The organism is Streptomyces sp. NPDC043867, from assembly GCF_056435845.1.
Genome location: NZ_JBWKDS010000023.1, coordinates 87,537 through 143,504, shown reverse-complemented (window position 1 = coordinate 143,504; position 55,968 = coordinate 87,537). Strand labels below are relative to the sequence as shown.

General features: G+C 72.3%; 54 protein-coding genes. 24 read left to right on the top strand and 30 right to left on the bottom strand.

Features of this window, described 5'->3' with window-relative positions:
• Positions 1 to 24: 24 nt before the first annotated feature.
• The 3 genes from AC069T_RS23220 to AC069T_RS23210 form a co-directional block, all read right to left on the bottom strand.
• The gene (locus AC069T_RS23220) at positions 25 to 960 is read right to left on the bottom strand and encodes an SPFH domain-containing protein (protein ID WP_355787350.1); all 936 of its coding nucleotides are present in this window, start codon (positions 958 to 960) and stop codon (positions 25 to 27) included.
• A 123-nt stretch (positions 961 to 1,083) separates the two neighbouring features.
• On the bottom strand, positions 1,084 to 1,515 hold the full coding sequence (locus tag AC069T_RS23215) for an NfeD family protein (protein ID WP_478784547.1): 432 nt from the start codon (positions 1,513 to 1,515) through the stop codon (positions 1,084 to 1,086).
• A gap of 92 nt (positions 1,516 to 1,607) precedes the next feature.
• Positions 1,608 to 2,399 (bottom strand): ABC transporter ATP-binding protein, encoded by a 792-nt coding sequence (locus AC069T_RS23210; protein WP_478784546.1) that lies wholly within the window; start codon positions 2,397 to 2,399, stop codon positions 1,608 to 1,610.
• 121 nt (positions 2,400 to 2,520) lie between these two features.
• Here AC069T_RS23210 and AC069T_RS23205 point away from each other — a divergent pair, with 121 nt between their 5' ends.
• Positions 2,521 to 3,309, top strand: a complete 789-nt coding sequence (locus AC069T_RS23205) for a hypothetical protein (protein ID WP_358853445.1) — start codon at positions 2,521 to 2,523, stop codon at positions 3,307 to 3,309.
• A gap of 163 nt (positions 3,310 to 3,472) precedes the next feature.
• On the opposite strand, the gene AC069T_RS23200 is transcribed toward AC069T_RS23205, so the two are convergent.
• Together AC069T_RS23200 and AC069T_RS23195 are read right to left on the bottom strand one after the other, a co-directional pair.
• Positions 3,473 to 4,114 (bottom strand): response regulator, encoded by a 642-nt coding sequence (locus AC069T_RS23200; protein WP_478784545.1) that lies wholly within the window; start codon positions 4,112 to 4,114, stop codon positions 3,473 to 3,475.
• The gene (locus AC069T_RS23195; protein ID WP_478784544.1) at positions 4,107 to 5,288 is read right to left on the bottom strand and encodes a GAF domain-containing sensor histidine kinase; all 1,182 of its coding nucleotides are present in this window, start codon (positions 5,286 to 5,288) and stop codon (positions 4,107 to 4,109) included. The genes AC069T_RS23200 and AC069T_RS23195 overlap by 8 nt, the downstream gene beginning before the upstream one ends.
• A 241-nt stretch (positions 5,289 to 5,529) precedes the next feature.
• Here AC069T_RS23195 and AC069T_RS23190 point away from each other — a divergent pair, with 241 nt between their 5' ends.
• The 3 genes from AC069T_RS23190 to AC069T_RS23180 all read left to right on the top strand — a co-directional run bounded on the left by AC069T_RS23190 (position 5,530) and on the right by AC069T_RS23180 (position 8,364).
• A complete protein-coding gene (locus AC069T_RS23190; RefSeq protein WP_478784543.1) occupies positions 5,530 to 6,225 on the top strand; it encodes an SDR family NAD(P)-dependent oxidoreductase in 696 nt (231 codons plus the stop codon).
• Positions 6,222 to 7,343, top strand: coding sequence for an S-adenosylmethionine:tRNA ribosyltransferase-isomerase (locus AC069T_RS23185; RefSeq protein WP_478784542.1), 1,122 nt, complete (start codon positions 6,222 to 6,224; stop codon positions 7,341 to 7,343). Before AC069T_RS23190 ends, AC069T_RS23185 begins: the two co-directional genes overlap by 4 nt.
• 298 nt (positions 7,344 to 7,641) lie before the next feature.
• The gene (locus tag AC069T_RS23180; RefSeq protein WP_358853442.1) at positions 7,642 to 8,364 is read left to right on the top strand and encodes a transglycosylase SLT domain-containing protein; all 723 of its coding nucleotides are present in this window, start codon (positions 7,642 to 7,644) and stop codon (positions 8,362 to 8,364) included.
• 96 nt (positions 8,365 to 8,460) lie between these two features.
• Here the strand turns inward: AC069T_RS23180 and AC069T_RS23175 are convergent, their stop codons facing one another.
• Positions 8,461 to 11,040, bottom strand: coding sequence for an ABC transporter ATP-binding protein/permease (locus AC069T_RS23175; RefSeq protein WP_478784541.1), 2,580 nt, complete (start codon positions 11,038 to 11,040; stop codon positions 8,461 to 8,463).
• 241 nt (positions 11,041 to 11,281) lie between these two features.
• On the opposite strand from AC069T_RS23175, the gene AC069T_RS23170 reads away from it, so the two are divergent.
• Entirely contained in the window at positions 11,282 to 13,357 is a 2,076-nt protein-coding gene (locus AC069T_RS23170) for a streptophobe family protein (RefSeq protein WP_478784540.1), read from the top strand.
• Between the two features lie 228 nt (positions 13,358 to 13,585).
• Positions 13,586 to 14,800, top strand: coding sequence for a phosphoserine phosphatase SerB (gene serB, locus AC069T_RS23165; RefSeq protein WP_478784539.1), 1,215 nt, complete (start codon positions 13,586 to 13,588; stop codon positions 14,798 to 14,800).
• An 84-nt stretch (positions 14,801 to 14,884) separates the two neighbouring features.
• Here the strand turns inward: serB and AC069T_RS23160 are convergent, their stop codons facing one another.
• From AC069T_RS23160 to AC069T_RS23145, 4 genes are all read right to left on the bottom strand, one after another.
• Positions 14,885 to 15,403: a SixA phosphatase family protein gene (locus AC069T_RS23160; protein WP_478784538.1), complete on the bottom strand. Its 519-nt coding sequence runs from the start codon at positions 15,401 to 15,403 to the stop codon at positions 14,885 to 14,887.
• Positions 15,404 to 15,828: 425 nt separating this feature from the next.
• A complete protein-coding gene (locus AC069T_RS23155; RefSeq protein ID WP_478784537.1) occupies positions 15,829 to 16,035 on the bottom strand; it encodes a hypothetical protein in 207 nt (68 codons plus the stop codon).
• A 168-nt stretch (positions 16,036 to 16,203) separates the two neighbouring features.
• Positions 16,204 to 16,320 carry an SGM_5486 family transporter-associated protein gene (locus AC069T_RS23150; RefSeq protein WP_478784536.1) on the bottom strand — a complete coding sequence of 39 codons (117 nt, stop codon included), beginning with the start codon at positions 16,318 to 16,320 and terminating at the stop codon, positions 16,204 to 16,206.
• 64 nt (positions 16,321 to 16,384) lie between these two features.
• The gene (locus AC069T_RS23145) at positions 16,385 to 18,127 is read right to left on the bottom strand and encodes a CynX/NimT family MFS transporter (protein WP_478784535.1); all 1,743 of its coding nucleotides are present in this window, start codon (positions 18,125 to 18,127) and stop codon (positions 16,385 to 16,387) included.
• Positions 18,128 to 18,241: 114 nt separating this feature from the next.
• Between AC069T_RS23145 and AC069T_RS23140 the strand changes: the two genes are divergently transcribed.
• A complete protein-coding gene (locus AC069T_RS23140) occupies positions 18,242 to 18,943 on the top strand; it encodes a FadR/GntR family transcriptional regulator (protein ID WP_478784534.1) in 702 nt (233 codons plus the stop codon).
• Between the two features lie 9 nt (positions 18,944 to 18,952).
• On the opposite strand, the gene AC069T_RS23135 is transcribed toward AC069T_RS23140, so the two are convergent.
• The 3 genes from AC069T_RS23135 to fabG all read right to left on the bottom strand — a co-directional run bounded on the left by AC069T_RS23135 (position 18,953) and on the right by fabG (position 21,005).
• Positions 18,953 to 19,312 carry a hypothetical protein gene (locus AC069T_RS23135; protein WP_478784533.1) on the bottom strand — a complete coding sequence of 120 codons (360 nt, stop codon included), beginning with the start codon at positions 19,310 to 19,312 and terminating at the stop codon, positions 18,953 to 18,955.
• A gap of 200 nt (positions 19,313 to 19,512) precedes the next feature.
• Entirely contained in the window at positions 19,513 to 20,280 is a 768-nt protein-coding gene (gene fabI, locus AC069T_RS23130) for an enoyl-ACP reductase FabI (RefSeq protein ID WP_358853434.1), read from the bottom strand.
• Positions 20,281 to 20,285: 5 nt separating this feature from the next.
• A complete protein-coding gene (fabG, locus tag AC069T_RS23125) occupies positions 20,286 to 21,005 on the bottom strand; it encodes a 3-oxoacyl-[acyl-carrier-protein] reductase (protein ID WP_358853433.1) in 720 nt (239 codons plus the stop codon).
• Positions 21,006 to 21,265: 260 nt separating this feature from the next.
• Here fabG and AC069T_RS23120 point away from each other — a divergent pair, with 260 nt between their 5' ends.
• From AC069T_RS23120 to tyrS, 3 genes are read left to right on the top strand one after another with little or no spacing between them, the layout of a single operon-like run.
• Positions 21,266 to 22,789, top strand: coding sequence for a TldD/PmbA family protein (locus AC069T_RS23120; RefSeq protein WP_478784532.1), 1,524 nt, complete (start codon positions 21,266 to 21,268; stop codon positions 22,787 to 22,789).
• Entirely contained in the window at positions 22,786 to 24,189 is a 1,404-nt protein-coding gene (locus AC069T_RS23115) for a metallopeptidase TldD-related protein (RefSeq protein WP_478784531.1), read from the top strand. Before AC069T_RS23120 ends, AC069T_RS23115 begins: the two co-directional genes overlap by 4 nt.
• 57 nt (positions 24,190 to 24,246) lie before the next feature.
• On the top strand, positions 24,247 to 25,515 hold the full coding sequence (tyrS, locus tag AC069T_RS23110) for a tyrosine--tRNA ligase (protein ID WP_478784530.1): 1,269 nt from the start codon (positions 24,247 to 24,249) through the stop codon (positions 25,513 to 25,515).
• Positions 25,516 to 25,615: 100 nt separating this feature from the next.
• On the opposite strand, the gene AC069T_RS23105 is transcribed toward tyrS, so the two are convergent.
• Positions 25,616 to 25,894, bottom strand: coding sequence for a GlsB/YeaQ/YmgE family stress response membrane protein (locus tag AC069T_RS23105; protein ID WP_478784529.1), 279 nt, complete (start codon positions 25,892 to 25,894; stop codon positions 25,616 to 25,618).
• 243 nt (positions 25,895 to 26,137) lie between these two features.
• Between AC069T_RS23105 and AC069T_RS23100 the strand changes: the two genes are divergently transcribed.
• Both AC069T_RS23100 and AC069T_RS23095 read left to right on the top strand, forming a co-directional pair.
• Entirely contained in the window at positions 26,138 to 26,533 is a 396-nt protein-coding gene (locus tag AC069T_RS23100; RefSeq protein ID WP_478784528.1) for a DUF3099 domain-containing protein, read from the top strand.
• Positions 26,534 to 26,756: 223 nt separating this feature from the next.
• On the top strand, positions 26,757 to 26,999 hold the full coding sequence (locus AC069T_RS23095; RefSeq protein WP_478784527.1) for a hypothetical protein: 243 nt from the start codon (positions 26,757 to 26,759) through the stop codon (positions 26,997 to 26,999).
• 161 nt (positions 27,000 to 27,160) lie between these two features.
• Here the strand turns inward: AC069T_RS23095 and moaA are convergent, their stop codons facing one another.
• The 3 genes from moaA to AC069T_RS23080 form a co-directional block, all read right to left on the bottom strand.
• Complete coding sequence (moaA, locus tag AC069T_RS23090; protein WP_478784526.1) at positions 27,161 to 28,150, bottom strand: GTP 3',8-cyclase MoaA; 990 nt, start codon at positions 28,148 to 28,150, stop codon at positions 27,161 to 27,163.
• Between the two features lie 169 nt (positions 28,151 to 28,319).
• Positions 28,320 to 29,948 carry a solute symporter family protein gene (locus AC069T_RS23085; RefSeq protein WP_478784525.1) on the bottom strand — a complete coding sequence of 543 codons (1,629 nt, stop codon included), beginning with the start codon at positions 29,946 to 29,948 and terminating at the stop codon, positions 28,320 to 28,322.
• Positions 29,945 to 30,301 carry a DUF485 domain-containing protein gene (locus tag AC069T_RS23080; RefSeq protein WP_478784524.1) on the bottom strand — a complete coding sequence of 119 codons (357 nt, stop codon included), beginning with the start codon at positions 30,299 to 30,301 and terminating at the stop codon, positions 29,945 to 29,947. Before AC069T_RS23080 ends, AC069T_RS23085 begins: the two co-directional genes overlap by 4 nt.
• A 362-nt stretch (positions 30,302 to 30,663) precedes the next feature.
• Here AC069T_RS23080 and AC069T_RS23075 point away from each other — a divergent pair, with 362 nt between their 5' ends.
• From AC069T_RS23075 to AC069T_RS23060, 4 genes are all read left to right on the top strand, one after another.
• A complete protein-coding gene (locus AC069T_RS23075) occupies positions 30,664 to 32,202 on the top strand; it encodes a S8 family serine peptidase (RefSeq protein ID WP_478784523.1) in 1,539 nt (512 codons plus the stop codon).
• Between the two features lie 92 nt (positions 32,203 to 32,294).
• Positions 32,295 to 33,818, top strand: a complete 1,524-nt coding sequence (locus tag AC069T_RS23070) for a S8 family peptidase (protein ID WP_478784522.1) — start codon at positions 32,295 to 32,297, stop codon at positions 33,816 to 33,818.
• 171 nt (positions 33,819 to 33,989) lie between these two features.
• On the top strand, positions 33,990 to 35,435 hold the full coding sequence (locus AC069T_RS23065) for a CoA transferase (RefSeq protein ID WP_478784521.1): 1,446 nt from the start codon (positions 33,990 to 33,992) through the stop codon (positions 35,433 to 35,435).
• Positions 35,436 to 35,565: 130 nt separating this feature from the next.
• Positions 35,566 to 36,570, top strand: a complete 1,005-nt coding sequence (locus AC069T_RS23060) for a CopD family protein (RefSeq protein ID WP_478784520.1) — start codon at positions 35,566 to 35,568, stop codon at positions 36,568 to 36,570.
• 30 nt (positions 36,571 to 36,600) lie between these two features.
• Here the strand turns inward: AC069T_RS23060 and AC069T_RS23055 are convergent, their stop codons facing one another.
• The 3 genes from AC069T_RS23055 to AC069T_RS23045 are packed head-to-tail and all read right to left on the bottom strand — an operon-like array spanning position 36,601 to position 39,224.
• Positions 36,601 to 37,644, bottom strand: a complete 1,044-nt coding sequence (locus AC069T_RS23055) for a zinc-dependent alcohol dehydrogenase family protein (RefSeq protein WP_478784519.1) — start codon at positions 37,642 to 37,644, stop codon at positions 36,601 to 36,603.
• A 36-nt stretch (positions 37,645 to 37,680) separates the two neighbouring features.
• Complete coding sequence (locus AC069T_RS23050) at positions 37,681 to 38,355, bottom strand: lysoplasmalogenase (RefSeq protein WP_478784518.1); 675 nt, start codon at positions 38,353 to 38,355, stop codon at positions 37,681 to 37,683.
• Positions 38,352 to 39,224, bottom strand: coding sequence for a sterol desaturase family protein (locus AC069T_RS23045; RefSeq protein WP_478784517.1), 873 nt, complete (start codon positions 39,222 to 39,224; stop codon positions 38,352 to 38,354). Before AC069T_RS23045 ends, AC069T_RS23050 begins: the two co-directional genes overlap by 4 nt.
• A 459-nt stretch (positions 39,225 to 39,683) precedes the next feature.
• On the opposite strand from AC069T_RS23045, the gene AC069T_RS23040 reads away from it, so the two are divergent.
• From AC069T_RS23040 to AC069T_RS23020, 5 genes are all read left to right on the top strand, one after another.
• Positions 39,684 to 40,676, top strand: a complete 993-nt coding sequence (locus tag AC069T_RS23040; RefSeq protein ID WP_478784516.1) for a DEDDh family exonuclease — start codon at positions 39,684 to 39,686, stop codon at positions 40,674 to 40,676.
• Positions 40,677 to 40,771: 95 nt separating this feature from the next.
• Positions 40,772 to 41,005, top strand: coding sequence for a hypothetical protein (locus tag AC069T_RS23035; RefSeq protein WP_307063999.1), 234 nt, complete (start codon positions 40,772 to 40,774; stop codon positions 41,003 to 41,005).
• Between the two features lie 79 nt (positions 41,006 to 41,084).
• Complete coding sequence (locus tag AC069T_RS23030; RefSeq protein ID WP_478784515.1) at positions 41,085 to 41,876, top strand: SURF1 family cytochrome oxidase biogenesis protein; 792 nt, start codon at positions 41,085 to 41,087, stop codon at positions 41,874 to 41,876.
• Positions 41,877 to 42,038: 162 nt separating this feature from the next.
• Entirely contained in the window at positions 42,039 to 43,826 is a 1,788-nt protein-coding gene (locus tag AC069T_RS23025) for a glycoside hydrolase family 15 protein (RefSeq protein ID WP_478784514.1), read from the top strand.
• 5 nt (positions 43,827 to 43,831) lie between these two features.
• Complete coding sequence (locus AC069T_RS23020) at positions 43,832 to 44,587, top strand: SDR family oxidoreductase (RefSeq protein WP_478784513.1); 756 nt, start codon at positions 43,832 to 43,834, stop codon at positions 44,585 to 44,587.
• Positions 44,588 to 44,855: 268 nt separating this feature from the next.
• Here the strand turns inward: AC069T_RS23020 and amaP are convergent, their stop codons facing one another.
• From amaP to AC069T_RS22995, 5 genes are read right to left on the bottom strand one after another with little or no spacing between them, the layout of a single operon-like run.
• Positions 44,856 to 45,434, bottom strand: a complete 579-nt coding sequence (amaP, locus tag AC069T_RS23015) for an alkaline shock response membrane anchor protein AmaP (RefSeq protein WP_478784512.1) — start codon at positions 45,432 to 45,434, stop codon at positions 44,856 to 44,858.
• A gap of 10 nt (positions 45,435 to 45,444) precedes the next feature.
• Complete coding sequence (locus AC069T_RS23010; RefSeq protein WP_478784511.1) at positions 45,445 to 46,143, bottom strand: DUF6286 domain-containing protein; 699 nt, start codon at positions 46,141 to 46,143, stop codon at positions 45,445 to 45,447.
• The gene (locus AC069T_RS23005; RefSeq protein WP_478784510.1) at positions 46,140 to 46,481 is read right to left on the bottom strand and encodes an Asp23/Gls24 family envelope stress response protein; all 342 of its coding nucleotides are present in this window, start codon (positions 46,479 to 46,481) and stop codon (positions 46,140 to 46,142) included. Before AC069T_RS23005 ends, AC069T_RS23010 begins: the two co-directional genes overlap by 4 nt.
• A gap of 45 nt (positions 46,482 to 46,526) precedes the next feature.
• Positions 46,527 to 46,712, bottom strand: a complete 186-nt coding sequence (locus AC069T_RS23000; protein WP_358853408.1) for a hypothetical protein — start codon at positions 46,710 to 46,712, stop codon at positions 46,527 to 46,529.
• A 31-nt stretch (positions 46,713 to 46,743) separates the two neighbouring features.
• A complete protein-coding gene (locus AC069T_RS22995) occupies positions 46,744 to 47,241 on the bottom strand; it encodes an Asp23/Gls24 family envelope stress response protein (RefSeq protein ID WP_478784509.1) in 498 nt (165 codons plus the stop codon).
• A gap of 87 nt (positions 47,242 to 47,328) precedes the next feature.
• Here AC069T_RS22995 and AC069T_RS22990 point away from each other — a divergent pair, with 87 nt between their 5' ends.
• Positions 47,329 to 48,072, top strand: a complete 744-nt coding sequence (locus AC069T_RS22990) for a nucleopolyhedrovirus P10 family protein (protein WP_478784508.1) — start codon at positions 47,329 to 47,331, stop codon at positions 48,070 to 48,072.
• Positions 48,073 to 48,550: 478 nt separating this feature from the next.
• Here AC069T_RS22990 and AC069T_RS22985 read toward each other — a convergent pair whose 3' ends face one another.
• The 4 genes from AC069T_RS22985 to AC069T_RS22970 all read right to left on the bottom strand — a co-directional run bounded on the left by AC069T_RS22985 (position 48,551) and on the right by AC069T_RS22970 (position 52,580).
• Complete coding sequence (locus AC069T_RS22985) at positions 48,551 to 49,342, bottom strand: enoyl-CoA hydratase/isomerase family protein (RefSeq protein ID WP_478784507.1); 792 nt, start codon at positions 49,340 to 49,342, stop codon at positions 48,551 to 48,553.
• Between the two features lie 133 nt (positions 49,343 to 49,475).
• On the bottom strand, positions 49,476 to 49,697 hold the full coding sequence (locus AC069T_RS22980) for a helix-turn-helix domain-containing protein (RefSeq protein ID WP_006123601.1): 222 nt from the start codon (positions 49,695 to 49,697) through the stop codon (positions 49,476 to 49,478).
• 374 nt (positions 49,698 to 50,071) lie between these two features.
• Positions 50,072 to 51,670 (bottom strand): ABC-F family ATP-binding cassette domain-containing protein, encoded by a 1,599-nt coding sequence (locus tag AC069T_RS22975; protein WP_478784506.1) that lies wholly within the window; start codon positions 51,668 to 51,670, stop codon positions 50,072 to 50,074.
• A 91-nt stretch (positions 51,671 to 51,761) separates the two neighbouring features.
• Positions 51,762 to 52,580, bottom strand: coding sequence for a PQQ-binding-like beta-propeller repeat protein (locus AC069T_RS22970; protein ID WP_478784505.1), 819 nt, complete (start codon positions 52,578 to 52,580; stop codon positions 51,762 to 51,764).
• Positions 52,581 to 52,770: 190 nt separating this feature from the next.
• On the opposite strand from AC069T_RS22970, the gene ypfJ reads away from it, so the two are divergent.
• Positions 52,771 to 53,658: a KPN_02809 family neutral zinc metallopeptidase gene (ypfJ, locus tag AC069T_RS22965; RefSeq protein WP_478784504.1), complete on the top strand. Its 888-nt coding sequence runs from the start codon at positions 52,771 to 52,773 to the stop codon at positions 53,656 to 53,658.
• Between the two features lie 124 nt (positions 53,659 to 53,782).
• A complete protein-coding gene (locus AC069T_RS22960; protein WP_478784503.1) occupies positions 53,783 to 54,196 on the top strand; it encodes a VOC family protein in 414 nt (137 codons plus the stop codon).
• 118 nt (positions 54,197 to 54,314) lie between these two features.
• Here the strand turns inward: AC069T_RS22960 and AC069T_RS22955 are convergent, their stop codons facing one another.
• The gene (locus AC069T_RS22955) at positions 54,315 to 55,715 is read right to left on the bottom strand and encodes a hypothetical protein (protein ID WP_478784502.1); all 1,401 of its coding nucleotides are present in this window, start codon (positions 55,713 to 55,715) and stop codon (positions 54,315 to 54,317) included.
• Positions 55,716 to 55,968 lie beyond the last annotated feature (253 nt).

The window sequence follows — 55,968 nt, the reverse complement described above, 5'->3', positions numbered from 1 at the left end:
GGCGGGCCCCGGTCATGTGCGCTGTCAGTCCGTGACGGACGGCTTCTCGCGGCGCTCGGAGCCGCCGCCGCCCGAACCGCCGCCCATCGGGCCGAAGTTGCCCATGGCGCCGCTCAGGCCCTTGAGTGCGTCACCGATCTCGCTCGGCACGATCCAGAGCTTGTTGGCGTCGCCCTCGGCGATCTTCGGGAGCATCTGGAGGTACTGGTAGGCGAGGAGCTTCTGGTCCGCGTCTCCGGCGTGGATGGACTCGAAGACCGTACGGATGGCCTGGGCCTCGCCCTCCGCGCGCAGGGCGGCGGCCTTGGCCTCACCCTCGGCGCGCAGGATCGCGGACTGCTTCTCACCTTCGGCGGTGAGGATCTGCGACTGGCGGATGCCTTCGGCGGTGAGGATCGCGGCGCGCTTGTCGCGGTCGGCGCGCATCTGCTTCTCCATCGAGTCCTGGATGGAGGTGGGCGGCTCGATGGCCTTGAGCTCGACGCGGTTGACGCGGATGCCCCACTTGCCGGTGGCCTCGTCCAGGACCCCGCGCAGGGCCGCGTTGATCTCCTCGCGGGAGGTGAGGGTCCGCTCCAGGTCCATGCCACCGATGATGTTGCGCAGGGTGGTGACGGTGAGCTGCTCGATCGCCTGGATGTAGCTGGCGACCTCGTAGGTGGCCGCGCGGGCGTCGGTGACCTGGTAGTAGATGACCGTGTCGATGTTGACCACCAGGTTGTCCTGGGTGATCACCGGCTGGGGCGGGAACGGCACGACCTGTTCGCGCAGGTCGATGCGGTTGCGGATGGTGTCGATGAACGGGACGACGATGTTGAGCCCCGCGTTCAGTGTCCGCGTGTAGCGGCCGAAGCGCTCGACGATGGCCGCGCTGGCCTGTGGGATGACCTGGATGGTCTTGATCAGGGCGATGAAGACCAACACCACCAGAATGATCAGGACGATGATGATCGGTTCCATCGATGCTCCCCGTACCCTTCGCCTCGGTAATTCCCTCAGATCTTACGGGTGTTGAAGATCTTGCTGGACGAGTCTGACAGAACGTCGTCTGCGACGTGGGGCGTTCGGTTCAGTCGTGCGTGGTCACATCACGATCGCCGTGGCGCCCTCGATGTCGACGACGTCGACCTGCTCCCCCGCCTCGTAGGTCTGTCCGGCGTCGAGGGAGCGCGCCGACCAGATCTCCCCGGCGAGCTTGATCCGGCCGCCGGAGCCGTCGACTCGTTCCAGCACGACGGCTGTCTTGCCCCGCAACGCGTCCACGCCGGTGGCGAGTTGGGGTCGCTGGGCCCGGTGCCGGGCCGCGATGGGGCGCACCACGGCGATGAGGGCGACCGATACGGCGACGAAGACGAGGACCTGGAGGACGACGTCGCCGCCGAGTCCCGCGGCGCCCGCTGCCGCGACGGCGCCCACGGCCAGCATGCCGAACTCCGGCATCGCCGTCACCACGAGGGGGATCCCGAGTCCGACGGCGGCGACCAGCCACCACACCCATGCGTCGATGTCGTTCACACGGTCATGGTAGGACCGCGCCGCACGGACGGACAGGGCGCACGATCACGGGTGCCGCCGCCGCGCCCGCCGCGGGCCGCGTCGACCGGGCGTCAGGACAGCGGGAGGCCCTGTGCCGTCCAGCGCTCGCCGACCTGCTCGACGACGAGGGGCAGGCCGAAGCAGAGCGAGAGGTTGCGTGAGGTGAGCTCGAGCTCGAGCGGGCCGGCGGCCAGCACCTTGCCCTGGCGGATCATCAGCACGTGGGTGAAGCCCGGGGCGATCTCCTCGACATGGTGCGTGACCATGATCATGGAGGGGGCGATCGGGTCGCGGGCCAGGCGGCCGAGGCGGCGCACGAGGTCCTCGCGGCCTCCGAGGTCGAGGCCCGCGGCGGGCTCGTCCAGGAGCAGCAGTTCGGGGTCGGTCATCAGGGCGCGCGCGATCAGGGTGCGCTTGCGCTCGCCTTCGGAGAGCGTCCCGAAGTTGCGGTCCAGGTAGTCGCTCATGCCGAGGCGGTCGAGGAACGCGCGGGCGCGCTGCTCGTCGATGTCCTCGTACTCCTCCTGCCAGCCGGCGGTCATGCCGTACGCGGCGGTGAGCACGGTCTGCAGGACCGTCTGGCGCTTGGGGAGCTTCTCCGCCATGGCGATGCCTGCCATGCCGATGCGCGGGCGCAGGTCGAAGACGTCGACCTTGCCGAGGGTCTCACCGAGGACGGTGGCGGTGCCCGAGCTGGGGAAGAGGTAGCTGGAGGCGACGTTCAGGAGGGTCGTCTTCCCGGCGCCGTTCGGGCCGAGGATGACCCAGCGCTCGCCTTCCTTGACCGACCAGGAGACCTGGTCCACCAGAGCCCGGCCCTCTCGGACCACGGATACGTCCTCAAGCTCCAGAACATCGCTCATCAGCGCGCTGTCTCCCATTGCAGTCTCGGCCGTCGCATACGTCTGTGGACGCAGCCCCCAGGGAAAACCTACGCCACCGGTCGGGCGGTCCAATCCATCGGCCGGTCCTTAGGGTGGGGGCATGCTCTCGGAACCACGCTCAGGACGCCTGGCCGCATGGGGAAACGCCCTCTTGGCCGGACTTGTTTCGCCGGACGACGCCGTGCTCGCCATCGTCGGTGAGGACGCCGTGCATCGCGTCGCGGGACTCCCCGGTGAGCCGGGGCCCGTCGGTCTCACGCTCGCCCTCGGGCGGCTGCGCGCGCTCGGGGTGACCGGACTGCGGGTGGCGCTGCCAGCGCCGGGGCATCCGCTGGGGCTGAGCGGGCCGCCGGAGTTCAACGCGCGTGCCCTCGACGCGCAGGAGGCGGTCGTCTGCCGGGGGGCCGGGCTCGGGCTGGTGCCTGAGGTGTACGAGGCGGGGCCCGAGGGCGACGTCCACGTGGAGGTCGTCTGGCACTGCCTTCCCGTGCGGGAGGCGCCGCCCGCGGACGTGCCGTCCCTCGGCGAGGCGGAGCGGGAACTGGCGGAGGCCCTCCGTGAGGCGACCGAGGTGCTGTCGCGGCTCGACGTGGCCGGGTCGGGGCCGGTGGCGGAGGCCGCGGTGGACGCGTACCGGGCTCGGGCCGAGCGGGGTCGTGAGGTGCTGGCGCCCGGGTATCCGCCGCGGGCGGTACGGGTGCTGGAGCTGGCCCAGCGGGTGGGGCTGCTGATCTCCGTGGCGTACGAGAACGGGCACGGCGGGGCGGTGAGCGCCTCGGAGATGGGGGCGCGGGCGGAGGCGCTGCGGCCGGTGGAGCGGACGGCTCGGCGGGCGCAGGTGGCCGCGTTCAACGCGTTCGTGGAGGAGCGGGAGCGGGGGGTTCGCTGAACTCGCGGGCTGCAGGCGGGCGGTGCCTTCGTCGGGCGCCGTCCGGGTGGGCCTCTCCCCCATTGCCCCAGGCGCCGTCGTTGCCCCCGGTGTCGGGGCGCGGTCGGCTGATCCGGCACCGGCCGGCGCCCGTCCGGGTGGGCACACTCCCGTCCGGGCGCCTTCAGCCCGCCGCCCCGTGCCGTACGGCCCACAGCGCGGCCTGCGTACGGTCGGCCAGGTCGAGTTTCATCAGGATGTTCGACACGTGGGTCTTGACGGTCTTCTCGGAGAGGACGAGCGCCCGGGCGATCTCCCGGTTGGAGCGGCCGTCGGCGATCAGACCGAGCACCTCGCGCTCCCGCTCGGTGAGCGAGCCGCCCCTCCCCTGACCCGGACCGGCCTCCTCCTGGGACAGCAGGGCACCCGCGACCTCGGGCTGGAGCAGGATGTGTCCGGCGTGCACGGACCGGATGGCGCGGGCGAGCGCGTCGGGGTCGATGTCCTTGTACACGTACCCGGCGGCACCGGCGCGCAGGGCGGGCACCACCGTGCGCTGCTCGGTGAAGCTGGTCACGATCAGCACGCGCGTGGGGTTGGCCAGCTCGCGCAGCCTGCGCAGCGCCTCGACGCCGTCCATCCCCGGCATCTTCACGTCCATGAGGACGACGTCCGGTTTCAGTTCCTCCGCGCGGGCGACTCCTTCGGCGCCGTCGGAGGCCTCGCCCACGACCTCGATGTCGTCCTGCACCTCGAGAAAGGTGCGCAGGCCCCGGCGGACCACTTGGTGGTCGTCGACCAGCAGCACCTTGATCGCGTCAGCCACCAGGGACCTCCATCTCTATCCGGGTGCCCTTTCCGGGCGCCGATTCCACGGTGAGTGTGCCGCCGACGCCGCCCGCCCGGTCCCGCATGGAGACGAGGCCGAGATGGCGTCCCGCGCTGCGGATCGCGTGGGGTTCGAAGCCGCCGCCGTCGTCGGCGACGGTGAGGACGGCGCCCGGTCCGCGCTTCGCGAGGGTCACGTCGACGCGGGCCGCTCCGGAGTGGCGCAACGCGTTGTGCAGCGCTTCCTGGGCGACGCGCAGCAGGGCCTCCTCCTGGGCCGCGGGCAGGGCGCGTACTCCGCTGCTCTCGAAGGTCACGCGCGCCGCCTGGGCGCGGTCGAGCACCTGGATCTGGGTGCGCAGCGTGGCCACGAGACCGTCCTCGTCGAGGGCGGCGGGCCGCAGCTCCACGACGGCGGCGCGCAGTTCGTCGACGGCTTCCGCGGCGAGGGCGGCGACCTGCTGGAGTTCGCCCTTGGCCCGGGAGGGGTCGCGGTCGACGAGGGCCGCGGCGGCCTGGGCGGTGAGGCGCAGCGAGAAGAGTTTCTGGCTGACGGCGTCGTGCAGCTCGTGCGCGAGGCGGGAGCGCTCCTCGGCGATGGTGAGTTCCCGGCTGCGCTCGTAGAGCCGGGCGTTGGTCAGGGCGATCGCGGCGTGCTGGGCGAGGATCGTCAGGAGTTCCTCGTCCTCCTCGGTGAAGCGGCAGCGGCCGCCGTCGCCCGCCCCTCTGCCGGGGCCGGCGGGGCGCTCCTCGGAGCACCGCACCTTGTTGGCGAGGAAGAGGGCGCCGAGGACGTCGTCGCCGTCGCGGATCGGCAGGCCGAGGAAGTCCGACATCTCGGGGTGGGCCGCGGGCCAGCCCTCGAAGCGGGGGTCCTCGCGCACGTCGGCGAGGCGCTCGGCGCGGGCCTCGTGCAGCATCGCGGCGAGGATGCCGTGCTGGCGCGGGAGCGGTCCGATGGCCTTCCACTGGGCGTCGCTGACACCGTCGACGACGAACTGGGCGAAGCCTCCGTGATCGTCCGGGACACCGAGGGCCGCGTACTCGGCGTCGAGCAGTTCGCGGGCCGAGGCGACGATCGTCTTGAGGACGTCACGCACCTCGAGGTGTCTGCTCATGGCCAGCAGCGCGGAGCTGACCGCGTACAGGCCGGACCTGGGGCCTTGGCTCATGACTTCACGGTACCGGCGGCCGGTGACAGTGCGTATCCGACCTGTGGTGGCGGTCGCCCGGGCCGGTGGGCCTAGGGCGGAGGGCCCGTGCCGGTGGGCCTGGGGCGGAGGGCCCGTGCCGGTGGGCCTAGGGCGAAGGGCCCCTGATCCCTGCGGCCTGCGTACGAGGCGGCGGGAGTGGTGCCGTCCCTACGTTGAGGACATCCGTCGGGAACGGCGGTGGGACGAGGGGACGGATGTCATGCCGGTGGCCATCATCACGGGGGCTTCGAAGGGGCTGGGGCGGGCACTGGCCGCGGGTCTGGCGGAGCGCGGCTGGGATCTGGTGCTCGACGCCAGAACGACGGGGGTGCTGGAGAGGACGGCGGCGGAGCTGTCCGCGTACGGGACGCGGGTCAGGGCGCTGCCCGGCGATGTGACGGACGCGCGGCACCGCGGGGAGCTGGTGGCCGCGGCGGCGGGGCTCGGGGGTGTGGACCTCGTGGTGAACAACGCGAGCGCGCTGGGCGCCGAACCGCTCGTCCGCCTGGAGGATCTGTCGCCGGACGGGCTGCGGCGGGCGCTGGAGGTCAATGTGGTCGCGGCGCTGTGCCTGGTCCAGGAGGCGCTGCCCGCGCTGCGGGCGTCCGGGGCGGGTGCGGTGATCGGTGTCAGCTCGGACGCGGCCGTGGAGGCGTACGGGACGTGGGGCGGTTATGGGGCCTCCAAGGCGGCCCTGGACCAGCTGTCGGCGGTGCTGGGTGCGGAGGAGCCCGGGCTGCGGGTCTGGGCGGTGGATCCGGGGGACCTGGCGACGGACCTGTACGCGGCGGCGGTACCGGACGACGAGGAGGCGCGGCGGGATCCCGCGGCCGTGGTGCCGGCGTTCCTGCGGCTGCTGGACGAGCGTCCGGCCAGCGGCCGCTACCGTGCCGAGGCCCTGCTGGAGGAGCGATGACGACGGCGACGGGGGTGCCCCCGTCGGGGCGCAGTCACGGGTGGCCGGAGGTTCCGGCGGAGTTGTCGGCGCGGGTACCGGCCGAGCAGCGCGGTCCGGGTCTGGACCGGGACGCCGTCCGGCTGCTCGTGTCGCGGGGGACCTCGGTGTCGCACCACGGCTTCGTGGAGCTGCCCCGGCTGCTGAGGCCCGGTGATCTGCTGGTGGTCAACACCTCGCCCACGCTGGCGGCCGCCGTCGACGGGCGGGCGGGGCACGCGCGTGTGGTGGTGCATTTCTCCACCCGGGGTGATGACGGGCGGTGGGCCGTGGAGCTGCGGGAACCGGACGGGCGGGGCACCACGCGCGCGCGTGCGGGCGGACCCGCGGGTACGGAGGTGCGGCTTCCCGGAGGTGTGCGTCTCGTGCTGGAGGAGCCGCTGGCCCCGGACGGTGCGCGGCTGTGGTGGTCGCGGGTGTCGGATCCGGACGTGCCGGGGCTGCTGCGGCGGCACGGGCGTCCCATTCGCTACTCGTACACGGAGCGGGATCAGCCGCTGTCGGCGTACCAGACGGTGTTCGCGCTGCCGTCCGCCGACGGTACGGGCAGTGCGGAGATGCCGAGCGCGGCGCGTCCCTTCACCGCGCGGCTGGTGGCGGAGCTGGTGAGCCGGGGGGTGCAGTTCGCGCCGGTCGCGCTGCACACGGGGGTGGCGTCGGCGGAGGCGCACGAGCCGCCGTATCCGGAGAGGTACGAGGTGCCGGAGGCCTCGGCGCGGCTGGTCAACGCGGTGCGGGCGGGGAACGGGCGGGTCGTCGCGGTCGGTACGACGGCCGTCCGGGCCGTGGAGTCCGCGGCGGGAGCGGACGGAGTGGTCCGGGGCGGGCACGGCTGGACGGATCTGGTGATCACCCCGGAGCGCGGGGTACGGGTGGTGGAGGGGCTGCTGACCGGGCTGCACGAGCCGGGGGCGTCGCATCTGCTGATGCTGGCGGCCGTCGCCGGGCGGGCCGCGGTCGAGCGCGGGTACGGCGAGGCGCTGCGCGGGCGCTATCTCTGGCACGAGTTCGGGGACAGCCACCTCCTGCTGCCGGCGGAAGACCCTCACACAGAGCATTGCGTCAGCAACCTGGCGTGAGACCGGCGCGGTGGCGGTGTGAGCCCGCGCATAGGGCACACATCACGTACGAACGGGCATAGGAGACAGGAGGGACCCACTTGAGCGGGGAAGACATGCCAGTCTGCCCCGTTTTGCCCCTCTGTGCTCCACTACCCGGCTTCGTACGTCACACCTTTGCCACAGGATTTTGCGGCCGCTAACAATGGCTCACGTCGCTCAACGCCGCGGGTTTCGCCCCGCGGCGTTCGTCCGGAAAAACACTCTGTCCCCACGGACCGGGAGCGGCGTCCGCGCTATTCGAAGAGGTCCATCAGTCATGCCCAAGAAGTTCATCGCTCCGGTGCACAGTCCCCAGCTGACCAAGACCCACAAGCTTTCGTTCGCCGGTGTCGCGGCCCTCGGTGCCGCCGCCCTCGCGTTCACGGCCGTGCCGGCGAACTCGCAGACCACGACGACCGACGCCGCCGCGTCCACGTCCTCCGTGGCCTACAGCCAGGAGCAGATCAAGGACGTCAAGGCCAGCGTCACCGACCAGCTGGCGGGCGCCACGGTCAAGGCCGAGGCCGCGAAGAAGAAGGCCGCCGACGAGGCCGCCGCCAAGAAGAAGGCCGCCGAGCAGGCCGCTGCCAAGAAGAAGGCGGAGGAGGCGCGCAAGAAGCAGGCCGCGAGCCGCTCCGCGCAGCGCCCGCAGGTCAAGCCCGTCGCCGCCAAGACGTACGCGAACAACCTGGACGGCTGGATCCGCCAGTCGCTGGACATCATGAAGCAGAAGGGCATCCCGGGCAGCTACCACGGGCTGCACAAGAACATCATCCGCGAGTCCTCGGGCAACCCCAACGCCATCAACGACTGGGACATCAACGCCATCAACGGCATCCCGTCGAAGGGCCTGCTCCAGGTCATCCCGCCGACCTTCGCGGCGTACCACGTCCCGGGCACGTCGACGAACATCTACGACCCGGTCGCCAACATCACGGCCGCTGCCAACTACGCGGCCGACAAGTACGGCTCCATCGACAACGTCAACAGCGCCTACTGAGTCTCGCGAGTATCGCGCGGACCTCTGAGGGTCTCGGTCAAGACGCACAAGGGCGGCACCCCGGTCGGGGGTGCCGCCCTTCAGGCGTCCGGGGTGCTACTTGCGCATGACCTCGGGCTCGTGGCGGCGCAGGAAGCGGGCCACGAAGAAGCCGCACAGGGCGCCGAGGACGAGCAGGGCCACCATGTCCATGGTCCAGGCCGATGCCGCGTGGTCCCAGAGCGGGTCCGTGCTGGACGGGTCGTCCGTGTTCGGACTGATGTTGTTGAAGTCCAGCGTGGCGCCGGCCGCGGCGACCGCCCAGCGCGACGGCATCAGGTACGAGAACTGGTTGACGCCGACGGTGCCGTGCAGGATGAAGAGGCAGCCGGTGAAGACGACCTGGATGATCGCGAACATGACCAGCAGAGGCATGGTCTTCTCGGCGGTCTTCACCAGGGACGAGATGATCAGGCCGAACATCATCGAGGTGAAGCCGAGAGCCATGATCGGGATCGACAGCTCGATCATGACCGCGATCTTGCCGCTGCCGAGGATCAGGCCCTCGTCGGGGATCGTGCGGCTGGAGAAGCCGATCACGCCGACCAGGGCGCCCTGGAACACCGTGACGGTGCCGAGGACGATGACCTTCGACATCAGGTACGCGGAGCGCGACAGGCCGGTCGCCCGTTCCCGCTCGTAGATCACGCGTTCCTTGATCAGCTCGCGGACCGAGTTGGCGGCGCCCGCGAAGCAGGCGCCGACGGCGAGGATCAGCAGCACCGTGGTGGCGGTGCCGTTCGGGATGTGCGCGCCGGTCTTCGGGTTGACCGCCGGGTTCACCAGCAGGTTCTTGTCCGGGTCGATCAGCAGGCTGACCGCGCCGAGGACCGCCGGCAGGATCACCGTCAGCGCCAGGAACCCCTTGTCGGACGCGATCACCGACACATAGCGGCGGACCAGCGTCATCAGCTGCGAGCCCCAGCCCTGCGGCTTGGGCGGCTTCATCGCCTGCGCGGGCGGCATGTGCACCGACTGCGGGGCGACGGCGTCGATGTCCGCGGCGTACATCTGGTAGTGCTGCGAGCCCCTCCAGCGGCCCGCCCAGTCGTAGTCGCGGTAGTTCTCGAAGGCGGAGAAGACGTCGGCCCAGGTGTCGTAGCCGAAGAAGTTCAGGGCCTCCTCGGGCGGACCGAAGTAGGCGACCGAGCCGCCCGGCGCCATCACCAGCAGCTTGTCGCAGATCGCCAGCTCGGCCACGGAGTGGGTGACGACGAGCACCGTACGGCCGTCGTCGGCGAGGCCGCGCAGCAGCTGCATGACGTCGCGGTCCATGCCCGGGTCGAGACCGGAGGTCGGCTCGTCCAGGAAGATCAGCGAGGGCTTGGTCAGCAGCTCCAGGGCGACCGAGACGCGCTTGCGCTGGCCGCCGGAGAGAGAGGTGACCTTCTTCTCCTTGTGGATGTCCAGCTTGAGCTCGCGCAGGACCTCGTCTATCCGGGCGTCGCGCTCCTTACCCGTGGTGTCCGCGGGGAAGCGCAGCTTGGCCGCGTACTTGAGGGCCTTCCTGACGGTCAGCTCCTTGTGCAGGATGTCGTCCTGCGGGACCAGACCGATGCGCTGCCGCAGTTCGGCGAACTGCTTGTACAGGTTCCGGTTGTCGTAGAGGACGTCACCCTGGTTGGCGGGGCGGTAGCCCGTGAGCGCCTTCAGGAGCGTCGACTTGCCGGAACCCGACGGGCCGATCACCGCGATGAGCGACTTCTCCGGGACGCCGAAGGAGACGTCCTTGAGGATCTGCTTGCCGCCGTCGACCGTGACGGTCAGATGGCGGGCCGAGAAGGAGACCTCACCGGTGTCGACGAACTCCTCGAGCCGGTCGCCGACCAGCCGGAACGTCGAGTGACCGACGCCGACGATGTCGTTCGGGCCGAGCAGCGCGGAACCGCCCTTGGCGATCGGCTGGCCGTTGACGTACGTGCCGTTGTGCGAGCCGAGGTCGCGGATCTCGTAGCGGCCGTCCGGCGTCGCATGGAACTCGGCGTGGTGCCGCGAGACCTGGAGGTCGGAGACGACCAGCTCGTTCTCCAGGGCACGGCCGATGCGCATGACGCGGCCGAGCGAGAACTGGTGGAACGTGGTCGGGCTGCGGTCGCCGTAGACCGGCGGCGCCCCCGCGCCCCCACCGGGTCCGTGCTGCTGCGGGATGGAAGCACCCTGCTGCGACTGCGGCCAGTTCTGCTGCTGCGGAGCCGGAGCCTGCTGCTGAGGTGTCTGCTGCTGAGACGGCGCCTGCTGCTGCGGAGTTTGCTGCTGAGGTGTTTGCTGCGCCCAGCCGGGGCCCGCGCCCTGCGCCGCGTACGGCTGCCGGGGCTGCGCCTGCTGCTGCGGGGCCACCGCGGCGGTGGCACCCGAGAGGCTCAGGCGCGGACCGTCCGTCGCGTTGCCGAGGTGCACGGCCGAGCCGGGGCCGATCTCCAGCTGATGGATCCGCTGACCCTGCACGAACGTGCCGTTGGTGCTGCCGTGGTCCTCGATGACCCAACTGCGGCCGCCCCAGCTGATCGTGGCGTGACGCCAGGACACCCTGGCGTCGTCGAGCACGACGTCCCCCTGCGGATCGCGTCCGAGGGTGTATGGCCTGGACGCATCGAGCGTCCAGGTCCGTCCATTCAATTCCAGTACGAGTTCCGGCACTCCATGCCCCACTGAGTTGTCCCCCGAAGTTCCCCCATCACAGGGAGTCTAGGGATGTCGAACATCGTGGGGAACTATTTCAGTAGGAGCCCCCTGACCGAAAGTCGGGCCATGTGAAGACTGCCCGGGTGCGGCTTGTCCGTTTCCGTTGACGGGGTGGAAACCGGCCCGGAGAGTGGTAATCCCCCGCGAGGGGGGACATCCGCGGTGCATCGCCGCGACGCGGGCCGGGGGGCTGACGATGGGTATGGAGAGCGCGGAGCACCACAGGAACGTGCCCTGGGGGGATGTACTACTGGCCGCGATCGCCGCCGTGGGCTGGGCTTTGATCGGAATGGCGGGCACGGCCGCGCTGGGACTGCACCTGCTTCAGGCGGACTCGGCCGGCTCGCTCGGTCCGATGACCGCGGCGGTCGTGGTGCTCGGGGCGGGCGGTTCGGTGACGCCGTCCGGGGATGTGTCGGCCTTCGGCCTCACAGGGGCGGAGGCCACGACCGCCATCGAGATCACGCCACTGGGCGTGAGCCTCGTGGGCGCGCTGCTGCTCTCCTGGTTCTTCCTGCGTTCCCTGCGCGGGGCGCAGGTTGTGCTCCCGGCGTCCGAACTGGCGGCCCGCGCGGGCGCCGTGGTCGTGCTGTTCGTGGCCACGCTGGGCGGGCTCGCCCGGGCCGGTCACGACGTCATCACGATCGACGGCGGGGAACTCGGTCTCGACAAGATGCCGGGCGGCGGCCTCGACGACCTCACGGACAAACTCCCCGGCGGGCTGGGGGACATCGGCGGACTGCTGCCCGACCGGGTCGGCGACCTGGTGGACGCGAAGGCGGCCGTCGGCTTCACCGTCGACACGGCGCCCACCCTCCTCGGCGGCGCCGCCTGGACCGCAGGAGTCCTGCTGATCGCGCTGCTCGCGTCGCGCCGCACTCCCCTGCCGCGCGGCTGGGACGCCGTGCACCGGGTGGTACGCCCGGCCACGTCCGCGCTGGTGACGGTGTTGCTGGTGGCGGTCGCCGCGGGGCTCGCGGCGGCGGCGTACGCGATGGTCGGTGACGACCACCCGAAGCGGATCGCGGGTGCCGCGCTGCTCGGCGCGCCCAACGGGGTGTGGCTGGGCGTTCCGCTCGGCCTCCTCGTGCCCTGGGACGGACAGGCCACGGGAGAACTCACCAAGGTGCTGCCCGCCCCCCTCGACGAGTTGCTGAGCATCAGTGCCGACGAGCCCGTCACGCTCGGCAGGATGGCCGAACTGGACGGCAGAGTATGGCTGTTGGGGGTCGCGGCCGCACTGATGATGCTGTTCGCGGGAGTACTGGCGGCGGCGCGTACGCCGGGGGTACGGGATCGGAGCGGCGCCCGCTCGGGAGAACAGGGAGCGCCGGCGGGCCTACGGGGTCCGGGCGCCCTCGGCTTCGCGGGGCGCTGTGCACTGCCGCTCGGGATCGTGACGGCGGTGGCGCTTCCGCTGCTGGCCCGGCTGACGGACGTGTCGGTGGACGCCTCGCTGTCGGTCCTCGGATTCGACGCGTTCGGCGCCGGGACAGAACTGCACGGGCACGCGGTGGCGGCGTTGCTGCTCGGTGCCGCGTGGGGTGCGGGGGCGGGAGCCGGCGGGGCGCTGCTCGCGTACGCGACGGGGGCCGCGGGGCGGCGGGCCGCGCCCTTGGCGCTTGCGGCGGCACGGGGTGACGCGGGCATCGCGGTGACGGGGGAGCGTCCGGCGTTCCCGGAGCACTCCCCGCAGCAGGTCCCGGAGCCGGGGCCCTATCACCCGGGTGCGCCGTTCCGGCCGTCGAACCCCGACACCAATCCCTATCTGCGGGTACCGGACGAGCTGCGCGAGCCGCAGGACGCGCACCCGGCCGAGGGCACGGGACCGCCCGGCGGGGACTCCGGACCTCCGGGTGGCGGGCGGGCGGCCGGGGACCGCGGACGACCGGGAGCCTCACGGCAGAGCGGATCCCACGGCGAGGGCGGAGCCGGCCGCCAGGGCGGGGCCCGGGCGGGGCAGAGACCCGCACCGGACCCCGGGTCGGGAGAACGGCCGCCCCGGGACCCCGGGGCGGGAGAGCGACCCCCGGCTCGGGCCGGACGACGGCACGGTCCGCAGCCGTACGGTTCCGCCCCCGAGCGGGAGGGACGGTCGCCCGAGGACGTGTACGGAGCGCCCACGGTGATCAGGCCGGTCACGCCACCGCCGCGGGCACCCTGGCAGCGGCCTCCGTCGCGGGGCGGAGGTCTGATGCCGCCTCCGCCTCCACTCCCGCCGCCGCCCCCGGGGAAGGGGCCGCCTCCTCCGCCGCAGGAACGCCGGGACTAGAGCCTCCTCCCACGACGAAGGCGACGCCCCCCGGGGATCTGCATCGCGCGGGGCGTGCCGACCGGGCACGGGACGCCCGGCACGGGGCACCGGTCACCGGTCACCGGTAATGGGCACCGGTCACCGGCGAGCAAGGCCGGGGTCGTCCGCGCGCCACGTACTGTTCGCTGTCCGCCAGACGGACCTCGGCGGCGAAAGGCACTGCGTGCCGGATACGGTGGGACCACCATGAGCGCTTCGCAGACCTCTGACGTCCCCACCCTCCTCGTCAAGATCTTCGGCAAGGACCGGCCCGGCATCACCGCCGGCCTCTTCGACACCCTCGCCGCCTACTCCGTCGACGTGGTCGACATCGAGCAGGTCGTCACCCGTGGCCGGATCGTCCTGTGCGCGCTCGTGACCGAGCCGCCCGCCGGGCTGGAGGGTGATCTGCGGTCCACCGTCCACAGCTGGGCGGAGTCCATGAAGATGCAGGCCGAGATCATCTCCGGGCTCGGCGACAACCGGCCCCGCGGCCTCGGACGCTCGCTCGTCACCGTCCTCGGGCGTCCGCTCACCGCGGAGTCGACGGCCGCGATCGCCGCCCGGATCACCGACACCGGCGGCAACATCGACAGGATCTTCCGGCTCGCCAAGTACCCCGTGACCGCGGTCGAGTTCGCGGTGTCGGGTACGGAGACCGAGACACTGCGGACCGCGCTGGCGACCAAGGCGGCGGCGCTCGGCGTCGACGTCGCGGTGGTCTCGGCGGGACTGCACCGGCGCGCCCAGCGGCTCGTGGTCATGGACGTCGACTCGACCCTCATCCAGGACGAGGTGATCGAGCTCTTCGCCGCGCACGCCGGCTGCGAGAAGGAGGTCGCCGAGGTGACCGAGGCCGCGATGCGCGGCGAGCTGGACTTCGAGCAGTCCCTGCACGCGCGTGTGGCCCTGCTGGCGGGGCTGGACGCCTCGGTGGTGGACAAGGTGCGCAGCGAGGTGCGGCTGACGCCGGGCGCGCGCACCCTCATCCGTACGCTCAAGCGGCTCGGTTTCCAGGTCGGGGTCGTCTCGGGCGGGTTCACCCAGGTCACGGATGACCTGAAGGAGCGGCTCGGCCTCGACTTCGCGCAGGCCAACACGCTGGAGATCGTCGACGGGAAGCTGACGGGCAGGGTCACCGGCGAGATCGTGGACCGAGCGGGCAAGGCGCGGCTGCTGCGCCGGTTCGCCGCCGAGGCGGGGGTGCCGCTGGGCCAGACGGTGGCGATCGGTGACGGCGCCAACGACCTCGACATGCTGAACGCGGCGGGACTCGGGGTCGCGTTCAACGCCAAGCCGGTCGTCCGCGAGGCGGCGCACACGGCGGTGAACTTCCCGTTCCTCGACACGGTGCTCTATCTGCTGGGGGTCACCCGCGAAGAGGTCGAGGCCGCGGACACCAACGACGACGACTCGCTCTGAGCCCCGCTCTCACGCCGGCCCGCCCTCCGGGTGCCTGGCGCGCGGACGGGAGCCATGGCGGCCGCCCGTCCGCGTGGTGGCGGGTTACTCCGACGGGGCCCAGTAGTCGACCAGGGTGGCCACGCCGGGCTCCAGGGTCTTCCAGGGGCCGGTGAAGGTGAGTACGGCGAAGGCGGCGGTCGGGAAGCCGCGGCTGCCCATGCGGGTCCGGACGTCGCCCTCGGACTGGCCGGCGAGGATGTCGGCGAGGCCCTGCACGCCGGGGTTGTGACCGATCAGGACCACGTCCTGCACGTCGTCGGGTGTCTCGTTCAGCACGGCGATCAGCTCACCGGGCGAGGCCTCGTAGACCCGCTCCTCGTAGACCGTCTTCGGCCGGTGCGGCAGCTCGTGGACGGCGAGCTTCCAGGTCTCGCGGGTCCGGGTCGCCGTGGAGCAGATGGCAAGGCCGAGGGGGATGCCCGCGTCGGACAGCTTGCGTCCGGCGACGGCGGCGTCCGTGCGGCCCCGGTCGGCGAGCGGCCGCTCGTGGTCGGAGATCTGCGGCCAGTCGGCTTTCGCATGCCGGAAGAGGACGATCCTGCGGGATTCTGCGACGCTCATGCGTCCCAGCTTCGCACGAAACACGCCACGGGGCGCAGGGAGTTGAGCCGCTCCCACGGCAGGGTGTCGGCCCCTCCCCGACGGGTCCCGGCCGCACTGCTGCCGCACCCGGGCCGGGAGGCGGACAGCCGACGCGTGCCCGTCCATACTTCCCGAGAAGCGCGCGCCGCGCCTGCCGGGGAGGCCGCCCGCCGGTCGGGGCACACGCCTGTCTGCCGGGGTGGCCGTCCGGCGCGGGGCTAGGGCCTGTCGTTTGGATCAGGCTGGCTGTGACCGACGGTTCGTCCTGACCGGCCCGAGCGGGGTCTGGCGCGTACAGCTGCAAGGCGGAGGAGGGAGTCGACGCGGAGCGTCGGCGACCGACGACAACGCCGCAGATGTGCGTGCCAGACCCCGCGACGCCGGCATGATCCAAACGACAGGCCCTAGCGGAGGACCGCCTGCTGGAAACGCTCGACGACGTGGGCGAGGGCGGGGCCACCGGCCGCGGCGTGCGCGTCGGACGGGTTGACCATCAGCGCCAGCAGCGCGACGAAGGCCAGGACCGGAAGCGTGAGGGCCCACCAGGGCAGTCGGATGTCGACGCCGCCCGTGGTCACCGGGTGGGTCCGGGGGTGCGTGGGGGCCGGCATGACGCCTCCGTGGTCCTCGAGTGTCCGTGGGCCGCGTCCTCGCGACCACACCTCGAAGCTACGGAATCCGGGGCCCGCGCCCCATCCGGCGATCCACCCACTTCACCCTGACACTCGCCCCCTAGGGGACGGTGGGGCTACCCCCAGCACCGTCGGCGGACGAAGCGGTCAAGGGGAGGCGATCGACGCGATGACGCTGATGATCACGGTGATGGCCAGCATCGCGCCGAGCACGAGCAGCAGCTTCTTCTGGCCGTTCTGGGGGTTCGGATCGAGCACAGGCATGCGGCCAGTCTCGCACCTGCCACGCCCGTCCCCGCCCATGGGGTCGCCCCCTGCCCCTGAGGGGTCAGCGCCGGGCCTCGTCCTCCACGATGCGGTTGCGGCCCGCCAGGATGCCCACGGCGATCTGCGGGACCATCAGCCCCGCCATCAGCGCGATCGGCAGGCCCCAGCCGCCGCTGTGCTGGTAGAGCACGCCCACCAGGAGCGGGCCGGGGATCGAGATGAGGTAGCCGGTGCTCTGGGCGAAGGCGGACAGCTTGGCGACGCCCGCGCCGGTCCTGGCCCGCATACCGACCATGGTGAGGGCCAGCGGGAAGGAGCAGTTGGCGACCCCGAGCAGCACCGCCCACGCCCAGGCGCCGGCGGCCGGGGCCAGCCACAGGCCCGCGTACCCGGCGAGACCGCTGATCCCGAGGGCGATCACGATCGGCCCCTGGTTCGGCAGCCGGGTGGCGAGGCGCGGGATGACGAACGCCAGCGGCACGCCCATCACCATGGTGACCGCGAGCAGCACGCCCGCGGTGCCGGCCGGCACTCCGGCGTCGCGGAAGATCTGCGCCATCCAGCCCATGGTGACGTACGCGGCGGTGGCCTGGAGGCCGAAGAAGACGGCGAGCGCCCAGGCGGTACGGCTGCGGGTGATCCGCAGCCCCTCCGCCGCCCCGCGTTCGACGGCGGCCGCGGAGACCGCCTCGCCGGGGCCCGCCGCACGTCCGGAGGCGCCGGCCGCGGAGGCCTTCGCGCCGCTCACCGGGGAGGCCGTGATGCCGCCGGCCACGGAAGGGGGCTCTCCGACGACCGCGGAAGCCCTAGGGCCTGTCGTTTGGATCAGGCTGGCTGTGACCGACGGTTCGTCCTGACCGACCCGAGCGGGATCTGGCGCGTGCAGCTGCAAGGCGGAGGAGGGAGTCGACGCGGAGCGTCGGCGACCGACGACAACGCCGCAGATGTGCGTGCCAGACCCCGCGACGCCGGCATGATCCAAACGACAGGCCCTAACTCCCCCTGCCGGGGAGGCCTGCTCGCCCCCGGCCGCGGACGCCCCCGCCCGGCCGGCCGTCGGCACTCCCCCGGCGCCCGTCGTCCCGGAACCGGCCCCCCGCGCGCGCAGCAGCGGGATCCAGGGCAGTACGGCGGCGGCCGCGAGGGCCGCCCAGACGGTGAGCCCGGACCGCCAGCTGCCGCCCAGCGCGTCGGTCATGGGCACGGTGACCGCCGCGGCGGACGAGGTGCCGAGCGCGAGCGCCATCGAGTACAGGCCGGTCATGGAACCCACGCGGTCCGGGAACCAGCGCTTGACGATCACCGGCATCAGGACGTTGCTGACGGCGATGCCCATGAGCGCGAGAGCGCTGCCCGCCAGGAAGCCCGCCGTGCCGCCCGCGTACGGCCGGACGGCCAGGCCCACGGCGATGGCGGCCATTCCCGCGCAGACGACCGCGCCCGGACCGAAGCGGCGGGCCAGGCGCGGTGCCATGACTCCGAAGACGGCGAAGCAGAGCGGCGGCACGGAGGTGAGCAGACCGGCGACGCCGGCGCTCATCCCGAGTCCGTCGCGCACCTCTTCGAGGAGGGCGCCCAGGCTGGTGATGGCCGGCCGCAGATTGAGGGCGGTGAGGACGATGCCGACGACCACCAGCCGCGTCATCCACGCGCGCGGGGCGGGCACCTCGCTGCCGGCCCCGGGGACCGCGGCGGACGCCGGATCCTCCGGCCCGGGGCGTGTGGACGACGGATCCTCGGGGCCGGTGCCCCCGGAATCGCGTATCGCCCGGGGCGTCGTCGTCCGCGTCTGCTCGCTTGTCATGACGCCATCATAGAATCATGGGATGATTGGTTGTCCACTCCCGCTCGCGTCCGCCCGCCTGCGTTACTCTCCGGAGCCTGCGGCCCCGCAGGAAGGCCCGTACGAAGGACCGTCATGCCGCTGAGCCACCCCCGCCGTTCCGCGCTGTCCGAGCAGGTCATCGCCGAGCTGCGGAACCAGATCACCTCGGGTGAGTGGCCCGTCGGCTCCCGCATCCCCACCGAGCCGGAGCTGGTCGAGCAGCTGGGCGTGGCCCGCAACACGGTCCGGGAGGCCGTCCGGGCGCTCGCGCACAACGGGCTGCTGGACATCCGCCAGGGTTCGGGCACCTACGTCGTGGCGACCAGTGAGCTGGCGGGCGTCATGCACCGGCGCTTCGCGGACGCCGACCCGCGGCATGTCGCGGAGCTGCGCTCCACGCTGGAGTCCAGTGCCGCCCGGCTGGCCGCCGAGCGGCGCACCGAGCGCGATCTCAAGCAGCTCCACGCCCTGCTCGTGCGCCGCGAGGAGGCCTGGGAGTCCGGCGACGCGGAGTCCTTCGTGACGGCCGACGCGACCTTCCACCTCGCGGTGGTGGCCACGTCGCACAACGAGGTCATGACCGGGATGTACGCGGACCTGGGCGAGGTCATGCGCGACTGGCTGCGCGAGGACGTCGGCGAGAGGCTGACGCCGGAGACGTACATGGACCACACCCGGCTCCTCGACGCGATCCGGGCGGGCGACGCGGCGACGGCCGGGACGGAGGCCGCGGGCTACCCGTTCCAGTGCCGCCCGGGCAGGTTCAGGGACCCGGACGTCACCACCGGCGGCTGACGGGCACCGTCATTTCTCGTGACTGACCCACGCCGAGCGGATCTCCTTCCAGCAGCGCCCGGTCAGCCGTACGGTCTCGGCGGGCCCGGCGGCGACCGGAGTGCCGTCGCTGTCGATGTCCCACCAGCGGTCGCACTCGACGTGCAGCCTGACCCGGTCCGTCTCGGGATACGGGTTGTGGCAGTAGGCGGTCACCCGGGAGCCCAGCACGTGGGTGCGGCACGAGGACCCGAAGGGTCTTTCGTCGGGCACGCGCGCGTGGAGGCCCCTTCCGGGCGGGTGCGGGGAGTGCGAGGCCGCGTCGTCGGGCAGGGCGACGGGGAGAACCAGCGCGGCCAGTACCGGGGCGAATCGGTGGAAAAGGCGCACAAGGGGGACCTCCTCGGCCGAGCACGGGAGGAAAACGCGTCCGGAGTGCTGGGTGAACGCGTACTCCATAGTGCCTGGTCACCGGCGTCCGCCGCCCGGCCGGTGGGGCCGAACGGGTGACGCCCCGCTCCCCGCACCTGCGGGAAACGGGGCGTCACCTGTTCGGACCAGGCCTTCGATCCGGCCGGGGGAGCGGGCGGTCAGGCGCCGATCGCGTGCAGGCCGCCGTCGACGTGGATGATCTCGCCGGTGGTCTTCGGGAACCAGTCGCTCAGCAGGGCGACGATGCCGCGGCCGGCCGGCTCCGGGTCCTTCAGGTCCCACTCCAGGGGCGCGCGGGAGTCCCACACCGCGGCAAGCTCGCTGAAGCCCGGGATGGACTTCGCGGCCATCGAGCCGATCGGGCCCGCGGAGACGAGGTTGCAGCGGATGTTCTGCTTGCCCAGGTCACGCGCCATGTAGCGGCTGGTGGCCTCCAGGGCGGCCTTCGCCGGGCCCATCCAGTCGTACTGCGGCCAGGCGTACTGCGCGTCGAAGGTGAGGCCGACGACGGAGCCGCCGCTCTGCATCAGCGGCAGGCACGCCATGGTCAGCGACTTCAGGGAGTACGCCGAGACGTGCATCGCCGTGGCGACCGACTCGAACGGGGTGTTGAGGAAGTTGCCGCCGAGCGCGTCCTGCGGCGCGAAGCCGATGGAGTGCACGACGCCGTCGAGCCCGCCCAGCTCCTCGCCGACGATGCCGGCCAGGCGCCCCAGGTGCTCGTCGTTGGTGACGTCGAGCTCGATGACCTTGGTGGGCTTGGGCAGCTTCCTGGCGATGCGCTCGGTCAGCGTGGGCCGCGGGAACGCGGTCAGGATGATCTCGGCGCCCTGCTCCTGGGCCAGCTTCGCGGCGTGGAACGCGATGGAGGACTCCATCAGCACACCGGTGATGAGGACGCGCTTGCCCTCGAGAATTCCGCTCATGGTGATCAGTGACCCATTCCCAGTCCGCCGTCAACCGGGATGACGGCTCCAGTGATGTACGAGGCGTCGTCGGACGCGAGGAACCGCACCGCCGCGGCGATCTCCTCCGGCCGCGCGTAGCGGTTGAGGGGCACCTGCTTGACGATGCCCTCGCGCTGCTCGTCGGTGAGCACCTTGGTCATGTCGGTGTCCACGAAGCCGGGCGCGACGACGTTGAAGGTGATGTTGCGCGAACCCAGCTCACGGGCGAGGGAACGCGCGAAGCCGACCAGGCCGGCCTTGGAGGCGGCGTAGTTCGCCTGGCCGGGGCCGCCGTACAGGCCGACGACGGACGAGATCAGGACGACCCGGCCCTTCTTGGCCCGCAGCATGCCGCGGTTGGCGCGCTTGACGACACGGAAGGTGCCGGTGAGGTTGGTGTCGAGGACGGAGGTGAAGTCCTCCTCCGACATGCGCATCAGGAGCTGGTCCTTGGTGATGCCCGCGTTGGCGATGAGGACCTCGACCGGACCGTGCTCGGCCTCGATCTCCTTGTAGGCCTGCTCCACCTGCTCGGTGTCGGTGATGTCGCACTTGACGGCGAGGCAGCCCAGCTCCGTGAGGGCGGCCGGCGGCTCGCCGGAACGGTATGTGATGGCGACCTTGTCGCCGGCCTCGGCGAACGCGCGGGCGATGGCGAGGCCGATGCCCCGGTTGCCTCCGGTGACGAGAACCGAGCGGCTCAACGGATCACCCTTTCGATAGCGGTCTGACTCGTCCGCCCGGACAGCTGGATCGACAGGCGGCTTTCTCGAAAACCTATCGGTCCGGGCCCGCCGACGGACAATCGGGCACCGACAGTGGCGTAGGGGGACTCACTGTCGGGTCTCTACAGAAAGTCATGGTCGCGGGCCGGAAACCTGTGGTCCGCGGGCGCGATGGGCGACATGATCGGAGCGACCGCAGAGCACGGCGGCCACCGTCACGTCCACAGAAAGAGACCCAGGTGCCTCATTCCATCGACGAAGCCTTCACGGCACTACCTCTGCGCGCCCTCGCCGACGCCGCGCTCGCCCGCGCGCGGGCGCTCGGCGCCGTGCACGCCGACTTCCGTTTCGAACGGGTGCGCAGCGCGTCCTGGCGGCTGCGGGACGCCAAGCCGGCGGGGTCGTCGGACACCACCGACCTGGGGTACGCGGTGCGGGTGGTGCACGGCGGCACGTGGGGATTCGCGTCGGGCGTGGACCTGACGATGGACGCCGCCGCGAAGGTGGCCTCGCGGGCCGTCGCGATGGCGAAGCTGTCGGCGCGGGTGATCGAGGCGGCCGGTTCCGACGAGAGGGTGGAGCTCGCGGACGAGCCGGTGCACGCCGACCGGACCTGGGTCTCCGCGTACGAGATCGATCCCTTCTCCGTACCTGACGAGGAGAAGTCCGGGCTGCTGGCGGACTGGAGCGCGCGGCTGCTGGCCGCCGACGGGGTCAGCCACGTCGACGCCTCCCTGCTGACCGTGCACGAGAACAAGTTCTACGCCGACACCGCGGGCACCGTGACCACCCAGCAGCGCGTGCGGCTGCACCCGCAGCTGACGGCCGTCGCCGTCGACGAGTCCACCGGCGAGTTCGACTCGATGCGCACGATCGCGCCACCGGTCGGGCGGGGCTGGGAGTACCTGACGGGCACCGGCTGGGACTGGGAGTCCGAACTCGCGCGCATTCCCGGCCTGCTCGCCGAGAAGATGCGGGCGCCTAGCGTCGAGGCGGGCGTGTACGACCTGGTCGTCGACCCGTCCAACCTGTGGCTGACCATCCACGAGTCGATCGGCCACGCCACCGAGCTGGACCGCGCGCTGGGTTACGAGGCGGCGTACGCGGGGACCTCTTTCGCGACCTTCGACCAGCTGGGCAAGCTGAAGTACGGCTCCGAGCTGATGAACGTCACCGGCGACCGGACCGCCGAGCACGGCCTCGCGACCATCGGGTACGACGACGAGGGCGTGGCCGGGCAGTCCTGGGACCTCGTCAAGGACGGCACGCTCGTCGGCTACCAGCTGGACCGGCGCATCGCGAAGCTGACCGGCTTCGACCGGTCGAACGGCTGTGCCTACGCCGACTCCCCCGGGCACGTGCCCGTGCAGCGCATGGCGAACGTGTCCCTCCAGCCGGATCCCGCCGGGCTGTCCACCGAGGACCTGATCGGCAGCGTCGACCGCGGGATCTACGTCGTCGGCGACCGTTCCTGGTCCATCGACATGCAGCGCTACAACTTCCAGTTCACCGGCCAGCGCTTCTTCCGGATCGAGAACGGCCGCCTGACGGGGCAGCTGCGGGACGTCGCGTACCAGGCGACGACCACCGACTTCTGGGGTTCGATGGCCGCGGTGGGCGGCCCCCAGACGTATGTGCTCGGGGGTGCCTTCAACTGCGGCAAGGCCCAGCCGGGCCAGGTCGCGGCGGTCTCGCACGGCTGCCCGTCCGCCCTTTTCAAGGGCGTGAACATTCTCAACACCACTCAGGAGGGGGGCCGATGACCTCGCGTACGAACGGTACGGACAAGCCGCACGAGATCATCGAGCGTGCTCTCTCCCTGTCCCGGGCCGACGGCTGCGTGGTGATCGCCGACGAGCAGTCGACCGCCAACCTGCGCTGGGCGGGCAACGCGCTGACCACGAACGGCGTGACCCGCGGGCGCACGCTGACCGTCATCGCCACCGTGGACGGCCGGGAGGGCACGGCGTCCGGCGTCGTCTCCCGCTCGGCGGTGACGCCCGACGAGCTGGAGCCGCTGGTGCGGGCCGCCGAGGCCGCCGCGCGCGGCGCCGGCCCCGCCGAGGACGCCCAGCCCCTCGTCGCGGGTGTCCCGGAGTCCCCGGACTTCACGGACGCGCCGGCCGAGACCTCCTCCGCCGTGTTCACGGACTTCGCGCCGGCGCTCGGCGAGTCGTTCGCCCGGGCCCGTGCGGGCGGCCGCGAGCTGTACGGCTTCGCCAACCACGAGTTCGTGTCCAGCTATCTGGGCACGTCGACGGGGCTGCGGCTGCGGCACGACCAGCCCAACGGGACGCTGGAGCTGAACGCCAAATCGCCGGACCGCACCCGCTCGGCGTGGGCGGGCCGCTCCACCCGGGACTTCAAGGACGTCGACCCGGCGGCGCTGGACGCGGAGCTGGCGACCCGGCTCGGCTGGGCGGAGCGGCACCTCGACCTGCCCGCCGGGCGGTACGAGACGCTGCTGCCGCCGACGGCCGCGGCGGACCTGCTGATCTACCTGATGTGGTCGGCGGCGGCCCGGGACGCGGCCGAGGGGCGGACGGTGTTCAGCAAGCCGGGCGGCGGCACCCGCGTCGGCGAGCGGCTCAGCGAGCTGCCGCTGACCCTGCGCAGCGACCCCTGCGAGCCGGGCCTCGAGAGCTCCCCGTTCGTGCTGACGCACTCCTCCGGGGACGACGCGTCGGTGTTCGACAACGGGCTGCCGCTCCGAGCCACCGAATGGATCGCCGACGGCCGGCTCCGGCATCTGTCGACGACCCGGCACAGCGCGGCCCTGACCGGTCTGCCGGTGGCCCCGTCGATCGGGAACCTGATCCTGGACGGGGGCGACGACCGCTCCCTCGAGGAGATGGTCGCGAGCACCGGCCGCGGCCTGCTGCTGACCTCCCTCTGGTACATCCGCGAGGTCGACCCGGCGACGCTGCTGCTCACGGGGCTGACCCGGGACGGGGTGTACCTGGTGGAGAACGGCGAGGTCGTCGGCGAGGTGAACAACTTCCGGTTCAACGAGTCGCCGGTCGGTCTGCTGGGCCGGGCCACGGAGGCGGGGCGCACGGAGAAGACGCTGCCCCGGGAGTGGAGCGACTGGTTCACCAGGGCCGCGGCGCCGGCGCTGCGGGTGCCCGACTTCAATATGAGCTCTGTCAGCCAGGGCGTATAACCTCGTAGCCGGCGGCTGCCCGGCTGCCCGACATCATCCCGAGGAGATACGAGAACCGTGACGGACATCGTCGACGAACTGAAGTGGCGCGGGCTGATCGCCCTCTCCACCGACGAGGACGCACTGCGCAAGGCGTTCGCGGACGGTCCTGTCACGTTCTATTGCGGCTTCGACCCGACCGCGCCCAGCCTGCACCTCGGCAACCTGGTGCAGATCCTGACGATGCGCCGCATCCAGCAGGCGGGCAACCGCCCGCTGGGCCTGGTCGGCGGGGCGACGGGACTGATCGGCGACCCGAAGCCGAACTCGGAGCGCACACTCAACGCTCCCGAGGTCGTCGCCCAGTGGGTGGAGCGGCTGCGCGCGCAGATCGCCCCCCTGCTGGACTTCGAGGGTCCGAACGCCGCGGTGATGGTGAACAACCTGGACTGGACCCAGGGCATGTCGGCCATCGAGTTCCTGCGCGACATGGGCAAGCACTTCCGGGTGAACAAGATGATCGCGAAGGAGGCCGTCTCGCGGCGGCTGAACTCCGACGCGGGCATCAGCTACACCGAGTTCAGCTACCAGATCCTCCAGGGCATGGACTTCCTGGAGCTCTACCGCAGGTACGGCTGCACGCTGCAGACCGGCGGCAGCGACCAGTGGGGCAACCTCACCTCGGGCACGGACCTGATCCACCGGGTCGAGCCGGCCGCCGTGGTGCACGCGCTGGGTACCCCGCTGATCACCAAGGCGGACGGCACCAAGTTCGGCAAGACGGAGTCCGGCACGGTCTGGCTCGACCCCGAGATGACGACGCCGTACGCCTTCTACCAGTTCTGGCTGAACGCGGACGACCGTGACGTCTCCAAGTTCCTGCGCATCTTCAGTTTCCGGTCCCGTGCGGAGATCGAGGAGCTGGAGCGGCAGACCGAGGAGCGGCCGCAGGCCCGTGCCGCCCAGCGCGCGCTGGCCGAGGAGCTGACCACGCTGGTGCACGGCGCGGGCCAGACGGCCGCCGTGGTCGCCGCTTCCCGGGCGCTGTTCGGCCAGGGAGAGCTCGGCGACCTCGACGAGCCGACGCTGCGGGCGGCCCTGTCCGAGGTGCCGCACATCCAGGTCCCCGCGCTCGGTCCCGTGGTGGACCTCCTCGCGGAGGTCGGTCTTGTGGCCAGCAAGTCGGCCGCGCGGCGCACGGTCAAGGAGGGCGGCGCGTACGTGAACAACTCGAAGGTCGCCGCCGAGGACGCGGTCCCCGCCAAGGAGGACCTGCTGCACGGCCGCTGGCTGGTGCTGCGCCGGGGCAAGAAGAACCTGGCGGCGGTAGAGGTCACGGGCGCCTGAGCGCGCCCTGGCGAGCCACGTCCACGCGACAGCGGGGCGGTTCCGTCACGGGACCGCCCCCGCTGTCCGTCCGTCCCGCGGGGGCGGCGCGTCGGATGTCTCAGGTGCGCTGCCGGCGGTTGCCCCGCAGAGACATGTAGGCCATGTCGCCGAAGAAGACGATGACGATCGCGGCGATGAGCTGGAGTGCGTGCCGGCCCCAGTCGATGCCGCTGGTCTCGTCGATGCCGACCGCCCGGGCGATGGCGTTGCCGACGACGGCCCCGAGGATGCCGAAGATCGTGGTCAGCCAGAGCGGACTGTGCTGCTTGCCCGGAATGATGGCCTTGGCCAGCAGACCCAGCACGAATCCCACGACGATGGCCCACAACCAGCCCATGGCTCTGCCTCCTAGTACGGCTCCACGTGAGCATTTCGGCCAGTCTCGGTCCGCGGGCCGTACGCCGCATGTCGGGCGAAGCCATACGCGGTACGGCGCAGTCCGTCCCCGGCCGGGCCGTGCCCCCGGTCTCCAGGACGGTCCGGACGCGGCGTACCGTGGAAGGCGTTCGGGCCCGGTCCTGACCGGGTCCGGGTGGTACGGACCGGGGAGCGTCCGACACAGGCAAGGCGGTGGAATGTGATGCGGAAGCAGAACAGTGGCCAGGTCTTCCGGATCACAGGAGCCAGGCAGGGACTCGACGAGGACGTCCGCGGGCGGCAGCGGCGCTACGTCATCTCGATGACCGTACGCACGATCGCGGTGATCCTCGCCGCCACCCTCTGGAACGTGGAACGGCACGTCGCGATCGTCGCCCTGGTGCTCGGGGGGCTTCTCCCCTACGTCGCGGTGGTGATCGCCAACGCGGGCCGGGAGAACGCGCCGTCGCTCCCGTCGACGTTCGTCACCGTCCCGGTGCGGCCGATGATCGCACCCCCGGCGGAGGGCCCCTCGGAACCCGTTCCGGAATCTGTGCCGGGGGACGCGCCGACGGATGCTGGGGCGGAATTCCGGGGCGAACCGCACGAGCGGACCTGACCGTCGCGGAGTAGCGGAATCCGGAGAGGGACCGGGCGCCGGGACGGTTACCAAGCTCAGGAAAAGCTCAGATCAATCATGGAGTTCAGGTGCCGGGCACCGGGTCCCCCGTGACATACTTCGTACGCGCTCCGCATCCCCCGTCGGAGCGACGGACCGACGCCGGGCAGCTCCCCCCGTGGCTGCTCGGCGTCGCCTTTGGGGGGCCGTTTAGGGTGAGGGCGTGAACCTCCCGCTCCCCGACTCCGCCCCCTCCGTACCGCAGTGCTCCGCCAAGGGCTGCCGCGCCGACGCCGTGTGGGTGCTCGCCTGGAACAACCCTAAGCTGCACACGCCCGAGCGCCGCAAGACATGGCTCGCGTGCGAGGAGCACCGGGAGCACCTGTCGCAGTTCCTGAGCGTGCGCGGCTTCCTGAAGGACGTGGTGCCGCTCGCCGAGTGGGAGACGGCGCAGGGCAGGTTGTAAGGGCTGTCCCGCAATTCCCGGCGGGCGCACGGCGACAGCTACGGCACCTCGCCGCGTTGTCGGATCGCCCGCATACACCCGGTATGAGGACGACCCTCCGCCTTGCGATGCACCGCATCTGACGCCGCGCGCTGGATCCACCGGGAATTGCGGGACAGCCCTCAGCCTCCGATCGCGGACATCGGGCGCTCCGGCTGAAGGAACGACGGGTCGTCGAGGCCCGATCCCGCCTTCTTGCCCCACATCGCGGCGCGCCAGACGCGGGCGATCTCCTCGTCGGGGGCGTCCGAGCGCAGGGCCGCCCGCAGGTCGGTCTCCTCGGTGGCGAACAGGCAGGTGCGGACCTGGCCGTCGGCCGTCAGCCGCGTACGGTCGCAGGCCGAGCAGAAGGGGCGGGTGACCGAGGCGATCACGCCGACCCGGTGCGGGCCGCCGTCGACGAGCCAGCGCTCCGCGGGGGCCGAGCCGCGCTCGCCGGCCTCCTCCTCGGTGAGTTCGAAGCGGGTGCGCAGCGAGGTGAGGATGTCCCCCGCGGTGACCATGCCCTCCCGCTTCCAGCCGTGCTGGGCGTCCAGGGGCATCTGCTCGATGAAGCGCAGCTCGTAGTCGTGCTCGACGGCCCAGGCGAGCAGGTCCGGGGCCTCGTCCTGGTTCAGCCCCGGCATCAGGACCGAGTTGACCTTGACGGGGGTCAGGCCGGCGTCGCGGGCGGCTTCGAGGCCTTCGAGGACGTCCTTGTGGCGGTCACGGCGGGTGAGCGTCTTGAAGACGTCGGGGCGCAGGGTGTCGAGGGAGACGTTGACCCGGTCCAGGCCGGCCGCTTTCAGGGCGGTCGCGGTGCGCTTGAGCCCGATGCCGTTGGTCGTCAGGGACATCTGGGGGCGCGGCTCGAGGGCCGCGACGCGCTCCACGATGCCGACCAGGCCGGGCCGGAGCAGGGGTTCGCCGCCGGTGAAGCGGACCTCGGTGATCCCGAGTTGGCCGACCGCGATCCCGATCAGGCGGACGATCTCGTCGTCCGTGAGGAGGTCGGGCTTGGCCAGCCACTGCAGGCCTTCTTCGGGCATGCAGTACGTGCAGCGGAGATTGCAGCGGTCGGTCAGCGAGACGCGCAGGTCGGTGGCCACTCGGCCATAGGTGTCGATGAGCACGTGGGCCCCCTCCCTCGATCCGGATAACAACGTCGGACAGCTCCGAGCCTACGCGACGGCACCGACAACGGTGGGGGCCCGATCCCACGAGGTACGGCGCGGCCCCGTCGTAGAGACCTACCAGTGGTGATCCACCAGGTGTCCACGACGGGGCCGTCGGGCGTGCGGCTCAGTGCGCTCCGGTGCCCGTGAGGGAGCGGACCTCCAGCTCGGCGTACTTGCCGGCGTCGGGCTCCTCCTTGGACACGAGCGTGCCGATCCAGCCCAGCAGGAAGCCGACCGGGATGGAGATGATGCCGGGGTTCTCCAGCGGGAACCAGTGGAAGTCGACGTCGGGGAACATCGAGGTGGGCTTGCCGGAGACGACCGGCGAGAACAGCACCAGGCCGACGGCGGTGACGAGGCCGCCGTAGATCGACCAGAGGGCTCCCTGGGTCGTGAAGCGCTTCCAGAAGAGGCTGTAGAGGATCGTCGGCAGGTTGGCGGAGGCGGCGACCGCGAAGGCGAGGGCGACCAGGCCGGCCACGTTCAGGTCGCGGGCGAGGGCGCCGAGGCCGATCGACACCACACCGATGGCGATCGTGGCGTAGCGGGCGGCCCTGACCTCCTCCTTCTCGGTGGCGTTGCCTTTCCTGATCACGTTCGCGTAGATGTCGTGGGCGAACGAGGAGGACGAGGCCAGCGTCAGTCCGGCGACGACCGCGAGGATGGTGGCGAAGGCGACCGCCGAGATGGTGGCGAGCAGGATCGCGCCCCAGGTCGAGTCCACGCCGCCCAGGTGCAGCGCGAGCAGCGGGGCGGCCGTGTTGCCGGCCTTGTTGGAGGCGATGATCTCCTCCGGCTTGATGAGCGCGGCGGCGCCGAAGCCGAGGGCGATGGTCATCAGGTAGAAGCCGCCGATGATGCCGATGGCCCAGTTCACGGACTTCCGCGCGGCCTTGGAGTTCGGCACCGTGTAGAAGCGGATCAGGATGTGCGGCAGGCCGGCGGTGCCGAGGACCAGCGCGATGCCCAGGGAGATGAAGTCCACCTTGGAGGTCGAGGTCGCGCCGTACTTGAGGCCGGGTTCAAGGAACGACTTGCCCTTGCCGCTGTTGTCGGCCGCGGAGCCGAGCAGGTCGGAGATGTTGAAGTGGAACTTCAGCATCACCAGGAAGGTGATCAGGATGGTGCCGCTGATGAGCAGCACCGCCTTGATCATCTGCACCCAGGTGGTGCCCTTCATGCCGCCGATCGTGACGTAGACGATCATCAGGACGCCGACGAGGGCGACGATGGCGACCTTTCCGCCGTCGCTGGTGATGCCGAGGAGCAGCGACACCAGGACGCCCGCGCCCGCCATCTGCGCCAGCAGGTAGAAGATCGAGACGACGATCGTGGAGGTGCCGGCCGCCGTCCGCACCGGGCGCTGGCGCATCCGGTAGGCGAGGACGTCGCCCATCGTGTAGCGGCCGGAGTTGCGCAGCGGCTCGGCGACCAGGAGCAGCGCCACCAGCCACGCCACCAGGAAGCCGATGGAGTAGAGGAAGCCGTCGTAGCCGAAGAGGGCGATGGCGCCGGCGATGCCGAGGAAGGACGCGGCGGACATGTAGTCGCCGGAGACGGCGAGTCCGTTCTGGAAGGCGCTGAACTGGCGTCCGCCCGCGTAGAAGTCGGCGGCGCTCTTGGTCTGGCGGCCGGCCCAGACGGTGATGACGAGGGTGGCCACGACGAACACGGCGAACAGGGAGATGATCAGCGGCCGGTGCTCGCTCGCCTCGCCCGCCGCGAGCTGGACCTGGGTGATCGCGGGGCTCATGCGCCGCCCTCCATCCGGGACTTGATCGCCTCGGCCTTGGGGTCGAGCTGGGCGGCGGCGTGCCGCGAGTACCACCAGGCGATGAGGAACGTGGTGAGGAACTGGGCGAGGCCGAGCACCAGGGCGACGTTGATGTTGCCGAAGAGCTGGGTGCCCATGAAGTCGCCCGCGTAGTTCGAGAGCAGGACGTACAGCAGGTACCAGGAGATGAAGCCGATGGTCAGCGGGAAGGCGAAGGACCGGTGCGAGTGGCGCAGTTCACCGAACTCCGCACTCTGCTGGACCTCGACGAACTCCTCGGTGGAGGGGAGCGGGGGTTGGGATTTCGAGGGGGGCGGTGCGTCGGTGGCCACGGAGTCTCCTCGTGGTGCGGTTGCGACGATGGACGGTTTCGCCGAGGGGGACGGGGACGGACTGGGCACGGACATGGGCGACTTGACCTCATTGTGACGTGGATCACGTGGACCGGGAGGTGATGTTAGGGCCCCCGGGCGTGATCCGACAGGGGCTCGATCGTGCTCGTGCGCCCTGCTCAAGGTCACGGCGCCACGCGTGGACCGGTTCAACTCACCTGAGTACTTTCGGAAGTCGTCGCCGGATTTCATTGCTGGCCAGCTGGGGCGGGGGATAGCTTCGCCCTGCACGCCCGTCATGTACCTGCCCGAGCACCACCTGTGTTCGGGCAGTGCCCGTTTCCGGATGATGTGGAGATCCCATGGCTCATCTGCCTTCCAGACGCCGTCTCGCGCTCGCCGTGCCCGCCGCGCTGGCCCTCACCGCCTCCCTCGGCCTGCTGCCGGGTGTCGCGGCGGCCGCCCCCGGCAGCGCCGCCGCCTCCGCCTCCGCCTCGACGACCGCGGACGGCCCGAAGCTGGCGTACGTCGTCAACACCAGGACGGACCACCGCACGCTCGCGTCCGTGCGGCGGGCGATAGCCGAGGCCGACGGGACCGTCGTCGCCGCGTACGAGAAGATCGGCGTGTTCGTCGTCCAGTCGGCCGACCCGGACTTCGGCAAGCAGCTCCGTGCGGTGCGCGGCGTGCAGTCCGCCGGTGCCACCCGCACCGCGCCGCTGACCGCGGCGGGCACCACGGACGAAGGCGCCGCACAGTACCTGACGGCGGCTCAGGCGGCGAAGGCCGAGGCGGGCAGCACCGCTTCGGGCGAGGAGCCCCTCGAGGCCGACCAGTGGGACCTGCGGGCGATAGGCGCCGACAAGGCCGCCAAGATCAACCCCGGCAGCAGGAACGTGACCGTCGCCGTGATCGACACCGGCGTCGACGACACCCACCCGGACCTGGCCCCCAACTTCTCGGCCTCCCAGTCCGCGAACTGTGTCGGCGGCAAGGCGGACACCTCGCCGGGCGCCTGGCGTCCCGCGAACGCCGACCACTACCACGGCACGCACGTGGCGGGTGAGATAGCCGCGGCCCGCAACGGCATCGGCGTCGCCGGTGTCGCCCCGGGCGTGAAGGTCGCCGGCATCAAGGTGGCCGACCCGGTCAGCGAGCTGTTCTACCCGGAGGCCGTCGTCTGCGCCTTCGTCTTCGCCGCCGACCACGGCGTCGAGGTCACCAACAACAGCTACTACGTGGACCCGTGGCTCTACAACTGCATGGACGACCCCGACCAGCGGGCGATCGTCGACGCGGTGAACCGGGCCCAGCTGTACGCCCAGCAGAAGGGCACCCTGAACCTGGCCTCGGCGGGCAACTCCAACGACGACCTCGACGCGGACGCTCTCGTCGATGACTCCAGCCCCGACGACTCGACCCCGGTCCCCCGGACGATCGACCCGCACGAGTGCTTCGACGTGCCGACCCAGCTCCCGGGCGTCGTCACGGTCAGCGCGACCGGCGTCAAGGGTGCCAAGTCGTACTACTCCACCTACGGCGACGGTGTCATCGACATCGCGGCGCCCGGTGGCGACAAGTACCAGATCCCGGACACCCCGTCGAAGAACGGCCGGATCCTCTCCACGATGCCGAACAACCAGTACGGCTTCCTCCAGGGCACGTCGATGGCCTCGCCGCACGCCGCGGGTGTGGCCGCGCTCCTGAAGTCCGCGCACCCGCACGCGACTCCGGCCCAGCTCCAGGCGCTGCTCAAGGCGCAGGCCGACAACCCGGGCTGCCCGGCGGAGCCGTACGACGGCGACGGCGACGGTGTCGTGGACGCCACCTGCGAGGGCGGCAAGCGTGTGAACGGCTTCTACGGCTTCGGCGTCGTCAACGCGCTGCGGGCGGTCAAGTAGCCCCGGACGTCGGGCTCCTGCCCCGGACCTCCGACCTGTGAGCTTTCCGCACGGCTCGTACAGCTCGTACCGTTGAACGAACTGGAGACACCATGACAGCGCCTCAGTCGCGCTCGCGTCGCGCGATAGCCGTCCCCCTCGGGATGGCCATGGCGACGGCTCTCGCCTTCCTGCCGAACGTCAGCGCGTCCGCGGCGGACACCGCCGCGCCGCGCGCCGCGGCAGCGGACGCGACCTCGCTCAGCTATGTCGTCAACGTCCGCCCCGGGCACGGCCCTTCGGCGCACGTGAAGAAGGCCATCGCCGAGGCCGGCGGCACGATCGTGACGTCGTACGACCGGATCGGCGTGATCGTCGTCCACTCGTCGAACGCCGGCTTCGCCGCCACCGTCCGCACCGTACGCGGTGTGCAGTCGGCCGGCGCCACGCGCACCGCGCCGCTGCCCGCCCAGTCGACCACCGACGTGGGCACGCCCAAGGCGCTCAGCGCGAAGGACGTCGCCGGCGTCCAGGCGGCCGCCGGGCAGGACCCGTTGGAGCCGTTGCAGTGGGACCTGCCCGCCATCAAGGCGGACAAGGCGCACGAGAAGACGCTCGGCAGCCGGAAGGTCACGGTCGCCGTGATCGACACCGGCGTCGACGACTCCCACCCCGACATCGCCCCGAACTTCGACCGCGACGCCTCGGTCAACTGCGTGACGGGCAAGCCGGACACCACCGACGGGGCGTGGCGGCCGAGCGCCGAGGAGAGCCCGCACGGCACGCATGTCGCGGGTGAGATCGCGGGCGCCAAGAACGGCGTCGGCATCACCGGTGTCGCCCCGGGCGTGAAGGTCGCCGGCATCAAGGTGTCCACCACGGCCGGGTTCTTCTACACGGAGGCCGTGGTCTGCGGCTTCGTGTGGGCCGCGGAGCACGGCGTCGACGTGACCAACAACAGCTATTACACCGACCCCTGGTACTTCAACTGCAAGGACGACCCGGACCAGCGGGCCCTGGTCGACGCGATCACGCGCGCCTCGCGCTACGCGGAGAACAAGGGCGCGGTCAACGTCGCGGCGGCGGGCAACGAGAACTACGACCTGGCCGCGAACGAGATCACGGACCCGTCGTCCCCGAACGACACGACGCCGGGCGACCGGGTGATCGACCCGTCCGAGTGCTACGACATCCCCACGCAGCTGCCGGGTGTGGTCACCGTGGCGTCGACGGGTGCGAAGGGCATCAAGTCGTCCTTCTCCAATCACGGCCTGGGCGTCATCGACATCGCCGCGCCCGGCGGCGACTCGACGCGCTACCAGACCCCGGCCCCGCCCGCCACGAGCGGCCTGATCCTCGGCCCGCTGCCCGGCGGCGGCTGGGGCTACATGGCCGGTACGTCGATGGCGTCCCCGCACGTCGCGGGTGTCGCCGCGCTGATCAAGTCGACGCACCCGCACGCCTCCGCCGCCCTGGTGAAGGCGCTGCTGTACGCCGAGGCCGACGCCACGCCGTGCACCGACCCGTACGACATCGACGGTGACGGCAAGATCGACGCCGTCTGCGAGGGCACGAAGAACCGCAACGGCTTCTACGGCTGGGGCACCGCGGACGCGCTGGACGCGGTGACGAAGTAGCGGTGACGTAGTAGCGGCGACGTGGTCGGGACCACGCACCCGCAAAGGGGCCGGACGGCAGCACGCCGTCCGGCCCTTCGCCGTCCCCCGTCACGCCGCTCCCCGGGAGTCCCGTCCCAAGTACCCGGCCCGGTCGGCATGTTGATTCCGTACATCCGGCACAGTGCCGTCATGACGCACGCACCGGTGAATGTCGCCTGGGAGGCGCTGGGCGGCGACCCCGCACTCCTCTCCCGTCTCTCGGCCGTCGTACGGGACGGCGCGCTCGACGCCCGGCTGCCCGTACGGGAGGTGGCACGCGGCTGTGTGGGCGCCTGCGCGCTGGCGGCCGCCGAGCTGGCCGCCCGCCGCACCGGGCGGGCGATGCCCGCGGCCGAGGTCGACGACGGGGCCGTCGCCACGGCCTTCGTCAGCGAGCGGCACCTGCGCGTCGGCGGGCGGGCGCCGGTGAGCTTCGCGCCGCTGTCCCGGTTCTGGCGGACCGCGGACGGATGGGTGCGGACACACGCGAACTATCCGCATCACCGGGCACGGCTGTCGGTCGCGCTCGGCCTGCCCCCGGACCCCGCGGCGGAGACGGTCGCCGCCGCCCTGGCGGAACGGTCCGCGGGCGAGGTGGAGGAGTCCGTGTACGCGGCCGGGGGCCTCGCCGTCGCCCTGCGCACGGCGCGGGAGTGGGCGGCGCACGAGCAGGGTGCCGCCGTCGCGGGCATGCCCCTGGTCGCCCGGGAGCGGCTGGACGAGGGGCCACCGCGGACCTTCACGGACCTCGCCGGTGACCCCCTGCGGCCGGCCGCGGGCGTCCGTGTCCTGGACCTGACCAGGGTCATCGCAGGTCCCGTGGCCACCCGCACCCTCGCCCTCCTCGGCGCCGACGTGCTGCGGGTGGACCCACCGCGGCTGCCGGAACTCCCCGACCAGCACGCCGACACCGGCTTCGGGAAGCGCTCCGCCACGCTCGACCTGACGACTGACAGGCGTGCCCTGGAGGAGCTGCTCGACGCGGCCGACGTCGTCGTCACCGGCTACCGGCCCGGTGCCCTGGACCGGTTCGGGCTCGGTCCCCGGGCCCTGGCCGAGCGGCGGCCGGGTCTGGTGGTCGCGCAGCTGTCGGCCTGGGGGGACGGGGGGCCGTGGGCCGGGCGGCGCGGCTTCGACAGCCTGGTGCAGGCCGCCACCGGGATCGCGGTGGCCGAGGGCTCGGACGAGCGGCCCGGCGCCCTGCCGGCGCAGGCCCTCGACCACGGCACCGGCTATCTGCTGGCGGCGGCCGTGCTGCGGTCGCTGACCGAGCAGTCGCGCGAGGGCGGGACCCGGCTCGTACGGCTGTCGCTGGCCCGGACGGCGCAATGGCTGACGAACGGGCCGGCAGGAGTCCGGGACGACCGGCAGACGAACGGGCCGGTACGGGAGACCGGGCGCCGGACGAACGGGCCGGTCCCGGGCGACCGGCCGTCGGACGCCCCGTACGAGCGGGCGGACCGCTGGCTCACCGGGACGGACAGCCCGCTGGGGCCGCTGCGCCATGCCCGGTCGCCGGTCTCCTTCGACGGGGGACCGCGCGACTGGCTGCGGCCGCCGGGGCACTGGGGCGCAGATCCGGCGCGCTGGTGGTGAGCGGCGGCGTGGGCGGGGGCGCGGGTGGGGGCGCGGGCGCGGGCGGGCACCTCTGCTCCCGGGGGATGCCGTTCCGCCGATCGTTCTACCCGACTTGCCCGATTTTCAGAGAGATGATGAAGATCGTGACGTGAGTTCGACTGAACAGACGGCCGAGAGAGCCGCCACCGCCCCCGCGCAGCCCGCGTCCGCCGGCCGGGCCGTCGCCGTGCTCGGTCTGGTGACCCTGGCCGCTCTGATTCCGCTGCTCGGACCGTCAATCGCGCTGCGCGGCACCGGCGAGGCCGCCGCGCCGGGCGTCGCCGGGATCGCCCTGCTCCGGGCGGTGCTGTTCGCGGCCATGTGCGTCCCGGCGGGCGAGCTGTTCGCGGCCCGGCTGGTGCGCCGGGTTCCCGGCGCCCCCGCCGCGCGAGCGCCCCGCAGCTGGGCGCCCTTCGCGGCGGCCGCCGGATGTGTGGCGGCGCTGGGACTAGCTGCTTGCGCGGCCACCGGGAACCGGCTGCCCGGGGGCCTCGTCGGTCTGGACGTGGGCGCGCTGTACGGCTCCCGGGACGGCGCGCTGGCGCTCGTGGAGTTCAACGCGTTCGGGGCGGTCGGGCTGTGCACCCTCACGAACCGTCCTGGCTTCCAGGTGCTGCCGTCGGCCGCGGTGGCCGTGGCGGAGGCGCTGCGGGCCCATCCCGTCACGGAGCACCTCCCGCTGGTCGGCTCGGCCCTGACGCTCGTTCACGTCACCTGCACGGTGCTGTGGGCGGGCGGGCTGCTGCACGTGCTGCGGACGCTGCGGGCCTGGCGCGCCCCGGAGCAGGGCGCCGCGCTCCTCGGCCGCTACGCGCGCGTGGCGGCCTTCCTGTTCGCGGGGATCACCGCCACCGGGGTGTGCAGCACGCTGCGCCGTATGCCGCTGGGCACGGTCCTGGACCAGCTGGCGACGACGTCGTACGGGCGTGCCCTGCTCGCCAAGGTGCTCCTGGTGGCCGTCGTCGCCGGCCTCGCCCTGTGCGCGCGTCTGCGGATGGGCCGCGCGAACGACCCGCTCAGCGCCTGTTCGCCCGCTCGCGCGGAGGTGACGGTGCTGGGCGCGGTCGTCGTGGTGTCGGCCCTGCTGACGGCGCTGCCGCTCCCGGGCCGGTGAGCCCGGTCTCCCGGCAGCGGCTGCCCTCCCTCAGCCCGCGACCATGACCTTCAGCGCCGTCCGCTCGTCCATCGCGCGGTAGCCCTCCGGTACGTCCTGAAGGCCGACGGTCCGGTCGAAGACGGGCGACGGGTCGATCGTTCCGTCCAGGACGTCGGGCAGCAGTTCCGGGATGTACGCGCGCACCGGGGCGACGCCGCCGCGCAGGGCGATGTTCCGGTCGAACATGACGCTCAGGTCGAGGCCGGTGCCGCTGCCGTGGGGCACGCCGACGAAGCCGACGGCGCCGCCGTCGCGGGTGATGCCCACGGCGGTGCTCATCGACTGTTCGGTGCCGACCGCCTCGACGACGCAGTGCGCGCCCTGTCCGCGGGTGAGTTCGCGCACGGCCGCCACGGCGGCCTCCCCGCGCTCGGCGACGACGTCGGTGGCTCCGAAGCGGCGCGCGATGTCCGTCCGCGCCTCGTGGCGTCCGAGCGCGATGATCCGCTCGGCGCCCAGCCGCCGGGCGGCCAGGACGGCACACAGCCCGACGGCTCCGTCACCGACGACGGCGACCGTCGCGCCCGGCCGCGCCCCCGCGCCGAGGGCGGCGTGGTGACCGGTGCCCATGACGTCGGAGAGGGTGAGCAGGGCCGCCAGCAGACGGTCGTCGGAGGCGGCCTCCTTGGGCAGCCGGACGAGGGTGCCGTCGGCGAAGGGCACCCGCACGGCCTCGCCCTGCCCGCCGTCGTAGCCCACGGAACCCCAGAAGCCACCGTGCTCGCACGAGGTGGTGAGCCCCTCACGGCAGTAGTCGCAGGCGCCGTCGGACCACATGAACGGCGCGACGACGAGGTCCCCGCGGCGCACACCGGTCACCTCGGAGCCGGTCTCCTCGACGACGCCGAGGAACTCGTGCCCGATCCGCTGGCCCGGCTGCCGCGCCGCCTCGCCCCGGTACGCCCACAGGTCGCTGCCGCAGATACAGGACCGCAGCACCCGTACGACCGCGTCGGTGGGCAGCTGCGCCACGGGATCGGGGACGTCCTCCACGCGCATGTCGTAGGGGGCGTGGATGGTGGTGGCGCGCATGCGAGGGTCCTTCTCGGCTGATCGGCGGTGGTGCGCTCAGGGGGTGGTCGAGCGCGTCTCACCGTACGCCGGGGCGGGCACGGATGACTCGCCGAGGGTGCCGAGCACGCCGCGGACCAGCAGGTACTGCGCCGCGAGGTAGGTGAGCATGATCCAGAAGTCGGGGCGGGGAAGCTGCGGCCAGCCGGCGACCCCGGTCGCGATGAGGGTGTCCGAGAGCAGGAAGAGGGCGCCTCCCGCCCCTGCGACGGGACCGAGACGCGTGGCGGTGTACGCCATCGCGGTCAGCAGCAGGCTGTAGCCGGCGACGGGGACGCGCAGTTCGCCGGGGAGGCCGGGCCACAGGAGGGCGACGGTGACGACGAGGGCGGTGGTGTAGGCGGCGGCCCGCCACGGTCCCCACGCGGGGGCGGCACGCTTCCGGAAGAGCGCGAGGTAGCACACGTGCCCCGCCGCGAAGGACGCCATCCCGGCCAGGAAGGCCGCGTCGGCGCCGGACAGCAGGAGCACGTCGCCGCCCCAGCCGCACAGCAGGGCGGCGACGAGCAGCCGGGGGCCGCCGCGCAGGGCCGTGTGCGCGGCCAGGAGGGGCATCAACAGCGGCTTGGCGACGGCGTGTCCGGGGCCGAGGCCGGCCGCCAGGCAGACCAGATCCACCAGAACCGCGACGCCGAGGGCGACGAGCGGCACACGCGCGTGGCGTGGGTTCACGCGACGGGCTCCGCGACCGGCGTCGGTTCGGCGGCCGGCCGGGCGGGCTGCCAGCCCGGCCCGCGGAGGACGCGCCCCGCCCGCTCGCGCCAGCTGCGGGCCGCCTTCAGGTCCTTGGCGATGGCGACGTACTCGTGGGTGGCGACGCGCAGGGGGTTGTACGTGTCGATGTTCTTGGTGAGGCCGTAGACGGGCCGGTCGGTCTCGGGCACGAACGACCCGAAGAGCCGGTCCCAGACGATGAGGATCCCCCCGAAGTTCCGGTCCAGGTAACCGCCTTGGGAGGCGTGGTGGACACGGTGGTGCGAGGGCGTGTTGAACACGAACTCGACGGGCCGGGGCAGCTTGCCGATGCGCTCGGTGTGGATCCAGAACTGGTAGACGAGGCTGGCCGAGGAGCAGAAGGCCAGGGCGGCGGGGTGCACGCCGAGGGCGATCAGCGGGACGTAGAAGGGCCAGACGGTGAGGGAGGTCCAGGGCTGGCGCAGTGCGGTGGTGAGGTTGAACTTCCGGCTGGAGTGGTGGACGACGTGGCAGGCCCACAGGACGCGGATCACGTGGTGCCCGCGGTGCGACCAGTAGTAGAAGAAGTCCTGCGCGAGCAGCATCAGCGGGACGGTCCACCACAGGACGGGCACCCGCAGCGGCGTCAGTTCGTGGAGGGCCGTGTAGATCGCGACGATCGGGATCTTCCACAGGAAGTCGAAGGCGAGACTCCCCAGTCCCATGCCGAGACTCGTCGCGGCGTCCTTCGCCTCGTACCCCGCCTCCTCCTCGTCGGGACGGAGCCGGACGCTCACGATCTCGATGACCGTGAGCAGCACGAAGGCGGGTATCGACCACAGCACGACATCGGGCAGGTTCGGCATGTCTGCACCGTAGGACGGCATCCGGGCCGCGGCTAGACGGTGTTACTGACAAGTATTACCGGGGGTACGCGCTTGCTTCTTGGCGATCTCCACCAATCCCCGCCCCCGGCCACGGCACCCGGCTCCCCCGGACCGCCTGCCCGGTCGCGCTCCGGGCGACGTCAAGTGCGTACCGGCCCGTCACCACACCGCCACCGAACCTCCCTTCGCGGACACCACGGGTGAGTTCGCGGTGCGCGCGGCGGGAGGAGTGACGTAGTCGTACACGACGGACCCCGCCACCGGGACCGGTGAAGAGCGCCCGCTTTCAGATCAATTGTCCTGATAATCCGTCAGGAAGCCGCCCCCGCAGCGCATCGAGGCCACCGCGGCGCCACCGGCCGTTCGCCACACGCCGGGACCCGACGGCCTTCGGGTCCGGGCCGTCACTGTCGGCGCCGCCCCGTATCCTCGTGAACCATGCTCGAAGACCTCGCGACCGCAGCGTTCCCCGCCGTCTGGCCGGCCGCGTATCCGAAGGGATACGCGGTCGTTGACGTGGAGACCACCGGCCTGGCCCGGGACGACCGGATCATCTCGGCCGCCGTCTACCGGCTGGACGCGCGCGGCGAGGTCGAGGACCACTGGTACACGACGGTCAACCCGGAGCGGGACCCCGGCCCGGTGTGGATCCACGGCCTGACGAGCGAGGTGCTCGAAGGGGCACCGCTCTTCCCGGACATCGCCGAGGAGTTCGCGTCCCGGCTGGCGGACCGCGTACTCGTCGCGCACAACGCCGTCTTCGACTGGTCGATGATCGCCCGCGAGTACGCGCGCGCCGAGCGCGAGGCGCCGGTGCGCCAGCGGCTGTGCACCATCGCGCTCGCCAAGGAACTGGGGCTGCCGCTGCCGAACCACAAGCTGGAGTCGCTGGCCGCACACTTCGGCGTCGTGCAGCAGCGGGCGCACCACGCGCTGGACGACGCGCGCGTGCTGGCCGAGGCGTTCCGCCCGAGCCTGCGGGCGGCGGCGCGCGACGGTGTCCGGCTGCCCCTGCTCGAATGCCGGCCGCTCACCGAGTGGTCCGGCGCACCGCGGATCGGCCGGCAGCCCTCGGGCGGGTACCCCTCCGGCGGTTACCGGCCGGGCAGTTGGCGGCCGTCACGCAAGCGGCCCGTGTGCCCGCACCCCAACCCGGGACGGTACGAAGCGGGCAAACCCCTCAAGCAGGGCATGCGCGTCGCCTTCTCGGGTGACACGTCGGTCGAGCGGGAACTGCTGGAGGACCGGGCCGTCGAGGCCGGGCTGCACATCGCGACGAGCCTGTCCCGGCTCACCAGCCTGCTCGTCACGAACGACCCGGAGTCGGGTACGTCCAAGGTGGTCAAGGCCCGGCAGTACGGCACGCCGGTGATCGACGAGGCCGCGTTCGGCCAGCTGCTGCGGGACGTGGAGCCGGCGTCCGGAGCGTGACGGGGCACACGCCCCGGACGTCAGACGGGTGATTGCCGGGCGACTCGCCCGCCGCCCGCTCGCCCGGGCCGCGCCGGCGCCCCACCCTGTGGCGCATGGCGAGATGTGAAGTCTGTGGCAACGACTACGGCATGACGTTCGAGGTGCACGCGCAGGGCGCGGTGCACGTCTTCGACTGCTTCTCCTGCGCGATCCACCGGATGGCCCCCATCTGCGAGCACTGTCGCGTCCAGATCATCGGTCAGGGCGTCGAGGTCGAGGGGCACTGGTACTGCGGCGCGCACTGCGCCCGCGCCGAGGGGAGGGCCGGAATCACCGACAAGGTCTGAACCCGGCCGGACCCGGGTGCCGAGCCCCCGCCGGGACCCTCCCGGCGGGGGCCGGCACGTGCGGGGTACCGTCAGTGGGGTGTACCGCTTCCTGTTGTCCCGGCAGTGGGTGATCCTCACCCTCCTGACGCTCGCGCTCATCCCGACCATGATCGAGCTGGGCTTCTGGCAGCTGCACCGCCACGAGCACAAGGTGGCGCTCAACGAGGTGATCGCCACGTCGCTGGCCGCGAAGCCGGTGCCCGCCGAGACGCTCACCGCTCCCGGCAGGACCGTCGCGCACGACGACCTGTACCGCCGCGTCACCGCGCGGGGCACCTTCGACCCGGCGCACGAGGTCGTCGTCCGCCGCCGTACGAACGCCGACGGCGAGGTCGGCTTCCATGTGCTGACTCCGTTCGTCCTGGACGACGGTCGGGTGCTGCTGGTGAACCGGGGCTGGATCCCCGCGACCGGCGTGCAGACGCAGTTCCCGAAGGTCCCGGCGCCCGCGAGGGGCGAGATCACCGTCACCGGCCGGCTGATGGCCGACGAGACGACCGCCGGGAGCGGCATCAAGAACGTGCGGGGCCTGCCCGACCGCCAGATCATGCTGATCAGCAGCGGCCAGCGGGCCCGGCAGCTCGGCAGGCAGGTCCTCGGCGGCTATGTCGAGCAGACCGCGCCCGCGCCCCGGGGCGGCTCCCCCGAGCTGATCCCCGACCCCGAGCACGGCGACATCGGTCCGCACATGGCGTACGCCGTCCAGTGGTGGCTGTTCTCGGCCGGTGTCCCCGTGGGCTGGTTCGTCCTGGTCCGCCGTGAGCGCCGGGACCGGGCGGAGGCCGCCGCGAAGGAGTCCGCCCCCGAGGCGGCCCCGGCGGCCGTCTAGACCCTCCTCGGGCCGGCCCGGTGAACGGGCGTTCCGGCGGCGCGGCGCTGTCCCTCCTGCCGTCCGGTGTGCGGCCGTCCCGGCCGCTCGGCCGGGCCGCCTGGCCCCCGTGCCACTCCGGCGGCCCGATTGGCGGTCGCCGCACTCGGGAACCCAGTGTGGGTGCAACGACGCATCGAGGACTACGCGCTCATCGGGGACGAACAGACGGCCGCACTGGTGGGACGTGACGGTTCCATCGACTGGCTGTGCCTGCCGCGGTTCGACTCCCCGGCCTGCTTCGCGGCACTGCTGGGCGACGACGAACACGGCCAGTGGCGCATCGCCCCCAAGGACGCGGGGCTCTGCACCCGCCGCGCCTACCGGCCCGACTCGCTGGTGCTCGACACCGAGTGGGAGACGGCGGAGGGCGCGGTCCGCGTCACCGACCTGATGCCGCAGCGCGACCGTGCCCCCGACGTCGTACGCGTCGTCGAGGGCCTCAGCGGCCGGGTCACGGTACGCAGCGCCCTCAGGCTGCGCTTCGACTACGGCATCGTCGTGCCGTGGATGCGCAGGCTCGGGGACGGTCACCGGGTCGCCGTCGCCGGCCCGGACGCGGTATGGCTGCGCAGCGATCCGCCCGTGCGCACCTGGGGCAAGGACTTCTGCACGCACTCGGAGTTCACCGTCGGGGCGGGCGAGAAGGTCGCCTTCGTCCTCACGTGGCATCCCTCGCACCAGCCGCGCCCGCCGCTCGTGGATCCGTACGAGGCCCTGCGGTCCAGCCTGGACGACTGGCAGCGGTGGGCGGCACGCTGCAGCTACGGCGGCCCGCACCGGGACATCGTCGTACGCTCCCTGATCACCCTGAAGGCCCTCACGTACGCGCCGACCGGCGGGATCGTCGCCGCCCCCACCACCTCGCTCCCCGAGGAACTGGGCGGCATCCGCAACTGGGACTACCGCTACTGCTGGCTGCGCGACTCCACCCTCACGCTCGGCGCGCTGCTCTCGGCCGGGTACCACGAGGAGGCCGAGGCATGGCGTGACTGGCTGCTGCGGGCGGTCGCGGGCGACCCGGCGGAACTGCAGATCATGTACGGCCTCTCCGGCGAGCGCAGGCTGACCGAGTACGTGCTGCCGTGGCTGCCCGGCTTCGCGGACTCCTCACCGGTGCGCGTCGGCAACGACGCCGTGCGCCAGCTCCAACTGGACGTCTACGGCGAGGTCATCGACTCGCTCTCGCTGGCCCGTGAGGCCGGCCTGCCGATGAAACCGCACATGTGGCGGGTGCAGGTCGCGCTGATGGAGTTCCTGCGGACGGCGTGGCGGCAGCCGGACGAGGGGCTGTGGGAGGTGCGCGGACCGCGTCGGCACTTCGTGCACTCCAAGGTGATGGCGTGGGTTGCCGCCGACCGCGCTGTCCGTGCGCTGGAGCGCGACCCGCAGCTCAGCGGGGACCTGGAGGGTTGGCGTGCGATGCGCGACGAGGTGCACCGGGAGGTGTGCGAGCGCGGCTACGACCCCGGACGGAACAGCTTCACGCAGTCCTACGGCTCGCGGGAGCTGGACGCCTCCACGCTGCTCATCCCCCGCGTCGGTTTCCTGCCGCCCGACGATCCGCGGGTCGTCGGGACGGTCGAGGCGATCGCCCGGGAACTCGGCCACAGCGGCTTCGTCCGCCGCTACAGCACCGCCGCGAACCTCGTCGACGGGCTGCCGGGCGACGAGGCCACGTTCCTCGTCTGCTCCTTCTGGCTTGCGGACGCCCTGCATCTGATCGGCCGCAAGCAGGAGGCGCGCCGGATGTTCGACCGGCTGGTCGGGCTCACCAACGACGTCGGCCTGCTCTCCGAGGAGTACGACCCCGTCGCGGGCCGCCAGCTGGGCAACTTCCCGCAGGCGTTCAGTCACATCGGCCTGGTGAGCGCCGCCCTAGCCCTGTATGAGGGCGAGAGGGCAGGATAGGAGCCATGGATCTTGGACTGAAGGACCGGGTGTACGTCGTCACGGGGGCCACCCGCGGCCTGGGCAGCGCCGCCGCGCGCGAGCTGGTCGCCGACGGGGCGAAGGTGGTCATCACGGGGCGCGACGAGAAGAGCGTCGCCGAGGCCGCCGGGGTGCTCGGCCCGAACGCGGTCGGGGTCGCCGCGGACAACGCCGACCCGCGGACCACGGCCCGGCTGATCGAGGCGGCCCGTGAGCACTTCGGCGGCTTCGACGGGGTGCTGATCAGCGTCGGCGGCCCGGCGCCCGGGTTCGTCGCCGACACCACGGACGAGCAGTGGGCCGCGGCGTTCGAGTCCGTCTTCCTGGGCGCCGTACGACTGGCCCGGGCCGCCGCCGCGGAGCTCGGTGAGGGCGGGGTCATCGGGTTCGTGCTCTCCGGCTCGGTGCACGAGCCGATTCCGGGGCTGACCATCTCCAACGGTCTGCGCCCGGGCCTCGCGGGGTTCGCCAAGTCCCTCGCGGACGAACTGGGACCGCGCGGCATCCGCGTCGTCGGCCTGCTGCCCGCCCGCATCGACACGGACCGCGTCCGCGAGCTCGACGCCCTGTCCGCCGACCCGGAGGCCACCCGCGCGGCCAACGAGTCCCGTATCCCGCTGCGGCGGTACGGCAGGCCGGAGGAGTTCGGCCGCGCCGCCGCGTTTCTGCTCTCGCCCGCGGCGTCGTACCTGACGGGCGTCATGCTGTCGGTCGACGGCGGCATGCGCCACGGCTTCTAGAGCCCCGAGCGGCTCCGAAACCCCGGCCCCTGGTTCCAGCCCCGGGGCGGCTTCCGCGGTCCCGGCGGGTTCCGCACGCCCGGCCGGTTCCGCAGTCCCGCCGGTTCCGCAGTCCCGCCGGTTCCGCAGTCCCGCCGGTTCCGCACGCCCGGCCGTTTCGTAAGCCCGGGCGGGGCGGAGCCGGCAGGGGCGGGAGCCGAGCAGAGCCCAAGTCCCGGCAGGAGCGAGCGCCCAGCAGGGACGCCCGCCCCGGCGGGGTGGTTTCCGCTCAGGTGACGCGTTCGGGGCGGTGCTTGGCCGCGCGGAGGTGTACCTCCGAGGGCAGCGCCGCCAGGCCCGCCGATTCGCGGGCGTGCGCCAGCGCCTCCGTCGTGAGCAGGTTCAGCGTGTTGCCGGGGTCCGCGTACGGCTCCAGCACGAGCTGGACCCGCGTCCGCGGGGCGGTGCGGCGGCCGTCCAGCCGCACCTGTGCCCGCTCGACGCCGTCCAGCTCACCCGCCTCACCGGCCAGCACGCCCTCCACGGCGCGACCGCGCAGCAGCGCACCCTCGCCGTCACCGGTGTCGACGAGCACCTCGGCGAGCCTGCGCCGCCGCAGCACGGCCGCCAGCCACCACAGGGCCAGCAGCACCAGGACGGCGAGCGCGGCGATGACGGCCCACCACCACCAGCCCTCGTCCCGCCACCGGTTCCGCTCGGCAACGGTGAGCAGCACATCGTGCCGCCCGTCGTGGATCCACCAGGAGGGCGGTTTCAGCCCCAGCCCGACGGCGAGCACGGAACCCCCGAGGGCGACGAGCACCAGCCCGGCGATCCCCAGCAGCACACGGTTGACGGTCCTGAGCACCGGACCTCACCTATCCCTTCCGGCCGGGACGTCCGACGTGCAGCGTCAGCGCGGGCTGCCGGGCGAGCCCGAGCCCCCGGATGCCGTCGGTCAGCGTGGCGTCCAAGTCGGCGCGTACGTCGTCGAGTTCACGGAAGTGGCAGACCGCACGGACGTCGACTCTGCGGCGCTTGACACGCACCTTGGCCGAGCGCACCCCGGCGACCTCCATGGCCCGGTCCCGCAGCACCATGGCGGCCAGGCCCCGGTGCAGTCCGGCCCGGACGTCGGCGTGGCCGCGCCGCATCGGCAGCACGTCACGCAGACCGGGCGTCAGGGCGAGGAAGAGCAGCCAGAGGCCGAGCGCCGCGGCGATCCCTGCGCCGACGAGCACCCACGTGTCGTCGAGCGGCCGTTCGGCGAGCTCACGGGCCAGTGACCTGCGCCAGTGCAGGGCCTTGTGGCCGGCGCGGACGGCCACGACGTCGTAGAGGAGGAGACCGGCGCCCGCGAGGACCAGCAGCGCGACGATCCCGGCGGGCACGCGGCGGGACGACCAGAAGCGGCCCGCGCGTCCGCCCTCGTCGTCGAGGGTGGGCGGGGGTTCGGGGGTGGCCGCGGCGGACCGGCCGAGTCCGCCGTCCGTCCCGTCCTCGGCCCGCTTCTCCATGACGGGCAGCCGTCGGGTGCTGCCGCCGGACGGGTTCTCGTGCTCCCGGGGCTCGCTCACCGCGTCCTCCCCTGTGCCGCTCCGTAGGCCGGTGGCAGGTGCAGCCGCTCCACGTGCACGGCCACCTCCGGTACTTCCAGTCCCGCCAGGGCCTGCACCCGCCGGGCGACCTGACGACGCACCGCGTGGCACTGGCCGCCGATGTCTGAGGGGTAGTCGAGTTCGAGGCTGACGCTCACGCGGGCGGTCCCGTGGTGCACCGCGACCGAGGCGTGCGGGCGTCCCGTGCCGGCCAGCGGCACGTCCAGCGCCTCCGAGGCCGCCTGCGAGGCGATCTTCGCGACGACCCGGTCGGCGATCCGGGTGGCGCCTCGCTCCGCCGCCGCGACGGTATTCACCGGAGGTCGTGCCGCGGCGAGCCGGTCGGTCCGGGGCGGCACGCGTCACCGCCGCCGGTCGTCACGGCTGCGGAAGAAGTCACTGCTGTCCAGGTCGCCCTCGACGAACTTCCCGACGACGAATCCGACGGCCCCCAGGGCCGCCACCAGCAGGAAGGCCCCGAATCCGCCGAAGTACCCGGCGAAGCCCAGTGCCATTCCGGCGATCATGCCGATCACGGCCCAATTCATGTGCGCTCCTCAACAGTCCGGGCGTCCGGTGTCACTGCAGCCGTGACTCCGGCTCCTCGTCCTCCTCGTCCGGCAGCTTCACGTCGCTGACAGCGATGTTGACCTCGACGACCTCGAGCCCCGTCATGCGCTCGACGGCCGCGATCACGTTCTCCCGTACATCGCGGGACAGGTCCGTGATCGACACGCCGTACTCGACCACGATCTCCAGGTCGAGCGCGGTCTGCAGCTCGCCCACCTCGGCCTTGACGCCGCGTGTCACGGACTTCTGGCTGCCGCTGCCGGGCACCCGGTCGCGCATCGCTCCGAAGGTCCGGCTCATCCCGCTTCCCATGGCGTGCACGCCGAGCACGTCCCGGGTCGCGAGTCCGGCGATCTTCTCCACCACTCCGTCCGCGATGGTGGTCCGGCCCCGGCCGCCCGGGTCCCCACCGCCTCGCTTGGTCACGCTGGTCCTGCCCGTCTGCGTACCGCCCGCGTTCTCGCCCTCACGGCTGTCCGGGCGGTTCCGCTCCGTCATGTCGGTCATAGCCGTTTGTCCCTTTCGTTCGTCCTTCTTCACCCACAGTAAGCGGGGTTGCGCCATCTCGCGCCGGGGATGCGGCAGGCTGGAGGAATGACGGCGGACCGATGGACGCAAGCGGTACGGAATCAGCTGAGGCTCGGCCGGCTGCTGCCCCTGGGCAGCGCCCGCGACGGGGCCTGGATCACGGAGGCGGCGGTCGACTCGGTGCTGCGGCGTGCGGCACACCCGGTCGGCGGCGTCCGCCTGGGCACACTCAGGGTCGCCCTCGCCGACCCGGACGAGGTGTACGACGCAGCCGTGCCGGCGCCGCCCAGCGCCCTGCCGCCCGGGCCGCTCCGCGTGAACGCGGAGTTCCTGGCCTCGGCGGACCCCACCGCGCCGGGGGCGGAGCCTCTTCCGACGACGGCGGCCCGGCTGCGGGCGGCGCTGCTCACGGCGGCGACGGAGCGGCTGGGCCTGCGGGTCGCGGAGGTGGACCTGCGGGTGACGGGGCTGCTGGACGACGGCGGGACGCCCGCCGCCCGCGCCGACGAACGGCGGCCCGCGGCCGGACCCGCCGGTCCCGCTGAGGAGTCGCTGGTGGCCGCGGCCGCGCTGGCCGTCCCCGGAGTGGCCCGGCTGACGGAGGTGCTGGGCCGTCCGGTCGGCATCGAGGACCGAACGGGTGATTCCGCGGACGGCGGCGGCGCCCTGCCGCGCCGTCATGTCCGGGTGGAGATCGCGGTCACGGCGGACGCCCGGGCTCTCGACGCGGCCCGTGCCGTTCGGGCCGCGGTGGCGGACGTCCTGCCCGACCGCCCGTCCGTGGCGGTACTGGTCACCGCGGCCGACTGAGAACCGGACACCGGCCGTCCCCGTCCGGAGCGGAGCCGTCCGCACGTGCGGACGGCTCCGAGAACGCACCGCGGAGGGCGCCGTCGGAGAACCCCGGGTCCGGCCGCGGGCGCCCGTGTGCCGTGCACGGCGAGGTGAACACGACGCGCGCACACGGCGCCCGCCGGTGCCGCCGGTCGGGGTGCTCCTGACGGCGGCCCAAGGGGGCCGGCCGGGTGTCGCGGTTCCTCCGCAGTACGGGCCTGGTGCGTTCCAGGTCGCTGTCGAGGTCCGGGAACGCCCGGGCGAGGGCCTAGGGCCTGTCGTTTGGATCACGCCGGCGTCGCGGGGTCTGGCACGCACATCTGCGGCGTTGTCGTCGGTCGCCGACGCTCCGCGTCGACTCCCTCCTCCGCCTTGCAGCTGCACGCGCCAGACCCCGCTCGGGTCGGTCAGGACGAACCGTCGGTCACAGCCAGCCTGATCCAAACGACAGGCCCTAGTCGCCGACTCCGGCCAGGTCCCGCAGGCGGCGGGCCTGGGCCGCACGTTCGGCGGTCCGCTGCTCCTCGTAGGAGCGTTCCTGCGCACCGCGCAGCAGCGCCTTGGTCTCCACGACCGCGTCGCGCGGCGCGGCCAGCAGCGCGCCGGCCAGGTCCTGGACGGCGGCGTCGAGCTGCCCGGCAGGTACGGCGAGGTTGGCGAGCCCGGTGCGCTCGGCCTCCTCGGCCGTCACGAAGCGGCCGGTCGCGCAGATCTCCAGCGCGCGGGCGTACCCCACGAGGCTCACCAGCGGGTGCGTCCCCGTGAGGTCGGGCACCAGTCCCAGGCTGGTCTCGCGCATGGCGAACTGCACGTCGTCGGCGACGACACGCAGGTCACAGGCGAGCGCGAGCTGGAAACCCGCCCCGATGGCGTGCCCCTGCACGGCGGCGATGGACACGATGTCGCTGCGCCGCCACCAGGTGAACGCCTCCTGGTACTCGGCGATGGTCGCGTCGAGCTCGGCGTCGGACCCACGCGCGAGGTCGATGAACGACGGCTCGCCGTCGAACCCCTCGGGCGTGAACGCCTGCCGGTCGAGCCCCGCGGAGAAGGACTTGCCTTCGGCGCGCAGCACCACCACGCGGACGGTGCCCGGCAGTGACCGCCCGGCCTGCGTCAACGCCCGCCACAGAGCAGGACTCTGGGCATTGCGCTTGACCGGGTTGGTCAACGTCACCGTGGCGACTGCCTCGTCGACGGTGAGCCGTACGCCGTCCTTGTCGAGTACCGGGTCGAGCGAAGCCATGGCAAGCCTCCGATGGGTGCGGTCACAGCGGATGCCGTACGACGGCATCCTCAAGTGACTGCACAGTAACCACCCGGTCGATCAACCGACCGACCGGGTGGTCACCACCGAAAGCCGATGGGGACGTCCGGCCTCAGGCCGAAGCGGCCTTCTTGCCCCGCGTCGCACCGCCACGTCCTCGGAGTGTGACGCCGGACTCGCTGAGCATCCGGTGGACGAAGCCGTACGAGCGACCGGTTTCCTCGGCCAGCGCTCGGATGCTCGCACCGGAGTCGTACTTCTTCTTCAGGTCTGCCGCGAGCTTGTCACGCGCGGCGCCGGTTACCCGGCTGCCCTTCTTCAGAGTCTCGGCCACCCGTGCCTCCTCATGGGAAGTGCGCTCTGGACTTCTCATGATCACCCCTTCCGGGCCTGATGGCCACCCATTCGGCAAGGTCGGTAAGACAAGGTTTTGACGACAGGAGCCCGTCCCCACGAGTGGAACTAGCGCTTCCGCCCCGTCTCCGGCGTAAGGGTGAACGGGTTCGCGCGCGAAGCAGCAGGTCAGCGACGCGATGCGGCCGGGCCCCCGGAAACCGAGGACTCGGCCGCGAAATCGATGTAGGACACACCTCGGTATGAGGAGATCTCACACAGATGAGGGATCACGGATCGGCCGAATGATCCATGGCAAGTGGATCAGTCATTCGATCAAGCCCGGCCCGCGCCTCGGGCGGCCGGGCCGGGAGGTCAGGCGAGGGCGACCAGATCGGCGTAGTCGGCGCCCCACAGGTCCTCGACACCGTCGGGCAGCAGGATGATCCGCTCCGGCTGGAGGGCCTCGACCGCGCCCTCGTCGTGGGTCACGAGGACGACGGCGCCCTTGTAGGTGCGCAGCGCGCCCAGGATCTCCTCGCGGCTGGCCGGGTCGAGGTTGTTCGTCGGCTCGTCGAGGAGCAGGACGTTCGCGGAGGAGACGACCAGGGTCGCGAGCGCGAGACGGGTCTTCTCGCCGCCGGACAGCACACCGGCCGGCTTGTCGACGTCGTCACCGGAGAACAGGAAGGAGCCGAGGGTCTTGCGGACCTCGACCAGATCCAGGTCGGGGGCGGCGGAGCGCATGTTCTCCAGGACCGTGCGCTCGGGGTCGAGGGTCTCGTGCTCCTGCGCGTAGTAGCCGAGCTTGAGGCCGTGTCCCTCGATGACCTGGCCGGTGTCGGCCTTCTCGGCGCCGCCGAGCAGCCGCAGCAGCGTCGTCTTGCCGGCGCCGTTCAGCCCCAGGATGACGACGCGCGAGCCCTTGTCGATGGCCAGGTCGACGTCGGTGAAGATCTCCAGCGATCCGTACGACTTCGACAGGCCCTCGGCCATCAGGGGGGTCTTGCCGCAGGGTGCGGGCTCCGGGAAGCGGAGCTTGGCGACCTTGTCCGACTTCCGCTCGGCCTCGAGGCCGGCGAGCAGCTTGTCGGCGCGGCGGGCCATGTTCTGCGCGGCGACGGTCTTGGTGGCCTTGGCGCGCATCTTGTCGGCCTGCGAATGGAGTGCGGACGCCTTCTTCTCGGCGTTCTGCCGCTCGCGCTTGCGGCGTTTCTCGTCGGACTCGCGCTGCTGCTGGTAGAGCTTCCAGCCCATGTTGTAGACGTCGATCTGGGCGCGGTTGGCGTCCAGGTAGAAGACCTTGTTGACGACCGTCTCCACGAGGTCGACGTCGTGGGAGATCACGATGAAGCCGCCGCGGTAGGTCTTCAGGTAGTCGCGCAGCCAGACGATGGAGTCGGCGTCGAGGTGGTTCGTCGGCTCGTCGAGCAGCAGCGTGTCCGCGTCCGAGAAGAGGATGCGGGCCAGCTCGACACGGCGGCGCTGACCGCCGGAGAGCGTGTGCAGGGGCTGGCCGAGCACACGGTCGGGCAGGTTGAGCGCGGCGGCGATGGTGGCGGCCTCGGCCTCGGCGGAGTACCCGCCCTTGGTGAGGAACTCCGTCTCCTGGCGCTCGTACTGCCGCATGGCCTTCTCGCGGGTGGCGCCCGAGCCGTTGGCGATGCGCTGTTCGTTCTCCCGCATCTTGCGGATCAGGGTGTCGAGGCCGCGGGCGGAGAGGATGCGGTCGCTGGCGAGCACGTCGAGGTCGCCGGTGCGCGGGTCCTGCGGCAGGTAGCCGACTTCTCCGGAGCGGGTGACGGTGCCCGCGGCGGGGATGCCCTGACCCGCGAGGACCTTGGTGAGCGTGGTCTTGCCCGCGCCGTTGCGGCCGACCAGACCGATGCGGTCGCCCTTGGTGATGCGGAAGGTGGCGGACTCGATGAGGACACGGGCGCCGGCGCGCAGCTCGATACCGGAGGCGGAAATCACGGACAGACTCCTGGGCAGGGTCGTTGACGGACTGGACGGCTGATGACGTTCCCGCCGTCTAATGCGCGAGGAGAATGGCCATGGGCCAAGTCTAACGGGGCCGTGCAAGCACTTTTTCTGTGTACGGGTGTTCGGTGCCCGGCCGCCCGTTGCCCAGCGGTGTCCTGCGGGGTGTGACCCGGCCGAGGTCGTCCACGGCGACGATCTGGCCCGTCCAGGCGGCGTCGGCGGCGCACGGCTGCGCGAGCAGCAGTGTTCCGCGGTGGCGTACGGCCCGTCCGGGCGTGAAGGCGCAGCCCGGCCGGGCGGGCAGGACCCAGCGCAGGTCCCCGTCGGCGGTGCGGTAGGCGGCGATCCGCTCCGGGGTGATCACGGCGAGCATGCGGGCCCCCGGGCCGAGCGTCCGCAGGACGCCGCGTCCCCCGCGGGCGGCGAGCCAGCCGGCGGCTCCGGGCAGGGCGCGGTGCCAGCGGACCGAGGCGCCGTCCGGCGCGGTGTCGGTGACCAGCCCGTCGTCCCAGAGGGCGATCGCGTGCACGCGCGCGTGGAGCACGGCCAGCGGGCGCCGCCCGGCACGGGTGTAGGTCCAGCGGGGGCGTCCGGTCGCCCCGTCGTACGCCTCGACGGCGTTGCCGCCGGTCCGCAGCCGGACCGGTGCCGCGTGCTCCACGCGCGCGGGGACGGTGAGGTGGTCGCCGTAGGGGGCAGGCCGGACCCGGTGGGCCGCGGCCAGGAGGGGGACGGCGAGGAGAAGGGCGACGGCGGCGGGAAGGAACCGGCGCAGGGTTCGGGGAACGGTTCGCGGGTACAGGGGACGCGCCGTGGTGGTCACCCGGCCGGAATCAGTGGCCGACCCGTTGTACGGGGTCGCCGGATCCGGCCTGGTCTCCTCGATCGGCAGTACGACCACCCTTGTCCCCCTGCGGTTGCCCGGCCCCACGGATCAGGCGCAGAGCGTAGGCGGGGCCGGGTGCGGGGGCGTCGGGACACGGCGGCCGGACGGGGGCGCGTCGCCCGTTCGGACGTCCGCCCGACGCTGGACAGGGCGCCGTACAGAGGATGGCAGCCGCGGAACGAGAGACCCAGAGGGTGGTACGCCCATGCAGTTCGACGACAACGCACGTCTGGACACCTCGGAGGTGCAGGATGTGCGGGGCAGCCGGATTCCCGGCGGCGGCGCCACCATCGGCGGTGGCGTCGCCGGTGTGATCGCCCTCCTTCTGGGCCTGTTCTTCGGAGTGGGCCCCGACCAGCTGGGGCTCTCGTCGGACGACGGGCCCGCCCCGGCCTCCTCCTCCCTCGACCAGGTCCGCCAGGACTGCCGGACGGGGCGGGACGCGAACGCCAAGGAGGACTGCCGCGTCGTGGCGGTGGTCAACAGCGTCCAGGACTACTGGGGGCAGGAGCTGGAACGCCGCGGCGCCGCGTACACCTCGTCGCCGACGGTGTTCTTCAGCGAGCGGGTCGGCACCGGGTGCGGGACGGCGACGTCCGCCGTCGGGCCCTTCTACTGTCCCGGGGACCGCAAGGTCTATCTGGACCTGGACTTCTTCGGTGAGCTGCGGTCGAAGTTCGGTGCGCGGGGCGGCCCGTTCGCGCAGGCGTACGTGGTGGCCCACGAGTACGGACACCATGTGCAGGACCTCACGGGAACGCTGGGCCGGTCGCAGGACGGACGCACCGGCGCGGACAGCAACTCGGTACGGGTGGAGCTCCAGGCCGACTGCTATGCGGGCGTGTGGGCGCATCACGCGACCACCGCGAAGGACGAGTCCACCGGCCGGCCGCTGATCACCAGCCTCACGGCCGCCGACATCAGTGACGGCCTGGACGCGGCGGCGGCCGTCGGCGACGACCGGATCCAGGAGAAGTTCCAGGGCGGGGTGAACACGGACTCGTGGACGCACGGCTCGGCGGAGCAGCGCCAGCAGTGGTTCCGCGAGGGCTACCGCACCGGTGACATGACGCGGTGCGACACGTTCCGCTGAGGCGCGGTGTCTCCGCCGAGGCGGGGGTGCGGCCCGTCGTCCGGTCGCCGGGGCGTTGTCAGTGGGCGGTGCGAGACTGTGGAACAGGTCACATCCGGCACGGAGACGAGAGGGAGTGGTCGGTATGGCGGGCAAGGACGGCAGCCGCCCGAGCATCTGCCCGACGCTGCTGTACGCGGACGCCAAGGCGGCGATCAGGCAGCTGACGGAGGCCTTCGGCTTCACCGAGCTGTCGGTGTACGAGGGCGAGGACGGCGCGGTGACGCATGCGGAGCTGGTGCAGGGCAACGGCGCGGTGATGCTGGGCTCCAAAGGCCGCGGCGGCGTCTTCGACACGGCCATGAAGGACGCCGGGCCCGCCGGGGTGTACGTGGTGGTGGACGACGTCGACGCACATCACCAGCAGGCCGTGGACCACGGCGCGGAGATCCTGATGCCCCCCACGGACCAGGACTACGGCTCCCGGGACTACCTGGCCCGCGACCGCGAGGGCAACATATGGAGCTTCGGGACGTACGCCCCGGAGACCGGGGCGTAGGCGCCTCGCCTGAGACGGGGGCGTGGGCGCCCGGGACGGGGCGTAGACGTTTGGGACCGGGGCTTGGGGGCCCGCGACCGGGGTTTGGGGCCCCTCAGCCGGGGCTTGGGCCCCTCCGTCAGCTCCCCCCGGTGTGCACCTGGAACGCGGCCCGGCGCACGGCTTTGGCAAGGGCGGGGTCCGGGTGGGCCGCGGCGAGCGCGACCAGCACCTGGACGGTGCGGGGATGCCCGACCGCACGCACCTCGTCGAGCAGCGCCGGCACGGTCGGCTGCACGGCGGACTCCAAGTGCCGCACGAGCAGCGGGGCTTCCCCGTGGTCGGCGACGGCGGCCGCCGTGTCCACCCACAGCCAGGTGGCCTCCTCCCGGGTGAGCACCTCGTGGACGTCCTCCGGGTCGTGGCCCTCGTGCTCCGCGAGCCACAGCAGGGCGTAGGGGCGCAGCGGGGTCTCGTCGGAGACGGCGCGCACGTCGGGCTCGGCGGGGGCGCCGACGACGCGCAGGGCCTCGAAGGCGAGGCCGCGCAGCAGGGCGTCCTCGCCTCGGGCGGCGTTCAGGAGTTCGGTGACGGCGCTGCCGACGGGACGGGCCGCGAGCCACGCCCGGTACTCGGCGCGGGCCGCGTTGGGGCGCAGTTGGGCGCAGCCGCGGAGCATGTCCTCGGCGGGCTGCTCGATGTTCCCCGCGGGGCTCTGCGCGGCGACGCAGATCTGCTCCAGCTTGACCCAGACCGCCCAGCTGCCGAGCGGGGTGAGCGTGGCCTGCCCGTCGGCGAAGGTGAGAGCGCCCACGGAGGCGAGGGCGCGCAGGGCCCAGTCGAGGAGGGGGGCGAGCGGGGTGTCGGCGACCTCGGTCTCCGCAGCCGGTTCGGGCCGGGGGCCGTACGGAATCTCGCAGCGCTCGGTGCGCAGTTCGGTGACGCGCTGTTCGAGCAGGTCGAGCAGCTGGGCCACGTCCACGGGTCCCGCGGACAGCTGGAGGAAGGAGAGCACCTGGGGCATCGCGGAGACGACCTCGGCGACGGCGGCGGGCTCCCGGCCCGCGGGCTCCGGATACGCCAGGGACCAGGCGTCGAACAGAGCGACCCAGCCGCGCAGGACGGCACTGTCGTCGCGGTTCCAGGCGCGCAGGCGCCAGCCGGGGCGCGCGCTGTTGCCGTGCACCTCGATGAGGCCCGCCAGACGTGCGGTGTCCCAGTCGGCGCAGACCTGAGCGGGAGTCAGTCCCAGTTCGGCGGCGGCGCGTTCGGCGGTGGCCGCGGAGAGGGTGCCCCTGTCGTCGGGGGTCGCGCCGTCGCGGCCGGGACGCAGCGCGGCGTCGGCCCAGCGGGCGACACGGGCGGCGCCGGCCAGACCGGCGCGGGCCATACGGGCCAGTTCCGAGGGCGCCGGCGTGCCCTCGGGCGGCCGGGGTGCGGGGCGGCGTGAGCGGCGCTGGGTCACCGCTCGGGGAGCGGCGGCGAGGGGCCGCGGGCGGACGAGTCGGAGCCTGGAGTCGCGCGGGGTACGGGACGTCACAGGTGCAGTCTTCCGGTTGACAGTCCGAAAACCCAAACGGAATGCCCCGGTGGCCGATCGGGGAGGTCGTCGCACGGGGGTGCGTGGGGTGCGCGGGGCGTGCGAGCGGGCTCTCGCGCGAGGCGGAAACGGAAGGGTTGGGGTGTCGGGGGTGACTGTTCTCGGCCACCGGGGTGGGGGGGGGGGGGGGGGGGGGAAAGCACCACAGGGAAAACACCCCACCCAAAAGGGAAGGGGGGGGAACCCCCGCAGC

Coding starts and splice junctions, on each gene's coding strand:
- fabI (WP_358853434.1), bottom strand. CDS start 20,280: ATGAGCGGAATTCTCGAGGGCAAGCGCGTCCTCATCACCGGTGTGCTG.
- AC069T_RS23035 (WP_307063999.1), top strand. CDS start 40,772: ATGGCGAGATGTGAAGTCTGTGGCAACGACTACGGCATGACGTTCGAG.
- AC069T_RS23000 (WP_358853408.1), bottom strand. CDS start 46,712: ATGAATTGGGCCGTGATCGGCATGATCGCCGGAATGGCACTGGGCTTC.
- AC069T_RS23085 (WP_478784525.1), bottom strand. CDS start 29,948: ATGAGCCCCGCGATCACCCAGGTCCAGCTCGCGGCGGGCGAGGCGAGC.
- AC069T_RS23170 (WP_478784540.1), top strand. CDS start 11,282: ATGGGTATGGAGAGCGCGGAGCACCACAGGAACGTGCCCTGGGGGGAT.
- AC069T_RS23055 (WP_478784519.1), bottom strand. CDS start 37,644: ATGCGCGCCACCACCATCCACGCCCCCTACGACATGCGCGTGGAGGAC.
- AC069T_RS23045 (WP_478784517.1), bottom strand. CDS start 39,224: ATGCCGAACCTGCCCGATGTCGTGCTGTGGTCGATACCCGCCTTCGTG.
- AC069T_RS23155 (WP_478784537.1), bottom strand. CDS start 16,035: ATGCCGGCCCCCACGCACCCCCGGACCCACCCGGTGACCACGGGCGGC.
- AC069T_RS23070 (WP_478784522.1), top strand. CDS start 32,295: ATGACAGCGCCTCAGTCGCGCTCGCGTCGCGCGATAGCCGTCCCCCTC.
- AC069T_RS23220 (WP_355787350.1), bottom strand. CDS start 960: ATGGAACCGATCATCATCGTCCTGATCATTCTGGTGGTGTTGGTCTTC.
- serB (WP_478784539.1), top strand. CDS start 13,586: ATGAGCGCTTCGCAGACCTCTGACGTCCCCACCCTCCTCGTCAAGATC.
- AC069T_RS23180 (WP_358853442.1), top strand. CDS start 7,642: ATGCCCAAGAAGTTCATCGCTCCGGTGCACAGTCCCCAGCTGACCAAG.
- AC069T_RS22990 (WP_478784508.1), top strand. CDS start 47,329: ATGACGGCGGACCGATGGACGCAAGCGGTACGGAATCAGCTGAGGCTC.
- AC069T_RS23020 (WP_478784513.1), top strand. CDS start 43,832: ATGGATCTTGGACTGAAGGACCGGGTGTACGTCGTCACGGGGGCCACC.
- AC069T_RS23210 (WP_478784546.1), bottom strand. CDS start 2,399: ATGAGCGATGTTCTGGAGCTTGAGGACGTATCCGTGGTCCGAGAGGGC.
- AC069T_RS23040 (WP_478784516.1), top strand. CDS start 39,684: ATGCTCGAAGACCTCGCGACCGCAGCGTTCCCCGCCGTCTGGCCGGCC.
- AC069T_RS23205 (WP_358853445.1), top strand. CDS start 2,521: ATGCTCTCGGAACCACGCTCAGGACGCCTGGCCGCATGGGGAAACGCC.
- AC069T_RS23160 (WP_478784538.1), bottom strand. CDS start 15,403: ATGAGCGTCGCAGAATCCCGCAGGATCGTCCTCTTCCGGCATGCGAAA.
- AC069T_RS23195 (WP_478784544.1), bottom strand. CDS start 5,288: ATGAGCCAAGGCCCCAGGTCCGGCCTGTACGCGGTCAGCTCCGCGCTG.
- AC069T_RS23105 (WP_478784529.1), bottom strand. CDS start 25,894: ATGGGCTGGTTGTGGGCCATCGTCGTGGGATTCGTGCTGGGTCTGCTG.
- ypfJ (WP_478784504.1), top strand. CDS start 52,771: ATGCAGTTCGACGACAACGCACGTCTGGACACCTCGGAGGTGCAGGAT.
- AC069T_RS22960 (WP_478784503.1), top strand. CDS start 53,783: ATGGCGGGCAAGGACGGCAGCCGCCCGAGCATCTGCCCGACGCTGCTG.
- AC069T_RS23075 (WP_478784523.1), top strand. CDS start 30,664: ATGGCTCATCTGCCTTCCAGACGCCGTCTCGCGCTCGCCGTGCCCGCC.
- AC069T_RS23140 (WP_478784534.1), top strand. CDS start 18,242: ATGCCGCTGAGCCACCCCCGCCGTTCCGCGCTGTCCGAGCAGGTCATC.
- AC069T_RS22995 (WP_478784509.1), bottom strand. CDS start 47,241: ATGACCGACATGACGGAGCGGAACCGCCCGGACAGCCGTGAGGGCGAG.
- AC069T_RS23100 (WP_478784528.1), top strand. CDS start 26,138: ATGCGGAAGCAGAACAGTGGCCAGGTCTTCCGGATCACAGGAGCCAGG.
- AC069T_RS23185 (WP_478784542.1), top strand. CDS start 6,222: ATGACGACGGCGACGGGGGTGCCCCCGTCGGGGCGCAGTCACGGGTGG.
- AC069T_RS23145 (WP_478784535.1), bottom strand. CDS start 18,127: ATGACAAGCGAGCAGACGCGGACGACGACGCCCCGGGCGATACGCGAT.
- AC069T_RS23115 (WP_478784531.1), top strand. CDS start 22,786: ATGACCTCGCGTACGAACGGTACGGACAAGCCGCACGAGATCATCGAG.
- AC069T_RS23150 (WP_478784536.1), bottom strand. CDS start 16,320: ATGCCTGTGCTCGATCCGAACCCCCAGAACGGCCAGAAGAAGCTGCTG.
- AC069T_RS22985 (WP_478784507.1), bottom strand. CDS start 49,342: ATGGCTTCGCTCGACCCGGTACTCGACAAGGACGGCGTACGGCTCACC.
- AC069T_RS23190 (WP_478784543.1), top strand. CDS start 5,530: ATGCCGGTGGCCATCATCACGGGGGCTTCGAAGGGGCTGGGGCGGGCA.
- AC069T_RS23065 (WP_478784521.1), top strand. CDS start 33,990: ATGACGCACGCACCGGTGAATGTCGCCTGGGAGGCGCTGGGCGGCGAC.